This is a genomic window from Bradyrhizobium sp. OK095 (assembly GCF_900109945.1).
Classification (GTDB): domain Bacteria; phylum Pseudomonadota; class Alphaproteobacteria; order Rhizobiales; family Xanthobacteraceae; genus Bradyrhizobium.
In genome coordinates this window covers 165329-220095 of record NZ_FOBX01000006.1, presented here as the reverse complement: position 1 = coordinate 220095, position 54767 = coordinate 165329, and the positions used below count along the sequence as shown (strand labels likewise).

At 63.5% G+C, this 54767-nt stretch carries 61 protein-coding genes (2 of these 61 running past the window's edge); 27 read left to right on the top strand and 34 right to left on the bottom strand.

Annotated elements, in window-relative coordinates:
* Positions 1 to 253, bottom strand: the start of a protein-coding gene (locus tag BMW89_RS17770; RefSeq protein WP_092028283.1) for a glycosyltransferase. Its footprint begins 1094 nt before the window's first position; only the first 253 of its 1347 coding nucleotides appear in the window; it begins with the start codon at positions 251 to 253; the stop codon falls past the left edge of the window.
* Positions 254 to 482: 229 nt separating this feature from the next.
* Here BMW89_RS17770 and BMW89_RS17765 point away from each other — a divergent pair, with 229 nt between their 5' ends.
* The 5 genes from BMW89_RS17765 (at position 483) to BMW89_RS17745 (ending at position 4527) form a co-directional block, all read left to right on the top strand.
* The gene (locus BMW89_RS17765) at positions 483 to 1226 is read left to right on the top strand and encodes a class I SAM-dependent methyltransferase (protein ID WP_177196121.1); all 744 of its coding nucleotides are present in this window, start codon (positions 483 to 485) and stop codon (positions 1224 to 1226) included.
* Complete coding sequence (locus tag BMW89_RS17760; protein WP_092028281.1) at positions 1223 to 2065, top strand: NAD-dependent epimerase/dehydratase family protein; 843 nt, start codon at positions 1223 to 1225, stop codon at positions 2063 to 2065. The genes BMW89_RS17765 and BMW89_RS17760 overlap by 4 nt, the downstream gene beginning before the upstream one ends.
* The gene (locus BMW89_RS17755) at positions 2062 to 3039 is read left to right on the top strand and encodes an ATP-grasp domain-containing protein (RefSeq protein WP_210187572.1); all 978 of its coding nucleotides are present in this window, start codon (positions 2062 to 2064) and stop codon (positions 3037 to 3039) included. Before BMW89_RS17760 ends, BMW89_RS17755 begins: the two co-directional genes overlap by 4 nt.
* The gene (locus tag BMW89_RS17750) at positions 3017 to 3697 is read left to right on the top strand and encodes a metallophosphoesterase family protein (protein ID WP_092028279.1); all 681 of its coding nucleotides are present in this window, start codon (positions 3017 to 3019) and stop codon (positions 3695 to 3697) included. Before BMW89_RS17755 ends, BMW89_RS17750 begins: the two co-directional genes overlap by 23 nt.
* A 62-nt stretch (positions 3698 to 3759) precedes the next feature.
* Positions 3760 to 4527 carry a class I SAM-dependent methyltransferase gene (locus BMW89_RS17745; protein ID WP_092028278.1) on the top strand — a complete coding sequence of 256 codons (768 nt, stop codon included), beginning with the start codon at positions 3760 to 3762 and terminating at the stop codon, positions 4525 to 4527.
* A gap of 48 nt (positions 4528 to 4575) precedes the next feature.
* Here the strand turns inward: BMW89_RS17745 and BMW89_RS17740 are convergent, their stop codons facing one another.
* Complete coding sequence (locus tag BMW89_RS17740) at positions 4576 to 5286, bottom strand: WbqC family protein (RefSeq protein ID WP_092028277.1); 711 nt, start codon at positions 5284 to 5286, stop codon at positions 4576 to 4578.
* 16 nt (positions 5287 to 5302) lie between these two features.
* The gene (locus BMW89_RS17735) at positions 5303 to 6049 is read right to left on the bottom strand and encodes a glycosyltransferase family 25 protein (protein ID WP_092028276.1); all 747 of its coding nucleotides are present in this window, start codon (positions 6047 to 6049) and stop codon (positions 5303 to 5305) included.
* Positions 6050 to 6231: 182 nt separating this feature from the next.
* Between BMW89_RS17735 and BMW89_RS17730 the strand changes: the two genes are divergently transcribed.
* Entirely contained in the window at positions 6232 to 7404 is a 1173-nt protein-coding gene (locus BMW89_RS17730; protein WP_092028275.1) for a DegT/DnrJ/EryC1/StrS family aminotransferase, read from the top strand.
* 51 nt (positions 7405 to 7455) lie between these two features.
* On the top strand, positions 7456 to 8484 hold the full coding sequence (locus tag BMW89_RS17725; protein ID WP_092028274.1) for an NAD-dependent epimerase/dehydratase family protein: 1029 nt from the start codon (positions 7456 to 7458) through the stop codon (positions 8482 to 8484).
* A 4-nt stretch (positions 8485 to 8488) separates the two neighbouring features.
* Here BMW89_RS17725 and BMW89_RS17720 read toward each other — a convergent pair whose 3' ends face one another.
* The 4 genes from BMW89_RS17720 to BMW89_RS17705 all read right to left on the bottom strand — a co-directional run bounded on the left by BMW89_RS17720 (position 8489) and on the right by BMW89_RS17705 (position 12056).
* On the bottom strand, positions 8489 to 9994 hold the full coding sequence (locus BMW89_RS17720; protein ID WP_092028273.1) for a glycosyltransferase family 39 protein: 1506 nt from the start codon (positions 9992 to 9994) through the stop codon (positions 8489 to 8491).
* 7 nt (positions 9995 to 10001) lie between these two features.
* Entirely contained in the window at positions 10002 to 11147 is a 1146-nt protein-coding gene (locus BMW89_RS17715) for a glycosyltransferase family 2 protein (RefSeq protein WP_092028272.1), read from the bottom strand.
* A 257-nt stretch (positions 11148 to 11404) separates the two neighbouring features.
* Positions 11405 to 11605, bottom strand: coding sequence for a hypothetical protein (locus tag BMW89_RS38400; RefSeq protein ID WP_092028271.1), 201 nt, complete (start codon positions 11603 to 11605; stop codon positions 11405 to 11407).
* Between the two features lie 88 nt (positions 11606 to 11693).
* The gene (locus BMW89_RS17705; RefSeq protein ID WP_244547626.1) at positions 11694 to 12056 is read right to left on the bottom strand and encodes a hypothetical protein; all 363 of its coding nucleotides are present in this window, start codon (positions 12054 to 12056) and stop codon (positions 11694 to 11696) included.
* Positions 12057 to 12187: 131 nt separating this feature from the next.
* Between BMW89_RS17705 and BMW89_RS17700 the strand changes: the two genes are divergently transcribed.
* The gene (locus BMW89_RS17700) at positions 12188 to 13024 is read left to right on the top strand and encodes a DUF72 domain-containing protein (protein WP_092028269.1); all 837 of its coding nucleotides are present in this window, start codon (positions 12188 to 12190) and stop codon (positions 13022 to 13024) included.
* Positions 13025 to 13033: 9 nt separating this feature from the next.
* Positions 13034 to 13495, top strand: coding sequence for a DUF488 domain-containing protein (locus tag BMW89_RS17695; protein ID WP_092028268.1), 462 nt, complete (start codon positions 13034 to 13036; stop codon positions 13493 to 13495).
* 59 nt (positions 13496 to 13554) lie between these two features.
* Here BMW89_RS17695 and BMW89_RS17690 read toward each other — a convergent pair whose 3' ends face one another.
* From BMW89_RS17690 to BMW89_RS17645, 10 genes are all read right to left on the bottom strand, one after another.
* Entirely contained in the window at positions 13555 to 14469 is a 915-nt protein-coding gene (locus BMW89_RS17690; RefSeq protein ID WP_177196120.1) for a PhzF family phenazine biosynthesis protein, read from the bottom strand.
* A 123-nt stretch (positions 14470 to 14592) separates the two neighbouring features.
* Positions 14593 to 15486 (bottom strand): amidohydrolase family protein, encoded by an 894-nt coding sequence (locus BMW89_RS17685; RefSeq protein WP_092028267.1) that lies wholly within the window; start codon positions 15484 to 15486, stop codon positions 14593 to 14595.
* A 22-nt stretch (positions 15487 to 15508) separates the two neighbouring features.
* Positions 15509 to 16750: an MFS transporter gene (locus BMW89_RS17680; RefSeq protein ID WP_092028506.1), complete on the bottom strand. Its 1242-nt coding sequence runs from the start codon at positions 16748 to 16750 to the stop codon at positions 15509 to 15511.
* Positions 16751 to 16800: 50 nt separating this feature from the next.
* On the bottom strand, positions 16801 to 17532 hold the full coding sequence (locus BMW89_RS17675; RefSeq protein ID WP_092028266.1) for a GntR family transcriptional regulator: 732 nt from the start codon (positions 17530 to 17532) through the stop codon (positions 16801 to 16803).
* A gap of 115 nt (positions 17533 to 17647) precedes the next feature.
* Positions 17648 to 17833 (bottom strand): hypothetical protein, encoded by a 186-nt coding sequence (locus BMW89_RS17670; RefSeq protein ID WP_092028265.1) that lies wholly within the window; start codon positions 17831 to 17833, stop codon positions 17648 to 17650.
* A gap of 115 nt (positions 17834 to 17948) precedes the next feature.
* On the bottom strand, positions 17949 to 19256 hold the full coding sequence (locus tag BMW89_RS17665; RefSeq protein ID WP_092028264.1) for an adenylate/guanylate cyclase domain-containing protein: 1308 nt from the start codon (positions 19254 to 19256) through the stop codon (positions 17949 to 17951).
* Between the two features lie 30 nt (positions 19257 to 19286).
* A complete protein-coding gene (locus BMW89_RS17660) occupies positions 19287 to 20444 on the bottom strand; it encodes an ABC transporter permease (protein ID WP_092028263.1) in 1158 nt (385 codons plus the stop codon).
* The gene (locus BMW89_RS17655) at positions 20441 to 21379 is read right to left on the bottom strand and encodes an ABC transporter ATP-binding protein (protein WP_092028262.1); all 939 of its coding nucleotides are present in this window, start codon (positions 21377 to 21379) and stop codon (positions 20441 to 20443) included. Before BMW89_RS17655 ends, BMW89_RS17660 begins: the two co-directional genes overlap by 4 nt.
* Complete coding sequence (locus BMW89_RS17650; protein ID WP_244547617.1) at positions 21376 to 22293, bottom strand: HlyD family secretion protein; 918 nt, start codon at positions 22291 to 22293, stop codon at positions 21376 to 21378. Before BMW89_RS17650 ends, BMW89_RS17655 begins: the two co-directional genes overlap by 4 nt.
* A complete protein-coding gene (locus BMW89_RS17645; protein WP_092028261.1) occupies positions 22290 to 22985 on the bottom strand; it encodes a TetR/AcrR family transcriptional regulator in 696 nt (231 codons plus the stop codon). Before BMW89_RS17645 ends, BMW89_RS17650 begins: the two co-directional genes overlap by 4 nt.
* A 107-nt stretch (positions 22986 to 23092) precedes the next feature.
* Between BMW89_RS17645 and BMW89_RS17640 the strand changes: the two genes are divergently transcribed.
* The 3 genes from BMW89_RS17640 to BMW89_RS17630 are packed head-to-tail and all read left to right on the top strand — an operon-like array spanning position 23093 to position 24315.
* Positions 23093 to 23428, top strand: coding sequence for an ArsR/SmtB family transcription factor (locus tag BMW89_RS17640; protein ID WP_092028260.1), 336 nt, complete (start codon positions 23093 to 23095; stop codon positions 23426 to 23428).
* Positions 23425 to 23889, top strand: a complete 465-nt coding sequence (locus BMW89_RS17635) for an SRPBCC family protein (protein WP_092028259.1) — start codon at positions 23425 to 23427, stop codon at positions 23887 to 23889. The genes BMW89_RS17640 and BMW89_RS17635 overlap by 4 nt, the downstream gene beginning before the upstream one ends.
* A 12-nt stretch (positions 23890 to 23901) precedes the next feature.
* Positions 23902 to 24315, top strand: a complete 414-nt coding sequence (locus BMW89_RS17630; protein ID WP_092028258.1) for a GFA family protein — start codon at positions 23902 to 23904, stop codon at positions 24313 to 24315.
* 67 nt (positions 24316 to 24382) lie between these two features.
* Here BMW89_RS17630 and adhP read toward each other — a convergent pair whose 3' ends face one another.
* Both adhP and BMW89_RS17620 read right to left on the bottom strand, forming a co-directional pair.
* Positions 24383 to 25408, bottom strand: a complete 1026-nt coding sequence (gene adhP, locus BMW89_RS17625) for an alcohol dehydrogenase AdhP (protein ID WP_092028257.1) — start codon at positions 25406 to 25408, stop codon at positions 24383 to 24385.
* 141 nt (positions 25409 to 25549) lie between these two features.
* Complete coding sequence (locus tag BMW89_RS17620; RefSeq protein WP_092028256.1) at positions 25550 to 25960, bottom strand: DUF2000 family protein; 411 nt, start codon at positions 25958 to 25960, stop codon at positions 25550 to 25552.
* A gap of 192 nt (positions 25961 to 26152) precedes the next feature.
* On the opposite strand from BMW89_RS17620, the gene BMW89_RS17615 reads away from it, so the two are divergent.
* Complete coding sequence (locus BMW89_RS17615) at positions 26153 to 27268, top strand: alpha/beta hydrolase family protein (protein WP_092028255.1); 1116 nt, start codon at positions 26153 to 26155, stop codon at positions 27266 to 27268.
* A gap of 51 nt (positions 27269 to 27319) precedes the next feature.
* Here the strand turns inward: BMW89_RS17615 and BMW89_RS17610 are convergent, their stop codons facing one another.
* Complete coding sequence (locus tag BMW89_RS17610) at positions 27320 to 27709, bottom strand: DUF4189 domain-containing protein (protein ID WP_092028254.1); 390 nt, start codon at positions 27707 to 27709, stop codon at positions 27320 to 27322.
* Positions 27710 to 27901: 192 nt separating this feature from the next.
* Here BMW89_RS17610 and BMW89_RS17605 point away from each other — a divergent pair, with 192 nt between their 5' ends.
* Entirely contained in the window at positions 27902 to 28387 is a 486-nt protein-coding gene (locus tag BMW89_RS17605) for an avidin/streptavidin family protein (protein WP_092028253.1), read from the top strand.
* A 115-nt stretch (positions 28388 to 28502) separates the two neighbouring features.
* Here the strand turns inward: BMW89_RS17605 and BMW89_RS17600 are convergent, their stop codons facing one another.
* The 8 genes from BMW89_RS17600 to BMW89_RS17565 form a co-directional block, all read right to left on the bottom strand.
* The gene (locus BMW89_RS17600) at positions 28503 to 30107 is read right to left on the bottom strand and encodes an NTP transferase domain-containing protein (RefSeq protein WP_092028252.1); all 1605 of its coding nucleotides are present in this window, start codon (positions 30105 to 30107) and stop codon (positions 28503 to 28505) included.
* Complete coding sequence (locus BMW89_RS17595) at positions 30104 to 30805, bottom strand: XdhC family protein (protein ID WP_092028251.1); 702 nt, start codon at positions 30803 to 30805, stop codon at positions 30104 to 30106. The genes BMW89_RS17600 and BMW89_RS17595 overlap by 4 nt, the downstream gene beginning before the upstream one ends.
* A gap of 2 nt (positions 30806 to 30807) precedes the next feature.
* Positions 30808 to 31131, bottom strand: a complete 324-nt coding sequence (locus BMW89_RS17590; RefSeq protein ID WP_007602422.1) for an XdhC family protein — start codon at positions 31129 to 31131, stop codon at positions 30808 to 30810.
* An 11-nt stretch (positions 31132 to 31142) separates the two neighbouring features.
* Positions 31143 to 32345, bottom strand: coding sequence for a vWA domain-containing protein (locus tag BMW89_RS17585; protein ID WP_092028250.1), 1203 nt, complete (start codon positions 32343 to 32345; stop codon positions 31143 to 31145).
* A 70-nt stretch (positions 32346 to 32415) separates the two neighbouring features.
* Positions 32416 to 33354, bottom strand: coding sequence for an AAA family ATPase (locus BMW89_RS17580; RefSeq protein ID WP_092028249.1), 939 nt, complete (start codon positions 33352 to 33354; stop codon positions 32416 to 32418).
* Between the two features lie 61 nt (positions 33355 to 33415).
* Complete coding sequence (locus BMW89_RS17575; RefSeq protein ID WP_092028248.1) at positions 33416 to 34222, bottom strand: FAD binding domain-containing protein; 807 nt, start codon at positions 34220 to 34222, stop codon at positions 33416 to 33418.
* Positions 34223 to 34255: 33 nt separating this feature from the next.
* On the bottom strand, positions 34256 to 34741 hold the full coding sequence (locus tag BMW89_RS17570) for a (2Fe-2S)-binding protein (RefSeq protein WP_008137528.1): 486 nt from the start codon (positions 34739 to 34741) through the stop codon (positions 34256 to 34258).
* A gap of 133 nt (positions 34742 to 34874) precedes the next feature.
* Positions 34875 to 35321 carry an SRPBCC family protein gene (locus BMW89_RS17565; protein ID WP_092028247.1) on the bottom strand — a complete coding sequence of 149 codons (447 nt, stop codon included), beginning with the start codon at positions 35319 to 35321 and terminating at the stop codon, positions 34875 to 34877.
* A gap of 171 nt (positions 35322 to 35492) precedes the next feature.
* Here BMW89_RS17565 and BMW89_RS17560 point away from each other — a divergent pair, with 171 nt between their 5' ends.
* Positions 35493 to 36848, top strand: a complete 1356-nt coding sequence (locus tag BMW89_RS17560) for a 3-carboxy-cis,cis-muconate cycloisomerase (RefSeq protein ID WP_092028246.1) — start codon at positions 35493 to 35495, stop codon at positions 36846 to 36848.
* Between the two features lie 19 nt (positions 36849 to 36867).
* Positions 36868 to 37650 (top strand): 3-oxoadipate enol-lactonase, encoded by a 783-nt coding sequence (gene pcaD / locus BMW89_RS17555; RefSeq protein WP_092028245.1) that lies wholly within the window; start codon positions 36868 to 36870, stop codon positions 37648 to 37650.
* A gap of 6 nt (positions 37651 to 37656) precedes the next feature.
* Here the strand turns inward: pcaD and BMW89_RS17550 are convergent, their stop codons facing one another.
* Positions 37657 to 39783 (bottom strand): hypothetical protein, encoded by a 2127-nt coding sequence (locus tag BMW89_RS17550; RefSeq protein WP_092028244.1) that lies wholly within the window; start codon positions 39781 to 39783, stop codon positions 37657 to 37659.
* A 162-nt stretch (positions 39784 to 39945) separates the two neighbouring features.
* On the opposite strand from BMW89_RS17550, the gene BMW89_RS17545 reads away from it, so the two are divergent.
* Entirely contained in the window at positions 39946 to 40338 is a 393-nt protein-coding gene (locus BMW89_RS17545; protein WP_045008461.1) for a carboxymuconolactone decarboxylase family protein, read from the top strand.
* On the opposite strand, the gene BMW89_RS17540 is transcribed toward BMW89_RS17545, so the two are convergent.
* Complete coding sequence (locus BMW89_RS17540) at positions 40300 to 40824, bottom strand: hypothetical protein (RefSeq protein WP_092028243.1); 525 nt, start codon at positions 40822 to 40824, stop codon at positions 40300 to 40302. The two genes, BMW89_RS17545 and BMW89_RS17540, sit on opposite strands and share 39 nt — an antisense overlap.
* Before the next feature lie 191 nt (positions 40825 to 41015).
* A complete protein-coding gene (locus BMW89_RS37915; protein WP_177196119.1) occupies positions 41016 to 41186 on the bottom strand; it encodes a hypothetical protein in 171 nt (56 codons plus the stop codon).
* A gap of 291 nt (positions 41187 to 41477) precedes the next feature.
* Between BMW89_RS37915 and BMW89_RS17530 the strand changes: the two genes are divergently transcribed.
* The 5 genes from BMW89_RS17530 to BMW89_RS17510 all read left to right on the top strand — a co-directional run bounded on the left by BMW89_RS17530 (position 41478) and on the right by BMW89_RS17510 (position 46573).
* A complete protein-coding gene (locus BMW89_RS17530) occupies positions 41478 to 42395 on the top strand; it encodes an ABC transporter permease subunit (RefSeq protein ID WP_092028241.1) in 918 nt (305 codons plus the stop codon).
* An 11-nt stretch (positions 42396 to 42406) separates the two neighbouring features.
* Positions 42407 to 43729, top strand: a complete 1323-nt coding sequence (livM, locus tag BMW89_RS17525) for a high-affinity branched-chain amino acid ABC transporter permease LivM (protein WP_092028240.1) — start codon at positions 42407 to 42409, stop codon at positions 43727 to 43729.
* The gene (locus tag BMW89_RS17520) at positions 43726 to 44556 is read left to right on the top strand and encodes an ABC transporter ATP-binding protein (RefSeq protein ID WP_092028239.1); all 831 of its coding nucleotides are present in this window, start codon (positions 43726 to 43728) and stop codon (positions 44554 to 44556) included. The genes livM and BMW89_RS17520 overlap by 4 nt, the downstream gene beginning before the upstream one ends.
* Positions 44553 to 45293, top strand: a complete 741-nt coding sequence (locus tag BMW89_RS17515; protein WP_092028238.1) for an ABC transporter ATP-binding protein — start codon at positions 44553 to 44555, stop codon at positions 45291 to 45293. The genes BMW89_RS17520 and BMW89_RS17515 overlap by 4 nt, the downstream gene beginning before the upstream one ends.
* 161 nt (positions 45294 to 45454) lie before the next feature.
* A complete protein-coding gene (locus BMW89_RS17510) occupies positions 45455 to 46573 on the top strand; it encodes a branched-chain amino acid ABC transporter substrate-binding protein (RefSeq protein ID WP_092028237.1) in 1119 nt (372 codons plus the stop codon).
* A gap of 91 nt (positions 46574 to 46664) precedes the next feature.
* Here BMW89_RS17510 and BMW89_RS17505 read toward each other — a convergent pair whose 3' ends face one another.
* The gene (locus tag BMW89_RS17505; protein ID WP_143062778.1) at positions 46665 to 47051 is read right to left on the bottom strand and encodes a response regulator; all 387 of its coding nucleotides are present in this window, start codon (positions 47049 to 47051) and stop codon (positions 46665 to 46667) included.
* Positions 47052 to 47246: 195 nt separating this feature from the next.
* Here BMW89_RS17505 and BMW89_RS17500 point away from each other — a divergent pair, with 195 nt between their 5' ends.
* Positions 47247 to 50099 carry a PAS domain S-box protein gene (locus BMW89_RS17500; RefSeq protein ID WP_092028236.1) on the top strand — a complete coding sequence of 951 codons (2853 nt, stop codon included), beginning with the start codon at positions 47247 to 47249 and terminating at the stop codon, positions 50097 to 50099.
* A gap of 58 nt (positions 50100 to 50157) precedes the next feature.
* Positions 50158 to 51156 (top strand): P1 family peptidase, encoded by a 999-nt coding sequence (locus tag BMW89_RS17495; RefSeq protein ID WP_092028235.1) that lies wholly within the window; start codon positions 50158 to 50160, stop codon positions 51154 to 51156.
* Positions 51157 to 51298: 142 nt separating this feature from the next.
* Here the strand turns inward: BMW89_RS17495 and BMW89_RS17490 are convergent, their stop codons facing one another.
* Positions 51299 to 52129, bottom strand: a complete 831-nt coding sequence (locus tag BMW89_RS17490) for an EF-hand domain-containing protein (RefSeq protein ID WP_092028234.1) — start codon at positions 52127 to 52129, stop codon at positions 51299 to 51301.
* A 253-nt stretch (positions 52130 to 52382) separates the two neighbouring features.
* Here BMW89_RS17490 and rpe point away from each other — a divergent pair, with 253 nt between their 5' ends.
* From rpe to BMW89_RS17470, 3 genes are all read left to right on the top strand, one after another.
* On the top strand, positions 52383 to 53084 hold the full coding sequence (gene rpe, locus BMW89_RS17485; protein ID WP_092028233.1) for a ribulose-phosphate 3-epimerase: 702 nt from the start codon (positions 52383 to 52385) through the stop codon (positions 53082 to 53084).
* 244 nt (positions 53085 to 53328) lie between these two features.
* Complete coding sequence (locus tag BMW89_RS17475) at positions 53329 to 53553, top strand: hypothetical protein (RefSeq protein WP_244547616.1); 225 nt, start codon at positions 53329 to 53331, stop codon at positions 53551 to 53553.
* Positions 53554 to 53577: 24 nt separating this feature from the next.
* Positions 53578 to 53769: a hypothetical protein gene (locus BMW89_RS17470; RefSeq protein WP_092028230.1), complete on the top strand. Its 192-nt coding sequence runs from the start codon at positions 53578 to 53580 to the stop codon at positions 53767 to 53769.
* 6 nt (positions 53770 to 53775) lie between these two features.
* On the opposite strand, the gene BMW89_RS17465 is transcribed toward BMW89_RS17470, so the two are convergent.
* Positions 53776 to 54767, bottom strand: the 3' portion of a protein-coding gene (locus BMW89_RS17465) for a serine/threonine protein kinase (RefSeq protein ID WP_092028229.1). Its footprint extends 442 nt past the window's final position; 992 of the gene's 1434 nt are visible here — the last part of the coding sequence; its start codon lies beyond the right edge, outside the window — the gene reads right to left on this strand; the stop codon is at positions 53776 to 53778.

Below are 54767 nucleotides of genomic sequence, written 5' to 3'. Positions count from 1 at the left end.
TGAGCGCACGGCCGGCCCAGTTGATGGCGGCATCGTAGTCTCCCTTGAGGAGAGACACGCCGGCCATCAGATGAAGCAAGCCGGCATGGCTTGCATCCGAGGCCAACCCTTCCCGGCAACGGGCTTCCGCCTGTTCAAGCTCGCCCGTTTTCAAGTGTCGAAGGCAGATCTGGTAATATTCATCCCGCGTCAGCAAAGACGGCTCTGTCGAGATCTCGTTTGTTTTTGCGAGAGTGCCGTCGTGATAATTCATCGAGGAACCTTCCAGATCAGGGGGCAGCCTGCAACGACCCGCCTCCCGAACTTTCGGGAAGGTCGCCACTCCACAATTATTCCTTGGAGCTTGCACGAAGCTGGACGCGGCATTCGGCGCGCCGTGCCGCCGCGTGGCGAATCAAGGGGGCCGCTGATATGGCAGCAAACAGCGACCGGCGCACTTTGTCCGGTCTTTGGATCTGGCCTTCGGGGGAGAGGACGGTCATTTGTCGACGAACAATCAACTGGACGTCCATGTCGCCGCCTATCAAGGCGAGAACATATACGATTTCGACAACGAAATTCTATTGACCTGGTATCCGAAACGGATTGCTCACGTCGTCAAAGATCCGCGCTCCGTTCTGGATTTGGGACTGGGGCACGGTTTTGCCACCGCGATTTTTTCGGACCGATGTGCACGCCATGTCGTCCTTGAAGGCTCTCCCGCGGTCATCGATAACTTCAAGCTGAAATTTCCTGACAACAGAAGCGACATCATCGAAACCTATTTCGAGGAATTCGACACCGAGGAACGATTCGACCTCATTGTCATGGGATTCATTCTCGAGCATGTCGACGACCCGCTTCTGATCCTGAACCGCTTCAGAAAATTTCTAACGCCCACGGGCAAGCTTTTTGTGGCGGTCCCCAACGCCGAGGTCATGAACCGCAGACTGGGACATCTTGCGGGGATGCTGCCCGACATGGAGGCCCTCTCGGAGAACGATCTCCTCCTCGGGCATCGGCGGTACTTCACGGTCCGCTCACTCACCAAGCTTGTGAGCGACGCCGGTTACAAGCTCGAAAAAATGGAGGGCATCTATCTGAAGCCCCTCGCGACAAGTCAGATCCTGTCGTTGAATCTCGCGGACAATATCGTTCAGGCCATGTGCGAGATCGGAATTGAATATCCGGAACTATCCTGTGCGATGCTTGCCCAACTCACTCCGGTCGATCCGGCGCGATCATGAGGGTCTTGATCGTTGGCGGGACCTCTTCGCTGGCACAGACGCTTATCCCGCTTCTTCGCGAACGGTGCGAGGTACTGACGGCCGGGCGCAAGGGCTGTGACGTCGAACTAGACTTATGTTCGCGCGATATCCAAATCCCCGCCGGGATCGACTGCGTCGTGAACATGGCCGCAGCTTTCGGCGGCAAGGATCTGACAAACACCTTGCAAGCGATGGATGTCAACGTGCTCGGCGTCATAAAGCTCTGTCATGCCAGCTCGAAGGCAAATGCAAAACACTTTGTGCACATCTCCAGCATTTTTTCGGATCTCGAGAGCGAGTCGCCCTTCTTCGGCGCTTACTCACTCTCAAAGAAGCATTCTGAAGACATCGCGCAGTTTTGCGGTCGAGAATTGCGGCTGCCGGTCGCGGTTATGAAGCCTTCTCAGCTATATGGTGTTGGCGCGCAGTTTCGAAAGCATCAGCCGTTCCTGTACACCATCATGGACAAGGCACAGCGACATGAGGACATAGACCTTTTTGGTTCGAATGACCCCTTGCGGAATTTCATTCACGCGCAGGACGTGGCCAGGATCATCTCGGCCGTCATTGCGACGAAGATCGAAGGCACCTATCGCTGCGCGCACCCCGACAATGTCACCTATTCTCAAATTGCTGCGGCGGCTATTTCCGCCTTTGAGAGCAAGAGCAAGGTGAGATTCCTGAAAGACAAGCCTGACATCCCGAGCAATGGCTTTGCTTGTGATAAGACGCTGTTCAGGCTGCTCGGCTATTTTCCCCGCATATCCATTGCGCACGGAATGCAGATGGAAGCGGCTCATCGAAGGCAGGCGTGGTGAGAACCATATTGGTTTCCGGCGCCGCCGGCATCGTCGGCTACGGAATTTTGCGCTCCCTGAAAAGGTCGAACAGGCCGATGAAGCTCATCGGCACCTCGATCTATACCGATTCGGTGGCGCCGGGATTCTGCGACATCTTTGAACCGGTGCCCAGGACGGACGCGCCGGATTACCTTGATCGGCTTCTCTCACTGCTGCGCAAGCATCACGTCGACGTGGCGATCCCCGGCATCGATGCAGACATGTACAGCTGGGCGGACCGACTGGCTGAGATTCAATCGACCGGAACCAAGGTCGTCATGAATTCACCCGACCTGATCTCCAGATGCTCCGACAAATGGGCGTTTTACGAGCGGCAGCTGGAACTGAAGCTGCCCTGTGCGATCCCGAGCTATCTGCAAATGGACTTCGATTTTCTCAAAGAGAAATGCGGCCTGCCGTTTTTGCTCAAACCTCGCCGGGGTTTCGGATCCAAGGGAATAGTGGTGGTCAAGGCCGCGGAGCAGTTCAACGAAATTGATCCCGCGACCAAGGCGACGCTCATGGCCCAACCCATTGTCGGACGCGATGATGAGGAATTCACGGTGTCCGCGTTTTGCGATGGACGCGGGAGCTATTCGGCGATCATGGCACTTCGACGAAAACTCTCCAAGGACGGGTTCACGGAAAAAGCCGAGGTTGTCGATGAGACGGACTTTTCCGAGGCGGTCCGGGATCTATGCGAGGCGTTCTCTCCCGTCGGGCCGACCAATTTTCAGTTTCGCAGGACCGACGACGGCCTGAAGCTGCTCGAGATCAATCCCAGGATCTCGTCGTCCACGTCGATACGCGCCGCCTTTGGATATAACGAAAGCCTGATGGCGGTTGACATGGCCATCGAGAACCGGATGCCGGTCCAGCCCGACATCAAGCGCGGTCGAGCCGTCCGCTACACGGAGGATCATATCTTCTATGAAAATAGCGTTCATCTCTGACATCCATGGGAATTTCGAGGCACTGACGGCGGTTCTCGCCGAGCTCGATCGCATGCGCGTCAGCGAGATCTTCTGCGTGGGCGACGTGGTCGGCTATTATTCCCAGGTGAACGAATGCTGCGACGAGCTGAGACGGCGCGAGATCAAAAGCGTCATTGGCAACCATGACTGGTACCTGGGCTTCGGCGGCTTCTGCATCAGGTCCAAGAGCGTCAACGAATGTCTGGTCTATCAGAGGAAGGTGATCTCGTCCGAGAACGTGAATTGGCTACAAGCCTTCCGCGCGCAAATGCAGGTGGGAACCATTCAAGTCGTTCACGGCGGCTGGTCCGATCCGATCGATGAGTACATCATCACCCCCAACGAAGAATACTTCGAGCGGCTCTCTGGAGCGTATTTTGTAAGCGGCCACACCCACGTGCAAAGTCTCCACCGCTTCGGCGAGAAGACATACTGCAATCCGGGGTCAGTCGGACAACCGCGCGACGGCGATCCACGGGCCGCATTCGCAACCTTCGACGGCGAGAGCTTCGAGCTGCATCGGGTTGAGTACAACATGCAAAAGGTATTCGAGCTGATGGAAGCAGCGGGATTCCACGACTACTACTATGGCGGACTGAAGACCGGCGCGAAAAATCTCAGGCGGCTCGCGGACTAAGCATCGAGATGCTCAGCGTTGTCTCTCCTCTCATCAACATGAAAAGCTTGTGAGCACAAATCATGACATCACACGATCCACAGGACGCGCAGAACTTTACCTTTGCTGCCCAGGACGAAGTGGCCGCCTACAGCCGGCTGCAGGAACTGATGAAGACGTCGCCGATGCCTCCGCGTGAATTCCACGCGAACCTCGGCCTGTTTCTCAATCGCCCGTCGCTGGCGCGCATTCTCTTCATGCATGATCTCTATTCGATGACCCTGCACACGCATGGCGTCATCATGGAATTCGGCGTGCGCTGGGGCCAGAACATGGCACTGTTCACGACGATGCGGCACATCTACGAGCCCTACAACATGAGCCGCAAGGTCGTCGGCTTCGATACGTTCGAGGGCTTCCCGTCGGTGGCGCCGCAGGACGGCGATTTCGACGGGCTGAAGGTCGGTGGGCTCGCCGTCACGCCCAATTATGAAGACGTGCTGGCAGACATCCTGTCGGCGCAAGAGAAACTCGCGCCGCGCAGCCACCTTCGCAAGTTCGAGCTGGTCAAGGGGGACGTGACTGAAACTCTTCCCGTGTACCTGGAAAGGCACCCCGAGACGATCATCTCGCTGGCCTATTTCGACCTTGATCTCTACGAGCCGACGAAAAGATGCCTCGAGCTCATTCGGCCCTATCTGGCGAAGAACAGCATCGTCGGGTTCGACGAGTTGGTCCTTGCCGAGAATCCTGGCGAAACCCTGGCCTTGCGCGAGGCCTGGGGCACCCAGGGCTATCGCATCTGCCGCAACACGATCTCGCCGCAGCAGAGCTACGTCGTATTTGAATAAGGCGCCGATTTCGACCCTGGACTGCGTCCGGATGGACGCAGTCCGGGCCTACACGTCCTGTTGAACCAGATCGTAGTTTTCGGCGATGATCTCGCTCAACTTCGAAACTGAGTTGAACATCAGCAGATCGACGATCGATAGATATGGCACATGAGGCTGACCGAACTGCTCGTAGGGAAATGACTTTGCGCGAAGGGCCCTGAATTCGATTCCGCGGGCACTGAAAGCATTGGAATCGTAGAGCTCCAGGCCGCCGATCGCGTTGATGTATCTTTGCGCGCCTTCCGCTTCGCACAATGCGAGCACCTTATCCTGGAACTTGAGCGAATGATCGATCGGCACCTCGGACGATATTTTCAGGGCGGTTTTCAGACCGAGATGCGCGCAGGTCATCTTCAGCGAATGGAAGAGATAGCGAAATAGATTGGGGTCTTGAAAGCCCACAATCGCTTCCAGAAGCGGAAAGGTCTGCTTGAAGAAGGGCGCGGTGCGATAGGCTCCATGCCACTGATTGAGCAGCTTTGTACGGTCGAAATCAGCCGCCAACTCCCGGTCGCGAACATCCAGGGCATCCGAATCCTTTTTCAACGGGAGCGAAAACAATGCGTCCTTGCCGTTGATCAGCATCCGGTTGCGGTTGATCCAGCCTTTCTTCACATATTTGATGTTGTCGTAGACAATAAAGAGATCGACGGCAGAAATGAGCTGATAGTAGCCGATATAGGGCAGAAAATACGGCTGCATGATCGCGAGTTTCATCGTGTGCGACGCCCTGCTAGCCCCAAACACGCGCATCGTGAGTATAGGTCGTCGACGTGGCGTTGTTGTTGCGCGGCACCACCAGCGGCGCGAAACAAGCATACGCCTTGAAGAAGCGATAAGTGCTGTTCCCCATTCCATCCAATCCGATCGTCGGCAGCATTCTGTTTCCGAGCGCCTCGATTCTGACGGGCCGGTTGTCCATCGGGAAACACAGCTCCAGCAACCTCGACGCTCCCGCAGGAGAGATTGCCGTCCCGGCTGGGCCAAAACAACAATTGAGCCGGAAGGCTGCGACCTGAGAATTCGATCTCTGGAAAGCGGCATCGCTCGCGTCATCCGGGTGGACGGGTCGAAAGACCATCATCGACTTCATCCCTTGCGCGAGCTCAAGATCCAGTACTGAATCCGTATTGTATCCGAGCACCAGAAGATCCCAGCTATCAAGGGACGGAAGCAGCGCTTCCAGACGTGCGATGATGTCGTAGCGGATGGTACAATCGTCCTCGAACACAAGGGCGGGTTCATTCTGTTTGGCAATCCAGTTCAATATCCGCCACAGCGAAGCGGCGCCGCCAACGGCTCCCCGGGTGAACTGCGAACCCGGAGCGACAAGCCGCATCGCCATTACCTCCTGATCGGTCAGCTCAAGGCCATTCGTCGCGGAGAAACGCTCGAACGCGATTCCGCAGCCTGCGTTCCGCCTCAGAAAGTTCTCGAATTTCTCCGGATGGCGATCGAGATTAATGACGAAGTTCTTCATATGCCAAAAGGACCGTTAGCGGATGGATGCCGGAGAGCGCCACTAGAATATTGATTCGCCAGTCGGCGGCTAGTCCAAATGCGCCTGTCAATCGCGGATCGCGTCGCGCGCGAATGCTCCACACAAGTCTCGATCTATATCGGTAACTCGTCGCAGACTTGTATCGATGATCAGGACTCGAGATGACCGCCGCAGTCCCGCTTGAATCTCTCGCGCCGCTGGCCAGGGACCCGCTCCATATTGTGCGCCCGAGGTTTCCAAGAACCGAAAAGTTCTTGGCCGCTTTCGAGACAGCGTTGGAGATGGGCCAGGTCACGAACAATTCCCGTTGGGTCGTCGAATTCGAGGCGCGCCTGAGCGAATATCTCGGCGTCCCGACGCTGGTTTTCTGCAACGGCCAGATCGGGATGATGGCCATGTTGAGGGCTGCGGGAATTAGCGGCGGCGAAGTGATCGTGCCGTCGTTCACGTTCAGCGCAACACCGCATGCCATCAAATGGGTTGGCGCCGAACCGGTCTTTGCCGACATTCTCGACGACCAGACGATGCGCCTCGACCCTGATGATGTCGGGCGCAGGATCACGGACCGTACCGTCGCCATCCTCGCCGTCGACGCCTATGGGATCGCCAGCGATTACGCTTCGCTCGCCCGCGTAGCCGAGCGCTACAAGCTGAGATTTCTGGTCGATAGCGCGCCCTCGTTCGGCACGCGCATCAATGGCCAATTGGTGGGAGGCTGCGCAGATGCGCAGATGTTCAGCTTTCACGCCACCAAGGCCTTCGCAACGATGGAGGGCGGCTGCGTCTGCAGCCACGACGCGGAATTGCTCACGCGCGTCAAGGCGATGCGCAACTTCGGGCAAGTCGATGGCGCCGACTGTCACGAGCCGGGCTTGAACGGGAAAATGCTTGAGATATCGGCCCTCATCGGCCTCGAGCAACTCAAGACGTTCGAGCAGGCCATTGCGACGCGCCGACACGCTGTCGAGCGCATGCGAACCGGACTTTCCAAAATTCCTGGTTTGCGCGTGGGGCGAGAGCCCGCAGGCGTACAGACGAACTGGCTCTATCTGCCGGTCGTCGTCGACGCCGGGGAGTTCGGACTCGACCGGGATGCACTGGCGTCAGCGCTCGAGATGCACAATGTCTTTGTCCGGAAGTATTACAGCCCGCCCTGCCACCACATGACCGCCTACAATACGCAGAGGGAAGTGAATTTGGCCGTGACGGAAAGGATTGCTTACAACGTCGTTGCGCTCCCGGTCTACAACGACATGACCGACGAAGAATGCGATCTCATCGTTGCCGCCATACGGTACGCGCGCCAGTCGGCGCAAAACAGAACGAAGCCTTAGTCGCAAAGCCGCAACCAACCGATGTCTCCCCAGAACATAGAAGTCTAGGACATGCAGAAAGTTCTCGTCGCTGGAGCAGGTGGCTACATCGGCATTCCCTTGTGCCAGATGCTGGCCCAAAAGGGTTATTCGGTGACTGCACTCGATCGATGTTTTTTCGGTCGGGATCGATTCATGCAGGCGGCTTCTCACCCGAACATCAAGATGCTCGTCGACGACATCCGCACCGTGGACCCTCAGCAGTTCGAGGGCATGGACGCTGTCATCGATCTGGCGGGACTGAGCAACGACGCCTCCGCCGAAATCGACCCCGAGCTGACGGTCTCGATCAACCATCAGGGGGGCGTTCGTCTGGCTCGCGCGGCTAAACGGGCTGGCGTCCGCCGCTATGTCTATTCGAGCTCGGCATCGGTCTATGGCCACGGCCAAGAGGTGTCGCTGAACGAGCACGCCGACTGCCGTCCACAGACGCTGTATGCCGAGAGCAAGCTTCATGTCGAGGACGAGCTGCGCAAGTTGCAAAGCGACACATTCGAAACGGTCATCCTGCGCAACAGCACCGTGTTTGGCCTTGCTCCGCGTATGCGCTTCGACCTCGCCATCAACGTCATGACGCTACGCGCCTGGAAAGAGCGGGTGATCTACGTCATGGGCGGCGGCGAGCAATGGCGGCCGTTCATCCACGTTCACGACGTCTGCCGCGCCCTGGTGATGGGTATCGAGAGCGAAGCGCCGGTCGTATCAGGCGAAACCTTCAACGTCGGCAGCGACGACCTCAATTATCAAATCAAGCAGCTCGCCAACTTCGTAAAGGACATCATCCCGAACATCGTCACTCATACGATCCCGGATGCGACGGACAAGCGGACCTACAATTTGTCCTTTGCCAAGATCATCCAGCGCCTGAAATTCGATCCGTCCTCCCGCGTCCATGAAGGTATCGTGGAAATAAAACAGGCTCTGGAGCGGGGCACGGTGAGTGGCGACGATCCCACCACCCATACGCTGGGATGGTACCGTTCCCTGATCGACTGGGACAAGCGGATCAAGGAGTTGTCGCTCAACGGCAAGATCCTGTGAAAACTCAAGGCTGGAGTTCAGGCGGCGGTGAACGGTCGAGTACGTCACCCTTGGCGCCTTCCAGCAGATCGATGCCGTAGGTTTCGACGACGAGCGGCCCGCGCTTGCGCTGCAATTGCGCGACCTGCGTCACCTTCGCGAAGAGGTCGTGGACGGCGGGATGGCCGTCGGGGCGCAACTCGTCGACATAGATCAGCTTCCCCGACAGCAACTTCGGATCGGGCTCGGGCATGTTGACCCAGCGGATGCGCTGGTTTTGCTGCACCACGCAAGAGCCGCGCGGCAGATAGAAGGCAAGCCAGCCCGTGGTGCCATAATCCGGCGCCAGCACGCAGGTCGCGCCATTGCGCGCGCGGACGGCTTCGATTTCCGCGGCGAGCTCGCGCCAGCCGACGCCGACGCTGCGCACGGTCGCGTCGCGGCGATAGCCGGACAGCCAGCCGGTATTGGCCTGCACGATCAGCGCGGCAAACATCACGATGCCGGCGGGTGCAGCCCAGCGCAGGCAAAAGTCCACCAGGCGTCGCGCGCGCGGCTTCCACTGCACGAGATTGGCGGCGGCCGCAGCCGCGACCACGAAGGGCGGATAGACCGGCGCGAACCAGTTGGCCTCGACGCGGGCATGCAGCGAATGCCAGACGAAATAGGCGACGATGGTCCAGAACATCGTCTCGATCAGCACGCGCGAGGCCAGCGCGCCGGCCCGGCGCCAGGTCAGCGCATGCAGGCCCATCGCGCCGAGGATGAAGACCAGCGGCGTTGCGAAGACGATCTGGGTCGGGATCAGTTCGGCGATGAAAGCGGGACGGAAATCCTCGATCTTGGCGCGACCGAGCTGCTTTGCGAACGAGACCCATTGATGATCCGCGTTCCAGAGGATCACCGGCGAGAACAGCGCCAGCGCAACAAGGCCGCCGAGATAGGGCCAGGGCGAGAGGAACCAGCGCCGCAGCTTGGGCACAGCCGCAAGCCAGATCAGGATCGCAGGGCCAAAGAACATCGCGGTGTATTTCGACAGCAGCGCCGCGCCGACGGCTGCGCCGACCGCGATCCACCAGACCCCGCGGCCGGTCTCCAGCACCTTGGCGAGGAAGAACAGCACGAAGCTGGAGGCAACCAGCAGCGGCGCATCGGGCGTCACGATCAGCGTGCCGACCGAGGCCATCATGGTCACGTTGAGCAGGATGGCGCTGGTCGCGGCCACCCGCGCGCCGCCGAACAGGACCGCGGCGGAGCGATAGATTGCGTAGCTCATCGGCAGCGCGAGCAGGATCGAGACCAGGCGGACGCCGAGCTCGGTGTCGCCCGCGATCATGGTCCCGGCGCGGATGACGTAGGCGACCATCGGCGGGTGGTCGTAATAGCCACCGGCGAGGTTCTTCGACCACATCCAGTAATAGGCTTCGTCGAAGGTAACAGGCGTGAACGCGGCCGCGACGAGCCGCAGGGCCACCAGCGCGAGGATCACCAGCGCGGTATTGCGGACGATCCGCGCGTCAGCCCCGCCCATCCTGCGGCTATTTCTTGCGCCAGACGAACAGTCCGGACATCGCGTAGTTCCACACCACGCCCATCAGCGCACCGGCCATGCCGGCCAGCCACCAGATCGGCTCCTGATCATAGACCGAGAAGGCGACGCCGACATTGGCGAGCAGGCCGACGCTGCACACGATGTAGAACGCGATCAGGCCGCGCAGCAGCCCAAAACCCTTCAGCCGCTGGTCGCGATAGGTGAGGAAGTTATTGAGGATGAAGTTGCCGGTCATGGCGACGACAGCGCCGGCAGCCTGCGCCTCCGCGAACGGCGCCTTGAAGATCTGAAGGGCGACGAACAGCGTGGTGAGATGCACCACGAGGCCGATGCCGCCGACCATCGCGAACAGGACGAAACGCAGCGAGACGGCATCGTTGGTGAACTTCGCCAGCACCAGCCCGATAAAATCCAGCGCGACCATAGAGTCGAGCTTGCTCTCGCCATGCTGGCGGGCGCCAAACGTGTAGGGGATCTCGACGGCGCGCAAATTGCCATCCGCGCTCGCAACGAGGTCGAGAAGGATCTTGAAGCCATGCACCGACAGTTTCGGCGCCAATTCCTCGAACCGGTCACGACGAACCATGAAGAAGCCGCTCATGGGATCGGCGATCTCGACCCGCAGCATCTTCCTGGCGAACTCGGTCGCGAGCGCACTGGCGCCGGCACGCTGCTTGTTGAAACCTTCGGTCTTGTAGCCTTCGATGTAGCGGCTGCCGACCACGAGCTCGGCCTGCCCGCTCGCGAGCAGCGACAGCATCTTCGGCAGCTGCGTCTCGTCGTGCTGGAGGTCGGCGTCGATCACGGCCGCATAGGGCGCGCTCGAGGCAAGGATGCCCTCGATGCAGGCCCCCGACAGGCCGCGTCGGCCGATGCGGCGGACACAGCGCACCCTGTTGTCGCGCTGGGCCAGCGCGCGCACGACGTCCCAGGTGCCGTCGGGCGAATTGTCGTCGACGAACACGACCTCCCAAGCGATCCCTGTGAGGACAGCCTCCAGCCGCCGGTACAGCACCGTGACGTTGTCCCGCTCGTTGAAGGTCGGGACGACGACCGACAATTGCGGCGCCGGTGAACCCGCCTGCGGGGCCTGCGGTGGGTTTTCGGTGCCCGGTCTGATCGCTTCATTCATGACGGCAGCGTATATCCGCCGCGTCCTGCGCTGCCAAGTTCTTGAGCTAAGAGCCGGGGTTTTCTCTGGGGAGCGGGCCCAAAAAGAGGTCCCAAAATGCCAACGACCCCGGAACGGCGGACCGCGCGTACATCCGGCGCAGGCCAAGCTATTCCAAGGTCGTTCCAGCGCCGGAGTTTTCGCTCAACGTCGCCGTTAAAAGCTAAATGGGGACGGCAAAACCGCTTTTCAAGGGGGCGAAAGCAGCCTTTTCAGGATTAGTTCGGGACTTCCTTGATCACAGGCCCCCGCGGTGCGGGCGCGGCGGGGGCTGCGGGCGCCGTAGCCGGGGCTGGCTCAACCTTTACCGGCCTGGGCGGCTTGCCGTACTGGCCGATCGGCCCGAGGACGACGGCGGCCGCAAGCACGACCGCCGCGACGATCGCGCCCAGAATGCCACCCACCGACTCAGACGACATGGAAACCCATCCCCATTTCAGATGGGACCAGTGATACCACGGATGAACGCGGGGCCGGAAGGGCCACGGGACCGCAACCTCTTTGGGGCTATTTCTGCGGCGGCCGGTGCTTGACGAAGGCCGTCACGATGTCCTTTTGCGCTGCTTCCACGGCCCTGTTCGCGGTAGCGAGATGAGCGCCGCCTTCGATGGTCGGATATTGCGTGGTGAGATAGTCGAGCAACGCCACCCGGTAATATTGCCGCTCCGACGGACAGGCCCCCGCGACCGAGCGACCGAAATCCTGTTCCGACATGCCCTGATTGGAGTCGCGCGAATATTCCCGTGCCAGGCAATGCCAATAATCGTCGCGGCCCTGCATGGCGAGCTTCTGCGCACCCTTGGCATCGTCGTCATCGGCCATTGCTGGAGTTATCATGGCTGAAGACATCATGGCAGCAGATGTCATCATCACGAGCGCCGCTCCCACCGTCAGCATCCGCATTCTTGTTCTCCTTTGCGCGGGTATGTTGCAAGCTTAGACCGGACGCGCCAACTGGCCAATCACATCTGGTTTGATTAGGATGAGGTCCCTCCCCGTCGATGCGAGATCCTCCCGTGGCCAAAGCAAAAACCGCGTCCAAAAAATCAGGCAACATCTTCATCGGCATCGGCGGCTGGACTTTTGAGCCCTGGCGCGGCGTGTTCTACCCGGAGAAACTCACGCAGGCGAAGGAGCTGTCCTACGCGGCCTCCAAGCTGACCTCGATCGAGATCAACGGCACCTATTACGGCTCGCAGAAGCCGGAGAGCTTTCGCAAATGGGCGGGCGAAGTACCTGATGGTTTCGTGTTCTCGCTGAAGGGGCCGCGCTTCGCCACCAACCGCAAGGTGCTCGCCGAGGCCGGCGACTCCGTCAAGCGGTTCTATGATTCCGGCGTGCTGGAGCTCGGTGACCATCTCGGGCCGGTGCTGTGGCAGTTCGCGCCGACCAAGAAGTTCGACGGTGCCGATTTCGGCAAGTTCCTCGAGCTGTTGCCGCGCAAGCTCGACGGGCGCGCGCTGCGCCATGTCGTCGAGGTTCGCCACGACAGTTTCTGTACGCCCGATTTCATCGCGCTGATCCGCGAATTCGAGACGCCCGTCGTGTTCGCCGAGCACGGCAAATATCCCGCCATCGCCGACGTCGCGAGCGACTTCGTCTATGCCCGTCTTCAGAAGGGCAATGACGAGATCAAGACCTGCTATCCGCCGAAGCAGCTGGACGCCTGGGCCGGGCGCTTTCAGGCCTGGGCCGAGGGCGGCGAACCCGACGATCTGCCGAAGGTTGAGACGACAAAACCGAAGAAAGAGCCGCGCGACGTGTTCGCCTATGTCATTCACGAGGGCAAGGTGCGCGCGCCGCACGGCGCCATGGAACTGATCGCGCGGGTGAGCTGAGGATGGCTGATGGCAAAGGCAAAGAAGCTCTTCACCATCGGCTATGAGCAGACGCCGCCCAAGGCGGTGCTGGACGAGCTGCAAGAGGCCGGCGTCAAGCTCGTGGTCGACGTGCGTGCGGTGACATCATCGCGCCGGCCGGGCTTTTCCAAGAAGCAGCTTGCCGCAGGGCTCGATGAACGCGGTATCGCTTACGTCCATCTCGCCGCACTCGGGACGCCCAGGGAAGGCCGCCTCGCCGCACGTAGCGGGCAATACGATGTGCTGGAGAAGATCTATTCGAAGCACCTGAAGACCCCGCAGGCGCGGGAAGAGATGGACGAGCTCTCGGCGCTGGTGATGAAGGCCGGCCCGGTGTGCCTGCTCTGCTACGAGCGCGACCATACGCACTGTCACCGCCAGATGATCGCGGAGATCATCGAGGAGCGCGACGGGGTTGCGGTGAAAAATTTGGCGGGACGGCAGGTGTAGCTATAGCCGTCATTCCGGGGCGCGCATAGCGCGAGCCCAGGATGACGAACGGAGAGAGCTCATCCCTCCCCCGCCAGCTTGAACGTCCCTTCCATCATCTGCACGCAGCTGCCGCCGACATGGGCCGAGACGATCTTGCCATCCTGCTTGCGCACACGGGTCCGCAGAATGCTCGGCCGGCCCATGTCAAAGCCCTGGCCGACCGTGAGCTTCAACTCGCCGTCGCGCGTCGGATCGAGATCGGCGAACAGTGAAACGGCGGCGACCGTGGCGCTGCCGGTCGCGGGGTCTTCGGCAAAACCACCGGTGCCGCGCATGAACATCCGCGCCTGCCGGTCGCAAGACGCCTCCGACGCGGATATGTCACGCGTGTAGAACCACACCGAGAAGGCGCCGTCGCGCGGCAATACCCTGCCGAAGGCCGCCGCGTCAGGGCTCGCCCGCTTGAGCGCATCGCGCGAATGCAGCTCCGCCACCAGAAACGGCGTCCCGACGCTGACGACCTGCGGCAAATGGCGATCGGTCTTGATGTCGGCAGCAGTCAAAGAGATGCAGGCCGCGACGTCCTCGGCGGGAAGCTGCGCCAGCTTCGACAGCGGCTGCGGCGCCGTCAGCTCGGTGCTGATCACCCTTCCCTGCTCCCGGAAGATGTCGACCGGCACGAGGCCCGCTTTCTCCTCGAACAGGAAGCGCGGCTTCGGCTCCTTCGCGAGGCTCGCCAACACGAAGGCGGTGCCGACATTGGGATGGCCGGCGAAGGGAAGCTCCCTCACCGGCGTGAAGATGCGCACCTCGGCGTCATTGGCCTTGTCGCGCGGCGGCAGCACGAAGGTGGTCTCGGAATAGTTGAACTCGGTCGCGATCGCCTGCATCTGCGCGGTCGTGAGTCCGCCGGCATCGAGCACCACGGCGAGCTGGTTGCCGCCGAAAGCGCGGTCGGTGAACACGTCGACGGTGATGTAGCGGCGCTGCATCTTGAATTCCCCCACGCAAATCGCAGCCGCGATCGGCTGCATTCGCGCAGCACTCTACAAGCCGGCGACATCGTCCGTCATGCCCCAAAATTGAGTGCAATCGGAGCAATCGCGGACGGCGTATCAGAAGCGGAAGAGCTGCTTCGGCGATGCCAACACCTGCGCCCGCTCGCCCGGATCGGCGATCAGCCCGTCGAGGAATTGCCGGTTCTTCTCATAGCTCTGCGTGGCCTCGAACTGCGTGTGCGGCCAGTCGCTACCCCACAGCAGCCGGTCGAGACCGTAGGCGTTGCGCAACAGCGGATAAGCCGCCTTCGCAAAATCTTCGCCGGCAGCACCGTTGCGATATGGCGCGGAGATCTTGACCCAGACGTTCTTCGCCGCGCCGAGCTTCATCACGGACTGAAAGCCGGGATCGGTAACACCGAGCTTTGGATCCGGCAGCGTGTAGTGATCGAGCACGACGATCACGCCGTGATCGAGCAGCTGTGGCACGAGCACGGCGAGATCGGAGGCGTTACGCTGGATCTCGACCTGCCAACTGAGAGCCTTTACGTTTCCGAGCAGCGCCTTCCATTCTGCGGCGCCGAGATCGGGCAAAGGCTGACCGACGAGATTGAGACGGATGCCGACCACCCCGGCGCGGTCGAGCGTGCGCAGCTCGTCCGCGGACACGGCGAGATCGACCACGGCGATGCCGCGCAGCCGTGTCCCGGCTGTCTTCAAACAATCGACCAGGTACGAATTATCCGTGCCGAGGAAGCTCGGCTGCACCAGCACGCCGTTGGTCATGCCGTTGCGGTCGAGCTGCTCGAGATAGAGCGCCAGCGGCGCATCATAGTCGGGCGCATAGCGCCGGCCCGGCGCGAGCTTGAGGCCGCGGTGAAAGACATGGGCGTGGGTGTCGATAACAGGCAAGGCCGCCTCACTCCTGGCTGTGGTCGCGGTCGCCATCACGAGCGACGCGAGACCCGCGCCAAACTGGCGGCGCGTGAGGCCGCGCGGGACGAATGTCATGGTGACGTCTCCCCATCCCGCCTCAGGCGCGCGTCGCTGCGGTCTGTTCAAAGACCTTGCCGCGGGTTTCGGGCAACAACACCACAGCGATCAGCACCAGCGAATAGGCAAAGGCCGCATCGATGCCGATCGCGGGCCCGAGCCCGATATGGTCGCTGAGATAGCCAACCAGGAACGGGAACGCGGCGGAGACGATACGGCCGAAATTGTAGCAGAAGCCGACACCGGTGCCGCGCACGCCGGCGGGATAGAGCTCGCTGAACAACGCCGCCATGCTGGCCGGAATGCCGGCGGAGAAGAAGCCGAGCGGAAAGCCGAGCAGCAGCATCTCGCCATTGGTCAGCGGCGCAAAAATATAAATCAGGACGGTGACGATGCAGGCACTGGCGAACAAGGCGACATTGGCGCGCCGTCCGATACGGTCGCTGACGATACCGCTCGCAACGCAGCCGCAGAAGAAGGCGACGATGATCACGGCGAGGTAGCCGCTGGAGCCCAGCACCGAGAGATGCCGCACCTCGCGCAAATAAGTCGGCAGGAAGGTGGTGAGTGCGGCGTAGCCGCCATGCGCGCCGATGCCGAACAGGCCGCCGATCAGGGTGGCGCGCAGCACATCGCGATGGAAGATGCCCGAGAGCGTGGCGAAGAACGGGGTCTTCTCGGCTGCCACAGCGCGCGGCGGCTCCTTCAAGCCGCGGCGGATGAAAATGATGAGGAGCGCGGGCAACAACCCGAGTGCGAACAGCAGCCGCCAGGCGATGTCGGCCGGCGCATAGGTGAAGACCAGCGCCGAGAGCAGCACGGCTGCGCCCCAGCCGACGGCCCAGGCGCTCTGCACCGTGCCGAGCGCCTTGCCGCGATGTTCGGCGCGGATGATCTCGGCCATCAGCACCGCGCCGCAGGCCCATTCGGCGCCGAAGCCGAGGCCCTGGATCGCCTTGAGCACGAGGAGCTGGGTGTAAGTCATCGCGAACGCAGAGGCGAAGGTCGCGAGCGCAAAGGTGGCCACCGTGATCTGGAGCGCCTTGACGCGGCCATAGCGATCGCCGAGCGCGCCGCCGATCCAGCCACCGAACGCGCCAAAGAACAGCGTGACCGAGCCGAGCAGGCCGGCATCCGCCTTGCTGATGCCGAACGCTGCGATCAGCGCAGGGATCGCGAGGCCGAACATCTGGACGTCGAGCGCATCCAGCGCCCAGCCACCAAAGCTTGCCCAGAACGTGCGCCGCTCCAGCGGCGAGCTTTCACTGTACCAGTTCGACATGTTTCCTACCCCTGTATGCGTTTGTTGCTTGGTATCGTTGAAGAGCCGCTTCACCTGATCTCGGCGTGGTAGCGGAAGCGGTCCGCCGGCCCGCGCGAGCGGCGCCATTCGATCGGCCGCCGCTCCAGGTCGAGCGCAAGACGCTCGATCACGATCAGCGGGGCATGGGCTTCGAGCCTGAGCAGGCGCGCCTGCATCTCGTTGGCGGTCTCGACCGTCAATATTTCCTCGGCCGAAACCACGACCTCGCCGCAGCGCTCCTCGTAAAGCGGATACAGCAGGTCGCCGAATTCGGCGGTGTCGATCTCGAGGATTTTCGCGAAGCGCGATTGCTGGAGCCAGATTTCTTCCGCCAGCAGCGGCACATCGTCGATCAGGCGCAGGCGCGACAGGCTGATCACGGGTTCGCCGACCGGGATGCGCAGCGCCGAAGCGACGGCGGATGTTGCAGGCACGCTCTTGCGCCTGATGATACGGCTCTGCGGCACGCGCCGCTCGCCGCTCTCGGACTGGAAACGGAAGAAGCGGAACAGCGAGGAATTGAAGCGCGCGCGGCGCACGAACGTGCCGCGGCCCTGCTGCCGCTCCAGCACATTGTCGCTGACGAGCTGGTCGATCGCCTTGCGCACGGTGCCGATGGCAACGCCGTAATGCGCCCCAAGCTCGGCCTCCGACGGGATCGGCTCGCCCGGCCGCCATTCATTGCGGTTGATCCGCGCGGCGAGGTCGTCGCGCAGAAGCTGGTAGCGTGGCAGGCGCTCGTCGCGTGGGGCTGAATTCATATAGTCATATAGATGACTAGATGAAAACGGAGTCAAGCACTACCGGGATACCGAGCGCTGCGAGACGCAAGACCGGGCTGGCGGTTTCTCCAGCCCGGTCTCGCCTGCCTTGATCTCAGTTCGTGGTCTTCGGCATGCAGGGCGGCTGCGTGTAGGGCGCCGAGGCATACGCGCCCTCCGCCGGAGCCCTCACGCAGTCCGCAGTCGCCTGCGGAGGAGCGCGGCGCGGGGCGGCGGCGGCCTGGGTTTGGTAGACGGCGGCGGCGAGCAGGACAGCTGCAACAAGGGGCAATCGGGTCATGGATCTTCTCCGCGTGACAAACGGAAGCCGAGCGTTTTCGACCTCCTGAGTGCAGGAGCGGATATTCCCGCGCGATATTTCATCACGCGCCTTCAACGAAACGAGAGCGGCCCCCTCACCCCAGTTGAAACACGGCGACCGGTTGCTCGTAACCGCGCACCGTGACCTCGCCGAGCGCGACAGCATCCTTGCCGTCGTCGCCAAGCGCCTCACGCACGGACGCGGAGATCAGGAACTGCGAGCCGAATTCCTTATTGAGCGCCTCCAGCCGCGAGGCGAAGTTCACGGTGTCGCCAATCACCGTGTATTCCTTGCGGCGGGGCGAGCCGATATTGCCGGCGACGACCTCGCCGAAATGGATGCCGATTCCGATCCGCAGCGGCCAGCTCGTCTCCGCGTTGATGCGATCCATCGCAGTCAGCATCTCGCGGCCGGCGGCAACCGCGCGGTGCGCGGCATCGGAGGCCTCCAGCGGCGCGCCGAACAGCGCGAGAAAACCATCGCCGAGAAACTTGTTCACGATGCCGCCCTCGCGGTCGAGGATGTCGACCAGCACGGCGAAGGCGCCGTCGAGGCGGTCAACCACCTCCTGCGGGGTGCGCGACTGCGCACCCGCAGTGAAGCCGCGGAAATCGACGAACATCACGGCGACGCGGCGGAGGTCGCCGCCGGTGCTCGTCCCCGCCGCCATCAGCTGCTCCACCACCTGCGGCGAGACGTGTTGGCCGAACAGATTGGTGACGCGGTCGCGCGCGGTGGCCGCCGCAATGCTCGCGGCAAATTGCCGCCGCAAGCGCGCGCCGACGGCGCCCGCGAGCACGCCGCAGATCAGGATGATGGTGCTGCGCACGGCGTGAAAGTAGATCAGCGGTTCGCCAGTGTCGCTCGCCGAATTGTAATACAGCGCGACGGTCAGGAGTTCGGCTGCGGCCACAAATCCCGTGAAGGTGGACAGCCAGAAATCGAGCCGCAGCGTCGAAAGAATGACGAAGATGAAATAAACCAATGGCAGCACGAAGCCGAGCGCAGGCGCAGCACCCATGCTGCGAATCTGCAGGATCAGGATGACCGTCGGCAGCGACGTTTCGATGAAAGCGCCGATATAGCGCCTGATCACCGGGAGGTCGCGATCGAGCTTGAGGTTTCGCCTGATCTGGCTATGGACCCAGGCCTCGAAGAGGATGAAGCCCGCCAGGAGGGCGTATTCACGAACGAGGCCCTCCGTCCCGCGCCAGACCCGGTTCACGAGAACCGGGTCGATCAGGTAGGTCGCTGTCAGGAACAAGATAATGACGCAGCCCGTCGTGATCAGCGCCCTCACCCGCAACAGCTCGGTGCGCAGCACCTCCCGGGTCAGCTCGCGCTCGAAATCCTCCGACAGAGCGGCGTCCTGCCGCGTCTTCCTGCTCGCAAAGCTGACCATTTCACCCCCTCGATTCAGGGGCAGTTTGCCTCAATCCAGCGTGCGGCGGAAGCGCGTCACGGCGATGGTCATGGCGACCAGCATCAGGATTGCCAGCGCCAGCGCGTCGAAGCGCAGATTCTGCATCGTGGCTCCCTTCAGCATGATGGCGCGAACGATGCGCAAATAATGCGTCAAGGGCAGGCATTCGCCGACATATTGCGCCCAGGCCGGCATGCCGGCGAACGGGAACATGAAGCCGGACAGCAGAATGCTCGGCAGGAAGAACATCATGGCCATCTGCATGGCCTGCAACTGGTTCTGCACCACCGTCGAGATGGTGTAGCCGATCGACAGATTGGTGGCGATGAACAGCGTCGAGAGCAGCGCCAGCAGGAACAGATTGCCGAGCACGGGCACGCCGAACAGCAACACGCCGATGCCGATGATGAGAAAGGCCTGAACGAAACCGACCAGCACATAAGGGATGATCTTGCCGAACATCACTTCGACCGGCTTGATCGGCATCGACAGCAGCGCCTCCATGGTGCCGCGTTCGACCTCGCGCGTGACCGAGAGCGCGGTGAAGATCAGCATGGTCATGGTCAAAATGGTGCCGACAAGGCCCGGCACGATGTTGAGGCTGGAGGACGCCGCCGGATTGTAGCGCGCATGGGCGCGGATCTCGAACGGCATTTCCGGGGGATCGCCGATATAGAGATCGTGTTTGAGCGCCGTCTGCACGACCATGCCAAGCGAGCCGATCGCGGCGCTGGCCGCCACCGGATCGGTGGCATCGGCCGCAACCAGCAGCGCGGGCTTGTCGCCCCGCCGAACCGCCCGCTCGAAGCCGCGCGGGATCTCGACGCCGAACAGCACCTTGCCGGATTTCAGCAGATTGTCGAACTCCTCGACGTCGTGCACCTCGTAGAGGAAGCGGAAATATTTCGTGTTCTCCAGCGCCTTCAGCACCGAACGGGCGAGATCGGAATCCTCCTGGAGCAGCACCGCGCTCGGCAGATTATGCGGCGTGGTGTTGATGGCATAGCCGAACAGCAGCAGCTGCATCACCGGCAGCATCACGATCATCGCGAACGAGACGCGGTCGCGCTTGAGCTGGATGAACTCCTTGATCAGCATCGCATAGGAGCGCTTCCAGAAGCCGAAGCGATCCCGGATTTCGTGTGCTGGATGCTCGACGGCGCTCATTGGAAATTGTCCTTGGAGCGGCCCATCAATTCGATGAACACGTCTTCCAGCGACGGCGCCGATTGGTGCCAGTGCAGGTTGCTCTTGTCGCGCCACGGCCCGATGCTGGCTTCGAGCGCGGCGACATCGCGGCCAGACACGTGCAGCGATGTGCCGAACGGCGCCACCATGTCCACGCCGGGCTTGCCTGTGAGCGCGGCCGTGAGCTCGTTCAAGTCCTCGCCGGTCACCGTGTAGGTCGATAGCGCCGATCCTGCGATCACCTCCTCCACCGTGCCATGCGTCAGCAGATGGCCGTAGGCGATGTAAGCGATCTCGTGACAACGTTCTGCCTCGTCCATGTAATGGGTCGAGACCAGTACGGTGAGTCCATCCGCTGCGAGCGCGTGGATCTCGTTCCAGAAATCACGCCGCGCCTTGGGATCGACGCCAGCCGTCGGCTCATCCAGCAGCAACAGCTTTGGACTGGGCAGCGTGCAGGCGCCAAGCGCCAGACGCTGCTTCCAGCCGCCGGAGAGCTCGCCCGCGAGCTGCTCCTCGCGGCCCGAGAGGCCGAGCCGCTTGATCATCTCGCGCGCCGCGCCGCGCGCATCCGCCAGACCATAGAGCCGCGCGACGAATTCGAGGTTTTCGCGGACCGACAGGTCCTGATACAGGCTGAAGCGCTGGGTCATGTAGCCGACCTGGCGCTTGATCTTGTCGGCATCGCGCAAGATGTCGTAGCCGAGGCAGGTGCCCTCGCCGCTGTCGGGCGTCAGCAGGCCGCAGAGGATGCGGATGGTCGTGGTCTTGCCCGAACCATTGGGACCGAGGAAGCCGTAGATCGAGCCGCGCTTCACCTGCATCGACAAATCGTGCACGACCTCGCGACCGCCGAACGATTTCGTCAGGCCCTTGACGTCGATCGCGATGCCGTTGCCGGGGGGGCCGCTCATCGCTTGTCCGCCACCGGCGTTTTGGGATTGAGATAGACGTCGATCGGCTGCCCCACGCGCAAGGCATCGGGGCGCGCGGGCCGAGCCTGGATGAGATAGACGAGCTTGTTGCGCTCTTCGAGGCTGTAGATGACAGGCGGGGTGTATTCGGCCGAGGTCGCGATGAAATAGATCTTTGCGGTAAGATCGGCCGCGCAATTATCGCAGGCGATCCGCACGGTGTCGCCGATCGCAAGCTTCGGCAGCTCGGTCTCGGGGACGAAGAAGCGCAGCTTCATGTTGCCGGGCGGCATGATCGAGAGCACCGGCCGCTGCGCTGCCACCATCTCGCCCTCGCGGAAGTAGATCTGCTGGATCGTGCCGGCGACCGGGGCGGAGCCCTTGCGCCGCGCCAAACGCGTCTCCGACGTCACCACCCGCGCTTCCGCGACGCGCAAGGAGGACACCGCGGAGTCGAGATTGGCCTGCGTGCCCGAGCCGGTCTTGCTCAGCGAGGCCGCGCGATCATAAGTCTGCTGCGCATTCGCAAGCGTCGCCTTGTTCTGGTTAAGATCGGCGAGCTGGAGATCGTCGTCGACGGAATAGAGGGCATCGCCGACCTTGACCTCGTCGCCTTCACGAATGTTGAGCTTCGTCACCCGGCCCGCTTCGTCCGGGCTGACGAAAATCATGTCGGCCTCGACCCAGCCCTGGAAACCGGGATCGCGCTTCTCCTTGCAGCCGGCAAGGCCGGTCGCGAGGACCAGAACCGCGATCGCACAGAGGCGCAGCGCATACCGCTGTCGCCCCCTCACCCTGAGGAGCTGCGAAGCAGCGTCTCGAAGGGCGAGGAGCCACAGCCGGGCCTGCATCCTTCGAGACGCGCGTTCCGCGCTCCTCAGGATGAGGTGAGACATAATCCGTGACGACCTCATGTCGTCCTCCGTTCGCCAAAAATCAAATCGAGATGGACGCGCAGCATGTCCTGCGCATCGAGCGGTGCGTGGCGCGCAAACAGGCTCTGCCAGATCACGGCGATCATCGCCGGCGCGACCAGAATCTGCGGATAGCGCGCGAGGTCTTTTTCACGGATCTCGCCGCGGGCAATGCCGAGCTCGATCAGCGCACGCATGCCGGCAATCCCGCGCGAGACGACCTCGCGGTAGTAGAAATCGGCCACGGACGGAAAGCGCGGCCCCTCCGCCACGATCAAGCGCACCAGATCGCCGCGCCTGGTGCCGATCACCTCTTTCAAAAAATTGCCGGCGAAGGCCTCGACGAGATCGCGCACCGAGCCTGTCGGCGGCGGCAGCGCATTGAGCTTCGCTACGACGGGCACGATCACGGTGCGCACCAGTTCCTCGAACATCGATTCCTTATCCCTGAAGTGCAGGTAGATCGTGCCCTTCGCGACGCCTGCGCGCTTCGCAATGTCGTCGAGCCGCGTCGCGGCAAAGCCGCGCGCGATGAACTCCTCCATCGCAGCGTCCACGATCGCAGCCCGCCGCTCCGCCGCGCGCGTGGCGCGGTTCGATGCAGGTGCCTCTTCGCCGCCAGCGGACGCAGCACCCTTCGCATTGGCGCGAGATGCTGACGACGTGGCGAGTTTGGTCAGCTTCTTCGTCATTCTACATTTATGACTGACTGGTCAGTCATAGTCAACAACATCGCACGCGATGGCGCCGCAACGGATTAGTATTGACTAATGCATTAGCCATCGCTAATTGAATTGCCATGATCGAAGCCGCCCCGAACCCTGTGACCATCGTGATGCGCGCCCTCGCCGATCCGACCCGCCGCGCCGTGTTCGAGCGCGTGTTCGGGAGCGAGGAGATCAGCGTTGCCGAGCTGACGCGCGGCAGCGGCGTCACCCAAGGCGCGATCTCGCAGCACCTGAAATCGCTCAAGCAGGCCGGCCTCGTCGCCGAGCGCGCCGAGGGCCGCAACGTCTATTACCGCGCCGCGCCGCAAGGACTCGAACCGCTGGTCACGTGGATGGATCATTACGGCGTCTTCTGGCGCGAGCGCTTCCAGAACCTGCGTGACCTTTTGAAGGAGATCGATCCGTGAGTGCAGCCGCGTTGAAAGCCGAGACAAAAGACATCGTCATCGACGAGGTGCTCCCGCATGCGCCCGAGACGGTCTGGAAGGCGCTGACCAGCGCCCAGCTGATCGCGCGCTGGCTGATGCCACCGACCGGGTTTGAAGCCGTCGAAGGCAACACCTTCACCTTCCAGACCAAACCGGGCGGCAACTGGGACGGCGTCATTCATTGCCGGGTTCTGGAGGTCGTGGCTTTCAGGCGCCTCGTCTACGCCTGGACGGGTGGCGATGCGCGCAACACCGGCTACGGCGCGCCGCTCGACACCGTCGTCACTTGGTCCCTCACGCCGGTCGAGGCCGGCACGCGGATCCGTCTCGTGCATGCGGGCTTCGTCCTGCCGAAGAACGAGTCCGCCTACACGGTCATGAGCGGCGGCTGGAAGAAGGTCGTCAGACAGCTCGACGAGATCAGCGGCGAAGAGAGTTAAGGAGTTATCGCGATGACAAAACCCTTTACCGGCGGCTGCGCTTGCGGCGCGATCCGCTATGCGATCACCGGTGAGCCCCTGTTCAGCAATCATTGCCAGTGTCGGGACTGCCAGCGCGAAAGCGGCGGCGGCCACGGCTCGTACATGACCTTCGCGCGCGCCGGCGTCACGGTGACGGGCGACGCGAAGCACTGGGACATGGTCGGCGACAGCGGCAATGTGAAGACGCGCGGCTTCTGCACGCAGTGCGGCGTGCCGGTCTATTTGACCTTTGCCGCCATGCCCGACATCTTCACCATCCGCGCCGCAAGCCTCGACGAGCCTGCCCGCTACAAGCCGCAGGTGGTGACTTATGCCGCGCGCGGGCATGACTGGGATCGTCTCGACCCCGACCTGCCGAAATTCGCAGGCATGCCGCCGGGGTGAGGCGATCGATTCATGTTCTGACGCGTTTTCTTTACGCGAACCGGCGGCCACTTCGCTCGAAAACGCTTTAGCCAAAGTCCAGCACCACGCGGCCGTCGATCTTGCCGGCCTTCATGCGCTCGAAGACGTCGTTGATTTGCGCAAGCGGCACCTTGGTCACCTCGGCCTTGACCTTGCCGTCGGTGGCGAATGCGATGGCCTCATCCAGATCGCGGCGTGTGCCGACGATGGAGCCGCGCACGGTGATGCGCTTGAGCACGACGTCGAAGATCGGCGTCGGGAATTCACCCGGCGGCAGGCCAACGAGGCTGACGGTGCCCTTCCGGCGCACCATCTTCAGCGCCTGGGCGAAGGCGGCGGTCGAGACCGCCGTCACCAGCACGCCATGCGCCCCGCCTCCGGTCGCCGCCAACACCTTGTCCACGGCATCGGCCGCGAGCGCGTTGACCGCGAGATCGGCGCCGGCTTCCCGTGCGAGCTTCAGCTTGTCCTCGGCGATATCGACGGCCACGACCTTGAGCCCCATCGCCTTGGCGTACTGGATCGCGACGTGGCCGAGCCCGCCGACGCCCGAGATCACCACCCACTCGCCGGGCCTTGCTTCCGTTTCCTTCAATCCCTTGTAGGTGGTGACGCCGGCGCACAGGATCGGCGCGATGGCGGCGAAGTCGATCGTCGCCGGCAGTTTTGCCGCGAAGGCCGCCGAGGCGATGACATATTCGGCGAAACCGCCATTCACGCTGTAGCCGGTGTTGTGCTGGTGCTCGCACAGCGTCTCCCAGCCGGTCTCGCAATATTCGCAAGACATGCAGGCGTCATGCAGCCAGGCGACACCGACGGCATCGCCGACTTTCAGATTTTTCACGCCGGGCCCGAGGGCAGCAACGATGCCGGCCACCTCATGACCGGGGATGAAGGGCGGAACCGGCTTCACCGGCCAGTCACCGGAGGCGGCGTGCAGGTCGGTGTGACAGACGCCACACGCCTTCACCTTGACCAGAACCTCGCCGGGACCGGGCTGCGGCACCGGGACATCCTCGATCACCAGTGGCTTGCCGAATTGTCTGACGATTGCGGCTTTCATGGTCGGCATCGGTCTGCTCCTTTGCATTATGCAAAGCAGACTAGCGATGCCGGGCGGCGCGCCCTTTGATTGGGGTCAAACCGCACAAAGTTTACGCAAGCCCTTGCGCGATCGTGACATCGCGATGACGACGCGACGCGCGAAGACGCGTCAGCTGTGGAACTTGAGTCCGTCGACGATCTTGTCGATCACCTTGCGCTCGGCGCGCATGGCGATACCGACAAGATTGAGGTCGGTGCGCGCCACCGCCCTCACCGCTTCGCGATTGGCAGCGTCATGCGTGGTCTTGAACATGTCCTCGGTATAGACCGCCGGCTTGACGTTGCGCGTCAGCGCACGATCGAGCGCGCGCGTCAGCGCCGCACCGTCGGCGCCGTAGATCAGGATCGGCTGACCGATCAGGGACAGGTATTTCGTCCCCGAGCCGTCCTCATAATTCTCGCCGATACATTCGGGAAAGGCGGCCGCGATGCCACCTGAGAGGAAGGATGCGACGTTGAGCTTCTGCCAGGCTTCCAGGTCGGTGCGGATCACGACCGCGATCTTGGTGTCGAATTGCATGGTGCCAGTCTAGCGCCATCGCGCTGGAAGACCAGCCCCGGCGCCGCCGGCCCAGGGGCGGCTCACGCACTTTCTGCGTCCGGCGAGTAGCCCTCATGGGCCAAATCGGATTTCCCCATATCGTCTTCGCACTCGTTACATCATGCAATGCCATGATAGGACTGCCCAAGCGTCCCAGTCCGAGGGTTTCGTATGCGAATCCTGATCGCGCTGCTTCTGTCGTTCGTCACCGTTGCGCATGCCGAAGACCGCGGGCTCCTGCCCGGTCTGATCAGCGCGCCCATGCTGTTGCCCGTCAACCTGTCCGGTAAGGATTTGACGCTCGACAGCTATGTCGTTCGCCCGGATCGCACCGGCCGATTTCCGCTGGTGGTCATGACCCATGGCACGCCGGGCGGATGGGACGACGCATTCTTCCGCAACATTGCAAAGCGCACTCCGACCAATTTCAACGCAGCGGCCGTCGCCCTGGCGCAGCGCGGCTATGCGACTTTGTCCATCATGCGCCGCGGCTTCGGGTTGTCGGGAGGAGGCTATTCCGAGAAACTGCCAACACCCTGCGATTACCTTCCGGCCGTGCGCATAGGGGCGGCCGATACCATTGCGGCGATTGCTGCGGTTCGAAGCGAGCCCTGGGTCGATCCTGACCGCATCCTGCTGCTTGGCCATTCGACTGGCGGACTTACCATGCTCGCGGTCGCGGAGCGAAATCCGACTGGGGTCGTGGGTATCCTGAACTTCGATGGCGGTTACCACTCGATGGCCAAGCCGGGCGAAGCTTGCAGCCCTGATCGTCTCGTCGACACGGTCGCGGCGCTCGGCCGCTCCGCCCGCGTGCCCGCTCTCTGGCTCTATGCTGAAAACGACCAGTCATACGGTCCCGACCTGGCGCGTCAGATGTCCGCCGCGTACGCGGCCGGCGGCGCGCCAGTGCGATTGCAGATCCTGCCAGCCTTCGGAACGGATGGCCATGACCTCATCACGATGGCTGCGTCCAGCACCTGGCTCCCTGTCGTGGAATCGTTCCTTGCGGAGCTCAAGCTGCCGACCGCGGTCGTGATTGATCTGCCGGAGCCTGCCCCGATTCCATCACCGCCTGGACTATCGCCCGGCTGCCAGAAGGTATTTTCCGGCTATGTGACTTATCGCAGCGACGCCAAGGCATTTGCCGTCAATGACAAGGGAGGCTGCGGCACAGCCGCCGGCCGAACAGCCGCAGAGGCGCGCGACAACGCCGTCGCGGACTGCCTGAACAGGGGCACCGCCTGTCATGTGTATGCTGTCGGCCAGCATTTGGTCGAGAACTGAGCGATACGATGGGTCCGCGTGCGCACCCCTTTGGCTTTCCGGATATTCTGCCTAGCCCTTGGCGTCGCAGGCCCAGGCGCGGATCACGCATTCCTTGCCGCCGAATTTGTAGCATTCGCGCGTGGCGGCGTTCAGCGTAGCCGAGATCTTCGGCTTGACGGCATAGCCATAGGCGCCGCAAGGGTTGGACAGATCGACCGACATCGCAGCGCAGGCGCGCTTCATCGTCACCGTCGTGCAGTCGCCCTTGCACTGCTTCTGCGCAGCTGCACGGGCCTCGTGCTCGGCACCGTAGTCGAAGGCCTGGCCATAGGCCCCGCATTTGCCGACCGCAATGGCGCCTGCAGCATGCGCATCCGTGATGTGGCGAGCGCCCGCGATACAAACCGACAGCGCAAAGAAAAACATCGCGCAGCGACGCGCGACAACGTTCGAAGTCATGGAAAAACCCCTCCCCCCAAGGCAGGTGGAGAGGACTGTAAGCGCCGGTCGTTTCCAGATGGTGAACGAGTGGTTGAAAAGCCGCGCGGCACGAACGAGTCAATATATACATCTTTTAGTTGTAAAGCTAAACCTCTTCATTTAAAGTGGTTGCAGGGGACGAGCTCCAAGCAGAGGCCGGAGGAAACGACCATGCGTCAAATCAATCGAATGCTTCTGGGAATGCTTGCGTCGGTGTGCCTGATCGGACAACTGCATGCGCAGGCGGTGAACTGGACCTGGACCAACCAGTACGGATCGACGCTCGCCATCACAAGCTACAACTCGAATACGGGAGCGATGGCCGGGACCTACACCAATAACGCGGCGAACAGCTGCGACGAAGGCAAGCCGCAGGGCGCGACGGGTTGGCTCGCGTCCGGCAACACAGGAACGGCCATCAGCTTCAGCGTCAACTTCGTCGGCTGCGGTTCGACGGCCGTCTGGACCGGACAGCTCAACAATAATACGGGCTTCCAGGGATTGTGGTATCTGTCGCTCGCCGAAGCCATCGCCTGGAACGGCATCAGCGTGGGCGCCGACACGTTCACGTTCGCCAGTGGCGACAAGGCCTTGCTGACGAAGAGCGGCGTCAATCTGAAGGCCGCGAGCGAGAAACTCTCGAACACCAAGAAATAGGCGAGCGGTGGACCTGCTGTAGGGCCGGCAAAGGCGCGAAGCGCCGTGCCCACCATCTGTCCGTAGCGCAATCTGGAATTCGCGGGCACGCTTTCGCTTTGCCCACCCTAAGGCACTATCCCCGCCGCGCCGCTTCCAGCGCCTGCGGCGTGTCGATGTCGAGGAAGGCGCCCTCGCCGTCGACGGTCACTTCAGCGACGGCCTCGGTGTGCTTGGCGATCAAATGCCGCGCGCCGACGTCGCCGTCGAGCGCCATCAACTCCTTGAAGAAGCGGCGCGCCCACAGCACGGGATTGCCGCGACGACCATCGCTGACGGGCACGACGATGAGGTTGCCGCGATCCGGCGCAAAGCCGTCAATGAGGCGGTCGATCAGGCCGGCGTCGATCAGCGGCATGTCGCCGAGACAAACCACGGCACCGTCGCAGGCCTCAGGCACGGCCGCGATGCCTGATTTGACCGAGCTTGCGATACCGCCGGCGAAATCCGGATTCTTGACGAAGCGCACCTTCAGGCCTTGCAGCGCCTGCTCGACCAGATCGGTCTGATGGCCGGTGACGACGATCACCTCGGATGCCTTTGAGGCCAGCGCCTGCTCGGTCGCGATCCGCACCAGCTTCTTGCCGTCGAGCTCGGCCAAGAGCTTGTTCGGCCCGCCCATCCGGGTCGAGCGGCCCGCCGCGAGCACGATGGCTGCGATATTGCTGTTGCCTTCGATCTCGGGCTTGGCCCGCGGCTGCGGCCGCGTCACGATCTCCATCAGCAGGCCGCCGACGCCCATGCCCATCAGCTCGGACCGCGTCACCTTGATGCCGGCGAGCAGCCGCATCAGCACCCAGTCAAACCCGTTCTCGACCGGCGAGCGCGCGCAGCCCGGCGCGCCCAGCACCGGCACGCCGCCGGCGCGCGCGATCAGCAGAAGGTTGCCTGGATCGACCGGCATGCCGAAATGCTCGATCTCGCCGCCGATCCCGGTGACGGCGGCCGGGATCACATCGCGGCGGTCGGCGATCGCGGAGGCCCCGAACACGATGACGAGCTCGGCGCCAAGGCCGAGCAATTCCTTGATCGCGGCCGACAGCGCACGCTCGTCGTGCTGGACCCGCCGCTCCGCGATGATGCTGGCACCCGCCGGCGCGAGCCGCTCGGCGGTGACGCGCAGCGTCTTGTCGATCACCTTCGAAGAGAGACCCGGCAGCAGCGTCGAAACGACGCCGACGCGCTTGATGACGTAGGGCGCGATCTTCAGCACGTCGTGGCCAGCGGCCTTCACCGCGGCATCGCGCAAATTCCCTTCGACGCCGAACGGGATGATCTTGACGGTGCCGACCATCTCGCCCTCGACCACCGGCTTGTAGGCCGTGAGCGTCGCGAAGGTGATGGCTTCGTCGATATTGTTGATGCGGTCCACCGCGGCGCGGTCGATCACCAGCACGCCCGGACTTGCGGCGAACAGATTGGCACGGCCGGTGAAGGCGCGCTCGACATGGATGCCCTCGCCGCCGATGGCAAGCGCGATGCCGGCGGCCGCAACGTCCTCGGAGACGTCGCCCTCCTCCATGCGCACCACCACGACGTCCTTAATGCCGGCGCGCGTCAACGCCTCGACCTCGGCAGCGCCGATCGTCGTACCCTTCTTCAGCACCAGCGCACCCTGGCGCAGGGTGTGGACGGTCACCCCGCCGATCGCATCCTTGGGGCTCGCCGGTCCGAACTTCATGCCGCTTCTTCTTTTTCTTTCGGAGGTAGCCGAAGCACCGCCGTGATCTCGGCCATGATCGACACCGCGATCTCCGACGGTGAGACCGCACCGATCGCAAGCCCGATGGGCGCGCGGATGCGCGCGATGTCAGTATCCTTGGCACCCTGCGCGCGCAGCCGGTCGCCGCGCTTGGCATGCGTCTTCCGCGAACCGAGCGCGCCGATATAGAAGCAGTTGCGCTCGAAGGCGTGCAGCAGCGCGGGATCGTCGATCTTGGGATCGTGCGTCACCGCGACGAAAGCCGTGTAGGCATCGACATTGAGCGGCGGCAGCGCGGTGTCGGGCCATTCGGCGACCAGCGGGATATCAGGGAAGCGCTCCGGGCTTGCAAAGGCTGTGCGGGGATCGACCACGGTGACGTCGTAGCCGAGCGAGCGTGCCAGCGGCGCCAGGGCCTGGCTGATATGGACCGCGCCGATGATGACGAGCTTCGCGGTCGGCGCGTAGACGTTGAGGAACAGTTTTTTGCCGCCGGCCTCGACATTGCCGCTCTTGCCCATGCGAAGCTGCTTGTCGAGTTCGGCGTGCAGCGGGTCTTTGGCGAAATCCGCGGATTTCACCAGGCGCTGCTCGCCGTTCTCGGTGTCTGTCACCAGGATCGCAGGGCGGCGCGCTGCGCGCTCTACGTTGAGTTCGTGCAAAATTGCGAGCTTCACGGCTAGCCGACCTTCTCGACGAAAACGCGGATGGTGCCGCCGCAGGACAGCCCGACATTCCAGGCGGTCTCGTCGGCGACGCCGAACTCCAGCATCCTCGGCTTGCCGCTCTGGATCACGTCCATGGCCTCGGTGACCACAGCGCCCTCGACGCAGCCGCCGGAGACCGAGCCCAGGAAGGTGCCTTCGTCGTTGATGACGAGGCTCGAGCCCGCCGGACGCGGGGCCGAGCCCCAGGTCTCCACCACAGTCGCCAGCGCGACGCCACGGCCGGCCTTCTGCCAGTCCTCCGCCGCCTTCAGAATATCCTCGTCGCGATCGAGCATGGCTTTGCCTCTCAGGCTGCGGAGCGGATCAGGCTGCGGTGATGCGGCGGCAGCGGCCGGGAGAGCGTGCTGACCAGCTCGTGAATTGAACTCAAATTATGCACGGGACGGAATTCGTCAACGTGCGGGAGCATCATTTTAATGCCCTGCGCCTTGGCCTCGAACCCGCCGAACCGCAGCAGTGGATTGAGCCAGATCAGCCGCCTGCAGGACCGATGCAGCCGGTCCATCTCGAAGGCGAGCTTGGAATCGGCCTCCCGCTCCAGTCCGTCGGAGATCAGCAGCACGATGGCGCCCTGGCTCAGCACGCGCCGCGCCCACAATTTGTTGAAGTTGTGCAGCGAGGCCGAGATCCTTGTGCCGCCGGCCCAGTCCTCGACCGAGGCCGAGCAGCTCGCCAGCGCCTCATCAGGATCGCGCTGGCGCAGCGCCCGGGTGACGTTGGTAAGCCGGGTGCCGAACAGGAACACCGAGACGCGCTTGCGGGCGTCGCCGACGGCATGGAGAAAATGCAGGAACAGGCGGGTGTACTCGCTCATCGAGCCCGAGATATCGAGCAGCGCCACGATCGGCGCCGGCTTCTCGATCCGCCCGAGGCGATGGATGTCGATGATCTCGCCGCCGGTCCGCAAGGATGCGCGCAGCGTGCGACGCAAATCGATGCGCAGGCCATGCAGATCGGGCCGATGCCGACGCGTCAGCAGCTCGGCCTGCGGCAGCCGCATCCGCTCGATGGCGCGGAGCGCTTCGGTGATCTCCGCCGCGCTCATCTGCGCAAAATCCTTCTTCTGAAGGATCTCCTTGTCGGAGACCGACAGGCGCAGATCCTGCTCCTGGTGCTGCGGTGTCTCGGTCATTCGCGGCTGCGACATCGCCTCCTGCACGCGGCGGGAGCCGGCCTGCGGCTTCTTCTTGGCCTGCTCCGGCAGCGGCACCGAATCCAGCATGTGCTTCCACTCTTCCGAGGCGCGGAAGAACAGGTTGAAGGCCTGCTTGAAGACCAGCGCATGCTCATGGCGCTTGACGAAGATCGCCTCCAGCGTGGTGAAGACGTCGGCGCGGTTGCCGATGTCGATCACCTGGAGCGCGCTCATGGCATCGATCACCGCACCCGGGCCCACCGGCATGCCGGCCGAACGCAGCGCGCGAGCGAAGCCGACGATGTTGTCGGCAAACTGCTCGGTTTGCTCGGGCGCCAGGTGGTTGATGGCCATGGTTCAGCACTCTCACTCGTCATTCCGTCGCGGCGCGCCGAATGACGAGTTCAGTCGTGACGCACGCGCGTCAATTCTCGCTCGTCGCTTCCTTCAGCACCTTTTGCAGGGTGTCGCCCTGCATGCGGGTGATGTCGTCCTGATACTTGAGCAGCGCGCCCAGCGTGTCGCCGACCACTTGCGGGGTCAGCGAGCGGGCGTCGAGCTCTGACAGTGCGGTGGCCCAATCGATGGTCTCGGCGACACCCGGCGACTTGTAGAAATCCTGGTTGCGCAGCGCCTGCACGAAGCGAACGACCTGCTGCGACAGCTTTGCCGAGATGCCCGGCACGCGCGATTTGACGATCGCGAGCTCGCGGTCGGCGGCGGGATAATCGACCCAGTGATAGAGACAGCGCCGCTTCAGCGCGTCGTGAATCTCGCGGGTGCGGTTGGAGGTGATGATCACGATCGGCGGGTGCGGCGCCTTCACGGTGCCGAATTCGGGAATCGTCACCTGGAAGTCGCTGAGGATTTCGAGGAGATACGCCTCGAACGCCTCGTCGGCGCGGTCGAGCTCGTCGATCAGCAGAACCGGCGGTCCCGCAACGTCGGGCTCCAGCGCCTGGAGCAGCGGACGCTTGATCATGTAGCGGTCGGCGAAGATGTCGGACGACAATTGATCGCGATCGGTGTCGCCGGCGGCTTCCGCCATCCGGATCGCGATCATCTGCGCGGCGCTGTTCCACTCGTAGACCGCGGAGGAGACGTCGAGGCCCTCGTAGCACTGGAGCCGGATCAGTTTCCGTCCGAGCGCCGCCGACAGCACCTTTGCGATCTCGGTCTTGCCGACGCCGGCCTCACCTTCGAGAAACAGCGGCCGGCCCATGCGCAGCGACAGATAGGTCACCGTCGCCAGCGATCGCTCCGCGAGATAGCCGCGCGACGTCATAAGTTCGAGCATCGCATCGACCGAGGCCGGCAATACACCTGAAGTATTGGCACCGGACGTATTGGCCGCTGAGGTCATGAAAAAGCCAGTCTCGCTACGCCCTCACCGGGGACAAGTTTGGCCGAGGCGTGAGGTTCACTCACTCCTTGGCGTTGGCGGCGTCGAGGGCGCGCCGTGTCAGCACCCCGATGAGATGCGCGCGGTATTCGGCGCTGCCGTGGATGTCGCTGTTGAGGCCGTCCGCCGGCACCTCGATGCCTTCGAGCGCTTTCGCGGCAAAGCGCTTCTTCAGCGCTTCCTCGAATGCCTCGACCCGGAATACGCCATCCGAGCCGGCGCCGGTGACGGCAACGCGCACGTCCGACGGACGCCGCGCCACGAACACGCCGACCAGCGCGTACCGCGAGGCCTGGTTGCGGAACTTGATGTAGGCCGCCTTCTTCGGCAGCGGGAACATCACCTTGGTGATGATCTCGTCGGCTTCGAGCGCCGTCGTGAACAGGCCCTGGAAATACTCTTCCGCCTTGAGGCGGCGCTTGTTGGTGACGATGGTGGCGCCGAGCGCGAGCACCGCGGCCGGATAGTCCGCGGTCGGATCGTTGTTGGCGAGCGAGCCACCAATCGTGCCCTTGTGGCGCACGGCGGGATCGCCGATCTGGCCGGCGAGATTAGCCAGCGCCGGAATGGCTTCACCGACGATCGCGGAGCCCGCGACCTCGGCATGCTTGGCGGTGGCGCCGATCACCAGCGCGCGGCCCTTCATCTCGATCGTGTTGAGCCCCTCGATATGGGAGAGGTCGACGAGATGCGGCGGGCTGGCGAGACGCTGCTTCATGACGGGAATCAGCGTGTGGCCGCCGGCCACCAATTTGGCGTCCTCGTTCTTCACCAGGAGGTTAGCGGCCTGCCGAACGGTGCCGGGGCGATGGTATTTAAATTCGTACATCTGAATGTCCTGATCGCGGAATGCGCGCGCGGTTTAGGCGAGGTCGGATTTCGCCATCGCCTTGGCGCCGGCGGAGATCGAGGCGACGATATTCTGGTAGCCGGTGCAGCGGCAGAGATTGCCTTCCAGCTCTTCCCGGATCGTATGGTCGTCGAGCTCGTTGCCCTTACGGTGGACGATGTCGATCGCGGTCATGATCATGCCGGGCGTGCAGAAGCCGCACTGCAGGCCATGGTGCTCGCGGAAGGCTTCCTGCATCGGATGCAGCGGCGCGCCGTCGGCAGCCAACCCCTCGATCGTCTTGACCTCGTGGCCGTCGGCCATCACGGCAAGCGTGGTGCAGGACTTCACGGCCTTGCCGTCGAGATGCACCACACAGGCGCCGCACTGCGAGGTGTCGCAGCCGACATGGGTGCCGGTCAGGCGCAGATTTTCACGCAGGAACTGCACCAGGAGGGTGCGGGGATCGACGTTGGCCGTCACAGGATTGCCGTTCACGATAAGGGAGATTTTTGCCATAAGCACTCTCTATCAGCGCCCCGACGGGTCCCGTCGAAGCGGTTCTTATAATTATTCCAACCCATCATATGGGCCATTATGCCCGGGGGCAACATCACCCGGGACGCAAGGCGCCATGCCAAAAGGATGGCCTTCAGCCCTGTACCGCCTTGGCGAAATTCGTGAAAAACTCGTCGCCCAGCTTCTTGGCGGCGCCATTGATCAGGCGCTGTCCGAGCTGCGCCAACTTGCCGCCGATCTGCGCCTCGACCTCGTAGGACAACAACGTGCCGCCGTCCTTCTCCGCGAGCTTGACCACCGCGCCGCCCTTGGCGAAGCCGGCGACCCCGCCCTCGCCTTCACCTGATATCTTGTAGCCGTTCGGCGGGTCGAGATCGCTGAGTGTGACCTTGCCCTTGAAGCGCGCCGACACCGGCCCGACCTTCATTTTCGCCGTCGCACGAAAGCCGCCGTCCTCGGTCTTCTCCAGCTCCTCGCAGCCGGGGATGCAGGCCTTCAGCACCGCGGGGTCGTTGAGCTTCTCCCACACGGCCTCGCGTGGCGCCGCAAGCTGGACTTCGCCGTTCATTGTCATGGCCATGGGGTGCCTCCCGGGATGCGTCACTATAATGCTGCTCAAGTAACGCACAGAGGCCGCAAAGGAAAGGGTGCCCCCCGGTCACGTGCAATGCATATTCGCACCTGCAAAAAGCCTTGTCCGGACGGTTTGGGATTGGCACAGCCGGGGCATGGTGATTAGGTCCCGCGCAACATGAGCACAGCCCTCTCCCCCCTGCTCGCGCCGATGCTGTCGAGCGCGGCCATGCGCGCCGTTTGCGACGACCGGTCCATGCTCCAGAACATGCTCGATTTCGAGGCAGCCTTGGCACGGGCCGAGGCCGCCACGGGTGTGATTCCCGCATCCGCGGTGCGCCCGATCGAAGCCGCCTGCAAGGCTGATTCCGTTGACGTGGCCGCCCTGGCGGAAGCCGCGACGCGATCCGGCAACCTCGCAATCCCCCTGGTCAAGATGCTGACCGCCAACGTCGGCAAGGCCGATGCGGAGGCTGCGCGCTACGTGCATTGGGGCGCGACCAGCCAGGACGTCATCGATACCGCGACCATGCTCACCTTGCGCGCCGGCATCGATGCGATCGACGCCGACCTCAGCCGCGCCATCAAGGGTTTTGCCGCGCTGGCACGCAACCACCGCAACACCGCGATGGTGGCGCGGACCTGGCTCCAGCACGCGCTGCCGATGCCGTTCGGGCTGAAGGCGGCCGAATATGCCGCAAGCCTTGCGCGCGCTCGCTGCCGGCTGCGGCGATTGCGCCGCGAGGGTCTGGCGCTGCAATTCGGCGGCGCGGCCGGCACGCTGGCAGCCCTTGGCGACAAGGGGCTCGCAGTTTCCGAGAGGCTGGCGCAGGAGCTGAACCTGCCACTTCCGGAAGCGCCCTGGCACACTCATCGCGACCGGATCGCGGAGGCTGCATCGGCCTTCGCAATCCTCGCCGGAAGCTGTGGCAAGATCGCGCGCGACGTCTCGCTGATGATGCAGACCGACGTCGGCGAAGCCTTTGAGCCCGCCGGCGAAGGCCGTGGTGGCTCCTCCACCATGCCGCACAAGCGCAACCCGGTCGCAGCCGCAAGCGCGCTCGGTTGCGCGACCATGGCGCCGCAGCTCGCCGCGACGATTTTTGCTGCACAAGTGCAGGATCACGAGCGCAGCGCCGGTCCCTGGCACGCGGAATGGCCGACGCTGCCGCAATTGATGCTTGTTACCTCAGGGGCGCTTGCCGCCATCGTCGATATCGCCGAAGGCCTCGACGTCGATGCCGCGCGCATGCGCAGCAACCTCGATGCGACGCACGGGCTGATCATGGCCGAGGCCGTCACCTTCGCGCTGGCCGAGAAAATCGGCAAGAGCGATGCGCATCATCTCATCGAGGCCGCGAGCAAGCGTGCGGTCGCCGAGAAGAAGCATCTGCGCGAGGTGCTGTCAGCCGATTCGCAGGTCGCCGCGCACCTCGCGCCGGAAAAAATTGCGGCATTGTTCGAGCCGATGGCCTATCAAGGGGCTTCCCAAACCCTGATCGACCGGCTGCTCGACAGCCTCGACCGCGAATAAGATACGACGGAGACGCCGCATGCCCATGATCGATGCCGACGGTTGCCTGATCAACGTCTCCGTCGAAGGCCGCGACGGCGGGCCGACCCTGATGCTCTCCAATTCGCTCGGCTGCACGCTTCAGATGTGGGAGCCGCAGATGAAGGCGCTGACGCAGCTATTTCGCGTCATCCGCTACGACCGCCGCGGCCACGGCAAGTCCAACGTGCCGCCCGCGCCCTACACGCTGGAGCGCTTCGGCCGCGACGTGCTGGCGATCCTCGACGATCTCAACATCGAGAAGGTGCATTGGTGCGGCCTGTCGATGGGCGGCATGGTCGGGCAATGGCTGGGCGCCAACGCGCCGGAGCGCTTCGGCAAGCTCATCCTCGCCAACACCTCCTGCTATTATGCCGAGCCGACCAAATGGCTGGAGCGTATCGACGCGGTGAAGAAGGGCGGCATCGCCGCGGTCGCCGATGCCGTGATCGCGGGCTGGCTGACCCAGGATTTCCGCGAGCGCGAGCCCGACATCACCGCAAGGATGAAATCGATGCTGCTCGCCACCCCGGTTGAAGGGTATCTGGCCTGCTGCGAGGCGCTTTCGACGCTCGACCAGCGCGAGTTGTTGCCTGAGATCAAGAGCCCGACGCTTGTCATCGCCGGCCGTCACGACATGGCGACGCCGATCTCGGCGGGTGAATTGATCCGCTCGAGCATTCCCGGTGCGAGCATGACCATCATCGACGCCGCCCACATTTCCAATGTCGAGCAGCCGCACGCCTTCACCGACGCGGTGGTGGGATTCCTGACGCAGCGCTGAGGCTGCCTAGCGCGACTCGCCGGAGGGCTGCGGCTGCGGGCTAACGTCCGGCGCCGGCACCGCCGGGGCAACGATTAAAGGCTCCGGCGCGGGGGTCGCCGGCCCCGCTCCCTGAAGCGATAGCGGTTGACCGGCTGGCGGCGCGGATTCTTGCGCACCAGTCTTGCGCGACGCCTCCTCGTCATGCGCAGTTTGCTGCGGGGCCTCCCATAGTTTCACGATGAGGCCAATGGTCGACGTCGCGGACAACACCATCATAATTGTGAAAGCAATCCAGAAAAATCCGGCATCGAGTCGCCCCCTGAAGGTGCGGTACAGGGCGACGCCCGCGAAGAAGAGCCAGACGGCAATGGTCATCGGGGTCGTGCCCCGCCAATGCTCCTCACCCGCGATCAGCACGAACAGATGGGACACGTAATACGGCACGAGGAACGTCAACAGAATGAACTCGCCCCCGCGCTGGATAAGCCCGATCTCCGACTGAATCGAATTCGTGTCCTCGTCGATCTTGGTGGCGCGCTCCACCAGCGAGTTCTGCGTGATCGAGAGGTAGTTTTGGTCGAGACTGACAATGCTCGCCGTTGCACGTTCGTAGCGGACACCCAGCCGGTCGATGGAATCGAACTCCGGTCCCAGCCGGCGCCGGATGAATTGGTCATAGGGCTGGTCGCCTTCGAGGCGCAGAATGCGCAACAGCTTCACATTATGCTCGAACTGCCGCACGTAGTAGCGGGATCGTTCGATCCGGAAGAGCGGACCGCTACCGGTCTTTCTCAGAAATCTGCCCGTGATGTTGTTGAGCCGCTTATGAGCCATGGCGATCTCGTTCATGGCCGTGCGGTTCCGCTCGGCCGCAGTCGCCTGGGCGTTTTGGCCCGCGCGCGTCTCGTATGTCTCCGTTCGCGCAATTGCGCGGCGCGCTCTCTGTGTAGCCTCCTCCAGAGCAGCCAGCTCGAGCCCGGCATTGTGCAACCATTTGACGTCCTTGAGGGCGCATAGCCGAAACGTGCCGAGCTGGAGGATCTGGCTGACCAGGCGCCCGAGCTGCCATTTGTTGACCACGGTCCTGTCATCGACCCACTGGTGCGCGTAGACGATAAACTCAACGGGAATCCGCTCGTCGTCCGCGCTCCCGGGCAATTGCGGACCGAGCGTGCTCAGATACAGCGCGCGACCATCGAGCATGTAGTTGACGGCGCATTCGTAACGCGTGTGATCGGCACGGACGCGATGCTGGATCAGGGGTAGCAGCATCTGCTTGGCCTCGGCTCCCCAGCTCGGCGGGCCGCTGAACTTGAAGAAGCGATCATCTCCGAAGCGCACGGTTTGCTCGGACGCGATCAAGCCACGAAAATCCGCGCAGACGCGCTGAAAGATGGCGTCGTTGCGGAAGGCGCCGCCGAGCGACAGCACCTCATCGTCGAAAAGGCGCCAGAATTGGTGGAACGAATAGCGGTTGATGTCCCTGATGAGATCGTCGACCGGCTGCGGTGGCGAAGCAGGCTGGCCGCTACCGGAGCCCGGTGATACGGCGGAAGGCCGGCTCGGATTTAGATAGACCTTGATCCGGTCCACCGTCTCGTTCAGCTCGCCGATGTCGGAGGCCTTCCCGCTGCGCAGCCGATCGAGTTCGACGAAGGCCGACATCGTGAAATATTCGTCCTGGGTCTCGAAACGGATCGTGACGTCGAGCGATTGCCAAACAAATTGCAGGCTGACGACGCGGTTGGTGCTCGCAAAGATATCGTTCTGGCGGCGCGTGAGCTGCTTTTTGACATCGTCGGCCAGTGGCTGCCGGTAGGCGCTCCCGAACAGCAGGTTGACGCCGTCAATCCGAGGCGTGACATCGACCGGTCCGCCGAGCTTCGCTTCCAGCCCGATCCAGAGCTGCCGGACGAAACCGTCGAGGGCCTTGTTGATCTCCCTAGGGCGCTTGTTCGGCGCCCATTCCGGATTGACCGGCTGCGCCCGACCACGCCCAACCTCCTGAAAATTGGTCCAGAAAGCGAGATGCCACACCATGGAAGGCGCGCTCAGCACCTTAGGCGGCTTGCGATGCGCGCCCGCGTTCAACTCGTGGTAATCGTCGGCCGTATTGAACATGGCAATATAGTCGGGCGCGGTCTCGACCATGGCAATTCACTCCCTCGAAACGAAGGCCTCAGGCGCGTGCAATGGTTGATGCTACCTCAGATAGAGCTTCGCCGAAAGATGTGAGCGTCGCCTCAACGGCCTGTCGGCTCCGGCGGGGGTACGCTACATTGGCGTGACCGCGATTTTGACTAGAGGATGCCCATGGACGACCAGAAGCGCCGCGATGCCGGCATGAACGTGCGCCGAAAAGTGCTGGGCAATGCCTGGGTCGACAAGTCGATCGCCAACCGCAATGCGTTCAACACCGACTTCCAGGACATGATCACGCGCTATGCTTGGGGCGAGATCTGGACACGGCCGCATTTCGACGAGCGCACGCGGCGTGTGCTGGTGATCGGCACCATGGTCGCGCTCGGGCAATGGGATGAGTTCCGGCTGCATGTGCGGGCGGCGCTGGCCGAGGGCGGCTTCACCCCCGACGACATCAAGGAAATTCTGTTGCAGCAGGCGATCTATTGCGGCGTGCCGGCGGCGAACCACGCCGTCAAGGAAGCCTCAGCGATTGTGCAGGAGCTCGGCCTGCTCAAGGGCTAGCGGCGCCGCGGTCTCGACGGTCTTCGGCGGTGCCTCGGGCCGTTCGATGACCACCACGATGGCGGCACCGAGCAGCAGGAGCAGCTCGGTGGCGTGCAGCCGCAGCGCGGCCATCTCGCCAACCTTCGAAGCCATGACCATGCTGGCGAACGAGATGATACTGCCGATCGCAAGCGCGATCCCGAGCGCCTCGTCGCTGCCGCCATTCTTGCGGATTCGGGGAATGCACAGCAGCGCGAGATAGATCGCAAAGAACGCCACGACCGTCAGCCGGCCCAGCGCCAGCAGCCAGGCCGCACGCACCGTGTCCATCCCCGCCATCTGAAGATTGTCGCTCAGGAACAGCGCCACCGCGACGCTCGGCCGCTCGTAGAGGCCGTGCACTGGTGCCACCATGATGTTGAAGGCGACCAGGGTCCAGGCCGGAATGAAATAGGCCGCCAGTAGCGCGCCGTTGACCGAGCCGATCCGCCAATTCCCGAACATGCCGCTTCCCGCTTCGCCTGCCACGCGCCTTCAATGGAAGGCTTTGCCGGGAGCTAACTCGCATCAGACTGTGGCGGCAATTTAAACCCTTTGTTTACCTTAACCGGGCCGCCGGGCGGCCCGGCTAACGAAAAAAGCCCCGCCTTGCGGCGGGGCCTTCCTTCACTAGCCTTAGTTCCTAGCTCGCAAGTCTACTTGTGGTCCTTACCATGCTCGCCGGACTTACCGCCCTGCTGCTGGCCGGGCTTGTCACCCTGGCGCTGCGGATCCTGCTGCTGCTGGCCGGGTTTTTGGCCGCCGCCCTGCTGCTGACCGGGGTTTTGGCCCTGCTGGCCCGGATTCTGGTTCTGCTGGTTCGTCATGTCGGGAAGCTCCCTTGTTGGACGTCAGAGCTGAGGCAACGACGGGCATCCATTTTGGTTGCTATCTGGAGCCGGGTTCCTCGCACCTGTGGAACCGGGGCGTGACATCCGTAGCCGAAATGACCTCTGTACAAGCCTCTATGCCGAGCCCAGCCCAGTTGCAGCAGCCAGTTCCCTCCTGTTACAAAACGGGAAGAATGCTTAGGGGCTGCCGGGGCCCGAGAAGAAACTCAAAGCACCTTCTCTCGAAAAGCTCCCTTTGAGCCGCGTCAGGTTTGGTAACGGCAGCCCATGGATTATTTCGCCCAGCAGCTCATCAACGGTCTCGTTCTGGGCTCGATCTACGGCCTGATCGCGATCGGCTACACGATGGTCTACGGCATCGTCGGCATGATCAACTTCGCCCATGGCGATGTCTTCATGATCGGCGGCTTCATCGCCCTGATCACCTTTCTCATCCTGGTCTCGCTCGGCCTGACCGCGATCCCGGTGATCCTGCTCATCGTGCTGCTGGTGTCGATGGCAATCACCGCGCTCTATGGCTGGACCATCGAGCGCATCGCCTACCGGCCGCTGCGACATTCGTTCCGCCTCGCCCCGATGCTCTCGGCGATCGGTATGTCCTTCGTGCTGACCAATTACTCGCAGGTCGCGCAAGGCGCCCGCGTCAAACCGATCCCGCCTCTGATCACCGGCGGCTACACCCTGCACGAGAGCGCGGACGGTTTCGTGATCCGGCTCTCCAACGTCCAGATCCTGGTCGTCGTCACCACGATCGTGCTGCTGGCGATCTTCACCTGGCTGGTGTCGCGCACCCGGCTCGGGCGCGACATGCGCGCCTGCGAGCAGGACCAGACCATGGCGGCGCTGCTCGGGGTCGACGTCGACCGCACCATCTCCATGACCTTCGTGATCGGCGCCGCGCTCGCCGCGGTCGCCGGCCTGATGTACCTGCTCTATTATGGCCTGGTCGATTTCTTCATGGGCTTCGTCGCCGGCATCAAGGCCTTCACCGCGGCCGTGCTCGGCGGCATCGGCTCGCTGCCGGGCGCCATGCTCGGCGGTCTTGCGATCGGCCTGATCGAGACGTTCTGGTCAGCCTATTTCTCGGTCGAGTACAAGGACGTCGCGGCGTTCTCGATCCTGATCGTCGTGCTGATCTTCATGCCGACCGGCCTGCTCGGCCGTCCCGAAGTCGAAAAAGTCTGACGGACCGCCGCGTGACAGCTCCCTCGACCAATACGGCCAAAAAAACTGCAACGGGCATCCCCGCCCTTCTGAAGACAGCTCTCGTCAACGCGGTCATCGCGCTGGTGCTGTTCTCGCTGATGGTCGGCATCCGCACCGAGGCGGGCTCCGACGGCCAGCTCACCTACTGGACGCGCTTCGGCGAGGTCGCAGCTCTCGTCGCAGCGGTGTTCGGCGGCTCGATCGTGATCGAGCTGCTGCGGCAGTGGATCGGCCCGACCGGCGTCGAGAAGCTGGTGCCGCCGGTCGTGCAAAGTGGAATGTCGTTCGTCGGCCGCTACCTCGCGCCGGCACTTCTGTTCGTCACGCTGCTGGTGCCGGTGATTTTCTATGACCAGCGCTACATCCTCGACCTCGGGATTCTCGTCCTCACCTATGTGATGCTGGGCTGGGGCCTCAACGTCGTGGTCGGACTCGCGGGCCTGCTCGATCTCGGCTACGTCGCCTTCTATGCGGTCGGCGCCTATTCCTACGCGCTGCTCGCCACCAATTTCGGCTGGTCGTTCTGGGTCTGCCTGCCGCTCGCCGGCATCCTCGCGGCGTTCTGGGGCGTGCTGCTCGGCTTCCCCGTGCTGCGCCTGCGCGGCGATTATCTCGCCATTGTGACGCTCGCCTTCGGCGAAATCATCCGCCTCGTCATCATCAACTGGCAGGAGCTCACCGGCGGCCCCAACGGCGTCTCCAGCATTCCACGCCCGTCGTTCTTCGGCATCCCACTCGACAACAGTGATAACGGTTTAGCTGCAAAACTCGGCATCGAATACTCGCCGACCCACCGCATCGTGTTCCTGTTCTATCTGATCCTGGCGCTCGCGCTGCTCACCAACTGGGTGACGATCCGGCTGCGCCGCCTGCCGATCGGACGGGCCTGGGAAGCCTTGCGCGAAGACGAGGTCGCCTGCCGCGCGCTCGGCATCAACACCACGACCACAAAACTCACCGCGTTCGCGACCGGGGCGATGTTCGGCGGCTTCGCCGGCGCATTCTTCGCCACCCGCCAAGGATTCATCAGCCCTGAATCCTTCACCTTCCAGGAATCGGCGCTGGTGCTCGCCATCGTCGTGCTCGGCGGCATGGGCTCGCAGCTTGGCGTCGCGCTCGCAGCGCTCGCCATGATCGGCGGCTTCGAGCTGTTTAGAAGCCTCGAGACCTACCGCATGCTGGTGTTCGGCATGGCCATGGTGCTGATCATGATCTGGCGGCCGCGCGGCCTGATCGGCCATCGCGCACCGACCGTGTACCTGACCAAGGCGCAGGCAATCTCCTCCGACCTCGTCAAGGAAGGGCACGGATGAGCGGCGACACAATTCTCAGCGTCGACCGGCTGACCATGCGCTTTGGCGGCATCGTCGCCGTGCAGGACATGTCGCTCTCGGCCGAGCGGAAGAAGATCACCGCGCTGATCGGGCCGAACGGCGCCGGCAAGACCACCGTCTTCAACTGCATCACCGGCTTCTACAAGCCGAGCGGCGGCACCATTCGCCTCAGCCATGACGACGGCAGGACGATCGCGCTGGAGAAGCTGAACGATTTCCGCATCGCCAAGCAGGCCAAGGTCGCGCGCACCTTCCAGAACATCCGCCTGTTCCCCGGCATGACCGCTCTGGAAAATCTGATGGTGGCGCAGCACAACGCGCTGATGCGTGCGTCCGGCTTCACCTTCCTCGGCCTCGTCGGCGCGCCCGTCTACCGCGATGCCGAGAAGCACGCGATTGGTCTGGCCACCGACTGGCTCAGACGGATCAACCTGCTCGATCGCGCCGACGATGCCGCCGGCAATCTCGCCTATGGCGACCAGCGCCGGCTCGAGATCGCGCGCGCGATGTGCACCGAGCCCGCGCTGTTGTGCCTGGACGAACCCGCGGCCGGCCTCAATGCCCGCGAAAGCGCGGCGTTGAGCGAACTTCTGCTCTCGATCCGTAACGATGGCACCTCGATCCTGCTGATCGAGCACGACATGTCGGTGGTGATGGAAATCTCCGACCACATCGTGGTGATGGACCATGGCGTCAAGATCGCGGAAGGCTCCCCGCGCGAGGTCCGCGACGATCCAAAGGTGATCGCAGCCTATCTCGGCACCGACGAGGAAGAAGCCGCAGCCGTGATGGAGAGCGGGTCGTGACGTCGCCCGCGCCCCTGCTCGCGATCCGCAGCCTTCGCGCCGCCTATGGCAAGATCGAGGCGCTCAAGGGCGTCGACGTCGAGATCAATGCCGGCGAGATCGTGGCGCTGATCGGCGCCAACGGCGCCGGCAAATCGACGCTGATGATGACGATCTTCGGCAAGCCGCGCGCCCGCTCCGGCCAGATCCTGTACGAGGGCCGCGACATCACTGACGTTCCCACCCACGAGATCGCGCATTTGCGCATCGCGCAGTCGCCGGAGGGGCGGCGCATCTTCCCGCGCATGAGCGTGGCGGAAAATCTCCAGATGGGGGCGGACGCCACCGGATGCACGGATGCGGAACGCGACGCGACGCTCCAGCGCGTGTTCTCACTGTTTCCGCGCCTGAAGGAGCGCTACGCCCAGCGCGGCGGAACGCTGTCCGGCGGCGAGCAGCAGATGCTGGCGATCGGCCGCGCCCTGATGAGCCGTCCGCGCCTTCTCCTGCTCGACGAGCCCTCGCTCGGGCTGGCGCCGCTGATCGCCCGCCAGATTTTCGACGCGATCCGCACCCTGAACCGGCAGGACGGCCTGACCGTGCTGATCGTCGAGCAGAACGCCAACCACGCGCTCAAGCTCGCCCACCGCGGCTATGTCATGGTCAATGGCCTGATCACGCTGGCGGGCACCGGCGCCGAGTTGTTGCAGCGCCCCGAGATTCGCGCAGCCTACCTGGAAGGCGGCCGGCACGGCTGAGACTGCCCGAAGGCAGAGCACGTGCGGCCGAATGTGGCGAGATATCTCCACCAATGCCCGTATTTTGCCGGTGACTTCTCCCAGGATTCATTCAAGAATGGCGCCGGTTTGGACCGGGCGTATCCGGCAACTTCCACAGGCGACCACCCGCGAGGTATCTCATGAAATCACTGAAGCTCATCGGTCTGGCATTCGGCGCATCGCTCGCGCTGTCGAGCGCGGCATTCGCGCAGGATGTCACCGTCGCAGTCGCAGGTCCGATGACCGGCGGCGAGTCCGCTTTCGGCCGCCAGATGAAGAACGGCGCCGAGATGGCCGTGGCTGACATCAACGCCGCCGGCGGCGTCAACGGCAAGAAGCTCGCGCTCGACGTCGAGGACGATGCCTGCGATCCGAAGCAGGCGCGCTCGGTCGCGGAAAAGATCGCCAGCGCGAAAATGCCGTTCGTCGCCGGGCACTATTGCTCGTCGTCGTCGATCCCGGCCTCCGAAGCCTATGCCGACGGCAACGTGCTCCAGATTACGCCGGCCTCCACCAATCCGAAGTTCACCGACAGCGGCCTCTGGAACGTGGCGCGCGTCTGCGGCCGTGACGACCAGCAGGGCCTGGTCGCGGCGCAGTACATTGCCAAGAACTTCAAGGGCAAGAACATCGCGATTCTCGACGACAAGACCACTTACGGCAAGGGTCTCGCCGACGAGACCAAGAAAGCCCTCGTCAAGGCCGGCGTCACCGTGAAGCTCTCCGAGTCCTATAACAAGGGCGACAAGGACTTCAACGCGATCGTCTCGCGCCTGAAGCGTGACAACATCGACCTCGTCTATGTCGGTGGCTACCACCAGGAGAGCGGTCTGATCCTGCGCCAGATGCGTGACCAGGGCCTCAAGACGATCCTGATGGCCGGCGATGCGCTCGCCGACAAGGAGTACGCCTCCATCACCGGCCCCGCCGGCGAAGGCACGCTGTTCACCTTCGGCCCCGATCCGCGCAACAAGCCGACCGCGAAGAAGATCGTCGACGCCTTCAAGGCCAAGAACATCGACCCCGAAGGCTACACGCTCTACACCTACGCGGCGATGCAGGTCTGGTCTCAGGCGGCCAAGAAGGCCGGCACCACCGACGCCAAGAAGGTCATGGCGGCCATCAAGGCCGGCAAATGGGACACCGTGATCGGCCCGATCGAGTACGACGCCAAGGGCGACATCAAGCAGCTCGACTACGTCGTCTACAAGTGGGATGCCAAGGGCGGCTACACCGAGATCAAGGGCAACGGCACCTGAGACAGGCAGGCTGTCCTTTTAACCGGATCGCCCTTTGACCAGATCGACCACAACGCCCCGGTTCGCCGGGGCGTTTCCTTTTGCCGCACGGTCAGACGGCGGCGGAGAGTTCGCCACCCGCCGCAGCCTGGGCCTTCCGCAGCGCCTGCAGCAGATCGTTCGGACGAAACGGCTTTTGCAGGCACACCACGTCGGCCAGATCGGGCGCCTCACCGACGAAATCCAGCGCGGTCATGCCGGAGACTGCGACGATCGGAAAGCCGGGAACTCGCTCACGAATGGCCAACATGACGTCAACGCCACTGGCGTCGGCCAGGAAAATATCGACAATGGCAGCATCGAAAACGCCTTCGCCGAAAGCCTTCAGGCCCGCCGCGCCGCTCTCGGCCTCGACTACGTCATAATGGTTGACCCGAAGCACGATCGCCACCATCGCGCGGACGTCCTTCTGGTCGTCGACAATGAGCACACGGGGCATGGGAACAACTCCCGGATCCTTATCATTAATTGGTTCAATTCACCGCAAAACGGCGGCAAGGCAGTATGAGTCCGTCCCAGTAAAGCACTCCTTACCACTTACCTGTTCCGAGTCCCCCTCCAAGTTAAGTAAGCTGTAACCCTCGGTTGAGTCGCAAGCGCTTTCTGTCAGGATGCGCGGCCGGAGCGCGCTACCATGAAGGTCGCGGCTACCCGGCCGGAAGAGATTGACGTACGAGGTCACTATGCCGGCTTACGAGAGATCGACGTGCTAGCGCCCAACGACCGAAGCACATTCCTGTCGACCTTGGCGGCGACGCCGAGCGACCGAAAGGCGGCATTGGCGATCGTCGGCATCTCCGCGATCCTGTTCGCGCTGGCGGTACCGTTTGCCGGCACACCGCTCGTGCAGGTGCCGGCCTTCGTGGCGAGCTACCAGTCGGCGCTCGCGGTCAGCGACATCATCACTGCCGTCCTGCTGCTGTCGCAGTTTGCCGTCCTGCGCAGCCGCGCCCTGCTGCTGCTGTCGACCGGCTATCTGTTCACGGCCACGGCCGCGATAACCCACGCCCTCACGTTCCCGGGGCTGTTTGCCCCGGCCGGACTGTTCGGCGCCGGCCCGCAGACCACCGTCTGGCTCTACATGATCTGGCACGGCGGCTTTCCGCTGTTCGTCCTGGCCTATGCCTCGCGGAAGGACAACAATGGCGGCAACAGGATTACGGGCTCGACGTCGCGCGCGGTTGCTCTCTCCGTCGCCGGCGTGTTCGTCGCAACGGCCGTTTTCGCCTGGCTCATGACGGCGCAGCACGACCTGCTGCCGATCCTGCTGAAGGACGGCCATTACACCAACACCATGATCGGCGTGGTGTCGTTCGTGTGGTCCTTGAGTTTCGCCGCGCTGTTCGCGCTGTGGTTTCGCAAGCCGCACACCGTGATCGACGTCTGGCTCATGGTCACGATGTGCGCCTGGCTGTTCGATATCGCGCTGTCGGCGATCGTCAACGTCTCGCGTTTCGATCTCGGCTTCTATGCCGGCCGGCTCTACGGCCTCACTGCGTCGAGCTTCGTGCTCGCGGTGCTGCTCATCGAGAATGTGCGCCTCCAGGCCAACACGGCGGGCATGGTCGGCGCGCTACAGCGGCAGTCGAGCACGGAGAGAAACTATTATGCCGAGCGCGAGCGGCTGTTCAGCGCGGTCGTGGAGTCCTCCAACGACGCCATCATCACGAAGTCGCTCGACGGCACCATCACGTCCTGGAATCATGCGGCGGAGCGCGTCTTCGGCTATTCCGCCGAGGAGGCGGTCGGCCGTCAGGTCGACATCATCATGTCCGAGGGACAGCGCGAGGAAGTCGATGAAATGCTGGCCCGCACCCGCAACGGCGGGGTGATCGACCAGCACGAGACCGTGCGGCTGCACAAGAACGGCCAGCCCATCGACGTGGTGCTGAGCCAGGTTCCACTGCGATCGCGCGACGGCAACATCATCGGCGCCTCCAAAGTGGTCCGCGACATCACCGAGCGAAAGCGGGCGGAGTCCGCGCTCAACCGCGAGATCGAAGAGCGCCAGCGCATCTTCGAGACCTCGCAGGACCTGATCCTGGTCACTGACGGTTTTGGCAATTTCGTCCAGGTCAGCCCCAGCGTCACCGCCATTCTCGGCTTGAGCCCGGACGACATGGTCGGGCACAGTGCGACCGAGTTCATTCACCCCGATGACCTCGAGAAGACGCGGAGCGAGATGCGCGCGGCGCGGCGCGGCGCGGTCAAGCGCAGCTTCGAGGCGCGCTATTATCACGACGACGGTCACGAGGTGACGCTGAACTGGATGGGCACCTGGTCGGAGCCCGTGAAGCGCCACTTCTTCATCGGCCGAGACCTCACCGAGAAGCAGGCCGCCGAGGCCCAGCTCAGGCAGGTCCAGAAGATGGACTCGATCGGCCAGCTGACCGGCGGCGTTGCCCACGACTTCAACAACGTGCTGACCGTCATCACCGGCACGATCGGCATTTTGGCGGATGCAGTGGCCGACCGGCCCGAGCTCGCCGCGATCACCAAGCTGATCGACGACGCCGCCGAGCGCGGCGCGCAACTGACAAAACACCTGCTCGCCTTTGCCCGCAAGCAGCCGCTCCAGCCACGCGAGATCGACGTCAACGCATTGACGCTCGAGGCCGCCAAGCTGCTGCATCCGACCCTCGGCGAACAGATCACCATCATGCCGCAGCTCACCGAGGATGCGTGGCCGGCCCTGATCGACCCGGGTCAGCTCTCCACCGCGATCCTCAATCTCGCGCTGAACGCGCGCGATGCCATGCCCGACGGCGGCACGCTGGTGCTGGAGACCCGCAACATCTTCCTCGACGACGGCTATGCCAGCATGAATCCCGACGTCGTCGCCGGCAATTATGTGATGATCGCGGTCAGCGACACCGGCACCGGTATCCCGCCGGACCTGATCGAGCGGGTGTTCGATCCGTTCTTCACCACCAAGGAGGTCGGCAAGGGCACCGGCCTGGGCTTGAGCATGGTGTTCGGCTTCGTCAAGCAATCCGGCGGGCACATCAAGATCTACAGCGAGGAAGGCCACGGCACGAGCGTGAAGATCTACCTGCCGCGCTCCACCGGCGTTCAGGAGACCGAGTTCGAGGTGCTCCAGAACGTGCCCATCACCGGCGGCGACGAGAAGATCCTGATCGTCGAGGACGACGCGCTGGTCCGTCAATACGTCGTGACCCAGATCAAGAGCCTCGGCTATACCACGCTCGAGGCCGCCAACGCGGCCGAAGCCCTCATCATCATCGATGCCGACAAGGGCATCGACCTGCTCTTCACCGACATCATCATGCCGGGCCACATGAACGGCCGCCAGCTTGCCGACGAGGCGGTGCGGCGGCGGCCCGACCTGAAGACGCTGTTCACCTCGGGCTACACCGAGAACGCGATCGTCCATCACGGCCGGCTCGATTCCGGCGTGCTGCTGCTGGCCAAGCCCTACCGCAAGTCCGAGCTGGCCAAGATGCTCAGGACGGCGCTCGCCAGTTGAGCCTGCGGCATCCGTGGGCTATCGCTGAGGCGAACTGCTTTCAGCCGACGGAGCCGCCTTGAAAAACCTTCTTACCGACATCGCCGGCGTTCGCGTCGGCCATGCCGAAGACGCGAAAGTCGGCTCCGGCGCGACGGCGGTCATCTTCGATTCCCCGGCGATCGCGGCGATCGACGTCCGTGGCGGCGGCCCCGGCACGCGCGAGGGCGCGCTGCTCGATCTTGCCAGCACACAAGAACGGGTCGATGCGATCGCGCTGTCCGGCGGTTCCGCCTTCGGGATCGAGGCCGGCGGCGGCGTGCAAGCCTGGCTCGCCGAACAGGGGCGCGGCCTCAATATCCGGGGCGCCGTGATTCCGCTGGTGCCGGGTGCGATCATGTTCGACCTGCTCAACGGCGGCGACAAGGGCTGGGGCCGCTTCGCCCCCTATCGCGATCTCGGCTACGCCGCGGCCGTGGCCGCGGGCCACGACTTCGCGCTGGGCAGCGCCGGCGCAGGCTTAGGGGCCACCACCGCAACCTTCAAGGGCGGGCTCGGCTCGGCCTCGGCGGTCCTCGCCAACGGCATCAAGGTCGCCGCACTCATGGTCGTCAACGCGGTCGGCAGCGCAACCGTCGGCGACGGGCCGTGGTTCTGGGCCGCCCCGTTCGAGGAGAACGATGAATTCGGCGGGCGCGGCCTGCCGCCCAAATTCACGCCCGACATGCTGGCGATGCGCATCAAGGGCGGCCCCGCGGCGAGCGCGCGTGAAAACACCACGATAGGCCTCGTCGTCACCGATGCCACGCTGACCAAACCCCAGGCCAAGCGGCTCGCCATGATCGCGCACACCGGATTTGCCCGCGCCATCTACCCCGTGCATGCGCCGACCGACGGCGACGTGCTGTTTGCGGCTGCGACCTGCGAGAAGCCGATCGAGCCGCTGGTCGGCCTCACCGAACTCGGCACAATCGCCGCCAACGTGGTCGCGCGCGCGATCGCGCGGGGCATTTACAATGCAACGGCGCTGCCGTTCGCCGGAGCGATGCCTGCGTGGAAGGATCGGTTCGGCACGTAAGGCGCACGCGCCTCCCACCACGCATCGCGTGTCATCGCCCGGCGAAGACCGGACGATCCAGTATTTCAGAGACGGAAGTGATTGGACCGAGAGGCCGCGGCGTACTGGATGCCCCGATCCAGCCGGGGCATGACAGAGAGCCTCACACGCTCATCGACATGGACGAGCCGGCAGTCGCTGAGGCGCCTTGCCCCTGCCCGCCTTGCCGTTGCATCAATTGCGCGAACAGATCATAGGCCGAACTGCCGCCGCCGTTCGCATTTGAGGAGCTGGAGGCGCCCGGGACCGTCGTCGACATCTTGAACCCGTCGGCATAGGTGACGGTCGTGGTGGTCGCGCCGTCAGCGCCGGTCGTCGTAGTCGAGGTCGATCCGCCGCTCGAGGAGGACGAGGAATCCGAGCCGCTGCCGGAGGCATCGCCCGAACCGCTCGCATCCTGCGCGTGGTGATGACCGCCATGGCCGCTCTTCAGTGCCTTCGACATCTCGTCGAGACTGACGCTGCCGTCCGAATTCTTATCCAGCTTCGAGAACACGTCGTCGGCCTGCGCCGTGTTGGTGCCGCCGGCCCCGAGGGCCTTCTCGAACTCGGACTTGGTGATCTTGCCGTCACCGTCGGCGTCGATCTGTGAGAACAGGTCCTTCAGCGCAGCGTCCCGGCTCGTCGACGTCGAGGAGGTCGAGCTCGACGAGGTGGAGGTCGAGGTCGCCGCGCTGCTTGTGCTGTCCGATGACTGGCTCTGCGCGGCGATCAGTGCGCTCATCGTCTCCGGCGAGATCTGCGCGCAATTGCCCGAATTGACCGACGAGGTCGCGCCGCTGGACGTGCTGTTGCTGCTGCTGTCGATCGCGAACGGATCGGTCGTCGCGCTCTGCGAAGACCCCGTCTTCTGGGTCGACGAGGACGATTTCGAATTCGTCAGCGACTGGATCGCGTCGAGCGCGCTCGATACGGCACTCAGGGCAAACAACATTGCACAACTCCAACCGATGCGGCATGCCGCGGCCAATGTCCTGGCGGTAAAGTCAGCAAGCGTCGTGCCAGCGCAAAAAGCTCAATGAAATCCGCATTCGCCGCGCCTGGCGCGGCCGGGGAACATCGGCAATTCATGCCGGTCGCGGCAGAAATTTCCGCCCACAGGAAGCACGCCGTCCCTGCATTGCCCGCCACGGAGGCCCATGTTAGGCGAGGCCATTCATCCCTCGGCCGCCACGGGAAACCGCGCCATGACCCAAGCCTTCGCCCCCCGCCCCCTGGCCATCGCGCCCTCGATCCTGGCCTCGGATTTCTCCAGGCTCGGCGAAGAGGTGCGCGCGGTGGATGCCGCCGGCGCCGACTGGATCCATCTCGACGTGATGGACGGGCACTTCGTCCCCAACATCTCCTACGGCCCCGACGTCATCAAGGCGATGCGCCCGCACACCAAGAAGATTTTTGACGCGCATCTGATGATCTCACCTTGCGATCTGTATCTTGAAGCCTTCGCGAAAGCCGGCTGCGACCACATCACCGTGCATGCGGAAGCAGGTCCTCATCTGCACCGCTCGCTCCAGGCGATCCGCGCGCTCGGCAAGAAGGCCGGCGTCTCGCTCAATCCGGGCACGCCGATCAGCGTGCTCGAATACGTCATCGACCTCGTCGACCTCGTGCTGGTGATGTCGGTCAATCCCGGCTTCGGCGGCCAGGCTTTCATCCCCTCCGCGATCTCCAAGATCCGCGACATCCGCGCGATGACGGCGGGCCGGTCGATCGACATCGAGGTCGACGGCGGCGTTGGTCCCGACGTCGCGGGTCCCCTGGCCGCGGCCGGCGCCAACGCCTTCGTCGCCGGCACTTCGGTGTTCAAGGGCGGCACGCAAGAGGCGTACAAGACCAATATCACGGCGATCCGCAACGCCGCCGCGGGCGCACGCGGCGAAGCGATCTGAAGCGCGCAGACGCCCCGTCATCTGCGGCTTCTACGGGCGTTGCGTCGCGCAAATGCCTAAAATTGCAACCTAAGTCCGTACTCCTCCGGGCTTCCCTGATTCGTGCAAATCACCGCTAGTGATTCCTGCCTGTTATCGCGGGAGCACATCATGACGACGACCCTGGTTTGGACTGGCGTGGCGTTGTGGATTGGTTTTTGTGCGTTTGTTGTGTTTGGCCCGTCGGCCGGACCGGTGCAGGTCCATGCACGTTCGGCGCGTCACATCCGTCGCCATCGGATCTGACACCGTGCAGTTCGCACTCGTGAAGCGTCAGCCGAAGCGCCGGTGCCGCATCCCGCGGCGCCCGCATCCGGACCTCGACTATTTCTTCGGACGGCTCGAACGGACCGAAGGCGAGATGCGCGACGACACCGGGCCCGACACGGCGGACCTGGATCACCCGCTCCGGTCACCGCGCCGGCATTGACATTCTTTTTCCGGACTTGAAGCGATGAAGCCGCACTGCCCGAACTGCCTGAAGGAAATGACCAAGGCGTCCGCGTCGCGTAACCTCTTCAACTGCGAACCCTGCCGCGAGATCATCCAGTATTTCGGCGGCAGCGCGGACCACGGCGAGCCCGGTCCGCAATTCTCCTGGCCGATCCGCCGCAAGCGCACCAGTCACACCGCTCACGCGGCCTGATCTTTCCTAGCCCCACACCACGCCGGCGCCTGGTTTCGCCGCAGCCATCCGCGGCGGCCGTACCACGGTGACGGTGCAGGCCGCTTCCGAGGCGACCTTGGCCGAGACGCTGCCGAGCAGCGTGCGCCGAAACGAGCCCTGCCGAGCGCCGATGATGAGGTGGTCGACCTGGTTGACCTCGGCGAATTCCAGCAGCGCCGCCGCAGGATCGACCGCTTCCAGCACGTGAACCGACAGCCGGCTCTCATCCAGCTTGAGCGGCGTCGCCCAATGCCTGAGCGCGACCAGCCGGTCGATATGCTTGTTGGAGCCCTGCTCGTCCAGCGTCTTGTCGATGGCGATGCGGTTCAACTTCAGCACATTGACGCAGGCGAGCCGTGCCGAGGGCAGCGTGGCCAGAATGCGCTCGGTGGTGACACGCAGCGCCTCGTTCAGCTCCGGCGCGCCTTCCACCGTGTCGAGCGCGACCGCAAGGATCGGGCTCGAAGCGATTTGAGCTGCGACATCCGCCTTGGCGCGCGGCTGCATGACACCCTGGTTGAAGCGGCGGCGCCACGCCACGCTGAGGGGATCGCGCTTCATCCGCTCCGAGCGCGTCGTGAGCTTGACCTGGTCCGGATGGGAGAGATCGAAGGCGAGCTGGGACGCGGTCGGATAGCGCCACGCCGGATCGATCTCGATACAGCGCAGCACCACCTCCTGGAGCCAGGGCGGATAGTCGGCACGCAAACTTCGCGGCGGATACGGATCGCGCCACAGCCTCCGCCGCATCGCGCGCAGCGTCTCGCCCTCGCCGAAGGGACGTTCGCCGGTCGTGAAAAAATACAGCAGCACGCCGAGCGAAAACAAATCGCTGCGCGGATCGTCGCGCACACCCAGGAGCCGCTCGGGCGCCATGTAGGGCGCGGTGCCGTAAGGCAGACGGAACTCCGCCTGCAACAAATCGGGCAGATGATCGTGATGCGACAGGCCGTAGTCGATCAGCACCGCCTCGCCGC

Coding starts and splice junctions, on each gene's coding strand:
- BMW89_RS17760 (WP_092028281.1), top strand. CDS start 1,223: ATGAGGGTCTTGATCGTTGGCGGGACCTCTTCGCTGGCACAGACGCTT.
- BMW89_RS17750 (WP_092028279.1), top strand. CDS start 3,017: ATGAAAATAGCGTTCATCTCTGACATCCATGGGAATTTCGAGGCACTG.
- BMW89_RS17745 (WP_092028278.1), top strand. CDS start 3,760: ATGACATCACACGATCCACAGGACGCGCAGAACTTTACCTTTGCTGCC.
- BMW89_RS17740 (WP_092028277.1), bottom strand. CDS start 5,286: ATGAAACTCGCGATCATGCAGCCGTATTTTCTGCCCTATATCGGCTAC.
- BMW89_RS17735 (WP_092028276.1), bottom strand. CDS start 6,049: ATGAAGAACTTCGTCATTAATCTCGATCGCCATCCGGAGAAATTCGAG.
- BMW89_RS17730 (WP_092028275.1), top strand. CDS start 6,232: ATGACCGCCGCAGTCCCGCTTGAATCTCTCGCGCCGCTGGCCAGGGAC.
- BMW89_RS17725 (WP_092028274.1), top strand. CDS start 7,456: ATGCAGAAAGTTCTCGTCGCTGGAGCAGGTGGCTACATCGGCATTCCC.
- BMW89_RS17720 (WP_092028273.1), bottom strand. CDS start 9,994: ATGGGCGGGGCTGACGCGCGGATCGTCCGCAATACCGCGCTGGTGATC.
- BMW89_RS17715 (WP_092028272.1), bottom strand. CDS start 11,147: ATGAATGAAGCGATCAGACCGGGCACCGAAAACCCACCGCAGGCCCCG.
- BMW89_RS38400 (WP_092028271.1), bottom strand. CDS start 11,605: ATGTCGTCTGAGTCGGTGGGTGGCATTCTGGGCGCGATCGTCGCGGCG.
- BMW89_RS17705 (WP_244547626.1), bottom strand. CDS start 12,056: ATGATGACATCTGCTGCCATGATGTCTTCAGCCATGATAACTCCAGCA.
- BMW89_RS17700 (WP_092028269.1), top strand. CDS start 12,188: ATGCGAGATCCTCCCGTGGCCAAAGCAAAAACCGCGTCCAAAAAATCA.
- BMW89_RS17695 (WP_092028268.1), top strand. CDS start 13,034: ATGGCAAAGGCAAAGAAGCTCTTCACCATCGGCTATGAGCAGACGCCG.
- BMW89_RS17690 (WP_177196120.1), bottom strand. CDS start 14,469: ATGCAGCGCCGCTACATCACCGTCGACGTGTTCACCGACCGCGCTTTC.
- BMW89_RS17685 (WP_092028267.1), bottom strand. CDS start 15,486: ATGACATTCGTCCCGCGCGGCCTCACGCGCCGCCAGTTTGGCGCGGGT.
- BMW89_RS17680 (WP_092028506.1), bottom strand. CDS start 16,750: ATGTCGAACTGGTACAGTGAAAGCTCGCCGCTGGAGCGGCGCACGTTC.
- BMW89_RS17675 (WP_092028266.1), bottom strand. CDS start 17,532: ATGAATTCAGCCCCACGCGACGAGCGCCTGCCACGCTACCAGCTTCTG.
- BMW89_RS17670 (WP_092028265.1), bottom strand. CDS start 17,833: ATGACCCGATTGCCCCTTGTTGCAGCTGTCCTGCTCGCCGCCGCCGTC.
- BMW89_RS17665 (WP_092028264.1), bottom strand. CDS start 19,256: ATGGTCAGCTTTGCGAGCAGGAAGACGCGGCAGGACGCCGCTCTGTCG.
- BMW89_RS17660 (WP_092028263.1), bottom strand. CDS start 20,444: ATGAGCGCCGTCGAGCATCCAGCACACGAAATCCGGGATCGCTTCGGC.
- BMW89_RS17655 (WP_092028262.1), bottom strand. CDS start 21,379: ATGAGCGGCCCCCCCGGCAACGGCATCGCGATCGACGTCAAGGGCCTG.
- BMW89_RS17650 (WP_244547617.1), bottom strand. CDS start 22,293: ATGAGGTCGTCACGGATTATGTCTCACCTCATCCTGAGGAGCGCGGAA.
- BMW89_RS17645 (WP_092028261.1), bottom strand. CDS start 22,985: ATGACGAAGAAGCTGACCAAACTCGCCACGTCGTCAGCATCTCGCGCC.
- BMW89_RS17640 (WP_092028260.1), top strand. CDS start 23,093: ATGATCGAAGCCGCCCCGAACCCTGTGACCATCGTGATGCGCGCCCTC.
- BMW89_RS17630 (WP_092028258.1), top strand. CDS start 23,902: ATGACAAAACCCTTTACCGGCGGCTGCGCTTGCGGCGCGATCCGCTAT.
- adhP (WP_092028257.1), bottom strand. CDS start 25,408: ATGCCGACCATGAAAGCCGCAATCGTCAGACAATTCGGCAAGCCACTG.
- BMW89_RS17620 (WP_092028256.1), bottom strand. CDS start 25,960: ATGCAATTCGACACCAAGATCGCGGTCGTGATCCGCACCGACCTGGAA.
- BMW89_RS17615 (WP_092028255.1), top strand. CDS start 26,153: ATGCGAATCCTGATCGCGCTGCTTCTGTCGTTCGTCACCGTTGCGCAT.
- BMW89_RS17610 (WP_092028254.1), bottom strand. CDS start 27,709: ATGACTTCGAACGTTGTCGCGCGTCGCTGCGCGATGTTTTTCTTTGCG.
- BMW89_RS17605 (WP_092028253.1), top strand. CDS start 27,902: ATGCGTCAAATCAATCGAATGCTTCTGGGAATGCTTGCGTCGGTGTGC.
- BMW89_RS17600 (WP_092028252.1), bottom strand. CDS start 30,107: ATGAAGTTCGGACCGGCGAGCCCCAAGGATGCGATCGGCGGGGTGACC.
- BMW89_RS17590 (WP_007602422.1), bottom strand. CDS start 31,131: ATGCTCGATCGCGACGAGGATATTCTGAAGGCGGCGGAGGACTGGCAG.
- BMW89_RS17585 (WP_092028250.1), bottom strand. CDS start 32,345: ATGGCCATCAACCACCTGGCGCCCGAGCAAACCGAGCAGTTTGCCGAC.
- BMW89_RS17580 (WP_092028249.1), bottom strand. CDS start 33,354: ATGACCTCAGCGGCCAATACGTCCGGTGCCAATACTTCAGGTGTATTG.
- BMW89_RS17575 (WP_092028248.1), bottom strand. CDS start 34,222: ATGTACGAATTTAAATACCATCGCCCCGGCACCGTTCGGCAGGCCGCT.
- BMW89_RS17570 (WP_008137528.1), bottom strand. CDS start 34,741: ATGGCAAAAATCTCCCTTATCGTGAACGGCAATCCTGTGACGGCCAAC.
- BMW89_RS17565 (WP_092028247.1), bottom strand. CDS start 35,321: ATGGCCATGACAATGAACGGCGAAGTCCAGCTTGCGGCGCCACGCGAG.
- BMW89_RS17560 (WP_092028246.1), top strand. CDS start 35,493: ATGAGCACAGCCCTCTCCCCCCTGCTCGCGCCGATGCTGTCGAGCGCG.
- pcaD (WP_092028245.1), top strand. CDS start 36,868: ATGCCCATGATCGATGCCGACGGTTGCCTGATCAACGTCTCCGTCGAA.
- BMW89_RS17550 (WP_092028244.1), bottom strand. CDS start 39,783: ATGGTCGAGACCGCGCCCGACTATATTGCCATGTTCAATACGGCCGAC.
- BMW89_RS17545 (WP_045008461.1), top strand. CDS start 39,946: ATGGACGACCAGAAGCGCCGCGATGCCGGCATGAACGTGCGCCGAAAA.
- BMW89_RS17540 (WP_092028243.1), bottom strand. CDS start 40,824: ATGTTCGGGAATTGGCGGATCGGCTCGGTCAACGGCGCGCTACTGGCG.
- BMW89_RS37915 (WP_177196119.1), bottom strand. CDS start 41,186: ATGACGAACCAGCAGAACCAGAATCCGGGCCAGCAGGGCCAAAACCCC.
- BMW89_RS17530 (WP_092028241.1), top strand. CDS start 41,478: ATGGATTATTTCGCCCAGCAGCTCATCAACGGTCTCGTTCTGGGCTCG.
- BMW89_RS17520 (WP_092028239.1), top strand. CDS start 43,726: ATGAGCGGCGACACAATTCTCAGCGTCGACCGGCTGACCATGCGCTTT.
- BMW89_RS17510 (WP_092028237.1), top strand. CDS start 45,455: ATGAAATCACTGAAGCTCATCGGTCTGGCATTCGGCGCATCGCTCGCG.
- BMW89_RS17505 (WP_143062778.1), bottom strand. CDS start 47,051: ATGCCCCGTGTGCTCATTGTCGACGACCAGAAGGACGTCCGCGCGATG.
- BMW89_RS17500 (WP_092028236.1), top strand. CDS start 47,247: ATGAAGGTCGCGGCTACCCGGCCGGAAGAGATTGACGTACGAGGTCAC.
- BMW89_RS17490 (WP_092028234.1), bottom strand. CDS start 52,129: ATGTTGTTTGCCCTGAGTGCCGTATCGAGCGCGCTCGACGCGATCCAG.
- rpe (WP_092028233.1), top strand. CDS start 52,383: ATGACCCAAGCCTTCGCCCCCCGCCCCCTGGCCATCGCGCCCTCGATC.
- BMW89_RS17475 (WP_244547616.1), top strand. CDS start 53,329: ATGCACGTTCGGCGCGTCACATCCGTCGCCATCGGATCTGACACCGTG.
- BMW89_RS17470 (WP_092028230.1), top strand. CDS start 53,578: ATGAAGCCGCACTGCCCGAACTGCCTGAAGGAAATGACCAAGGCGTCC.